Source organism: Corynebacterium sp. (genome assembly GCF_043426755.1).
In the GTDB taxonomy this organism is placed as follows: domain Bacteria; phylum Actinomycetota; class Actinomycetes; order Mycobacteriales; family Mycobacteriaceae; genus Corynebacterium.
Genome location: NZ_JBHWRP010000075.1, coordinates 1 through 54,843 on the forward strand (window position 1 = coordinate 1; position 54,843 = coordinate 54,843).

General features: G+C 60.3%; 50 protein-coding genes and 2 pseudogenes. 19 read left to right on the top strand and 33 right to left on the bottom strand.

What is annotated here, in order from left to right:
- Nucleotides 1-294 (top strand): annotated as a pseudogene (locus ACHFGA_RS07280) (hypothetical protein); the annotation flags it as partial.
- A 378-nt stretch (nucleotides 295-672) separates the two neighbouring features.
- Entirely contained in the window at nucleotides 673-1,110 is a 438-nt protein-coding gene (locus ACHFGA_RS07285) for a DUF6918 family protein (RefSeq protein WP_394281744.1), read from the top strand.
- Nucleotides 1,111-1,120: 10 nt separating this feature from the next.
- On the opposite strand, the gene ACHFGA_RS07290 is transcribed toward ACHFGA_RS07285, so the two are convergent.
- The 13 genes from ACHFGA_RS07290 to dnaA form a co-directional block, all read right to left on the bottom strand.
- A complete protein-coding gene (locus ACHFGA_RS07290) occupies nucleotides 1,121-1,744 on the bottom strand; it encodes an exonuclease SbcCD subunit D (RefSeq protein WP_394281745.1) in 624 nt (207 codons plus the stop codon).
- Nucleotides 1,745-1,765: 21 nt separating this feature from the next.
- Nucleotides 1,766-2,620, bottom strand: a complete 855-nt coding sequence (locus ACHFGA_RS07295; protein ID WP_394281746.1) for a prenyltransferase — start codon at nucleotides 2,618-2,620, stop codon at nucleotides 1,766-1,768.
- Nucleotides 2,621-2,623: 3 nt separating this feature from the next.
- Complete coding sequence (locus ACHFGA_RS07300; protein WP_394281747.1) at nucleotides 2,624-2,917, bottom strand: lycopene cyclase domain-containing protein; 294 nt, start codon at nucleotides 2,915-2,917, stop codon at nucleotides 2,624-2,626.
- Nucleotides 2,914-3,228, bottom strand: a complete 315-nt coding sequence (locus ACHFGA_RS07305) for a lycopene cyclase domain-containing protein (protein ID WP_394281748.1) — start codon at nucleotides 3,226-3,228, stop codon at nucleotides 2,914-2,916. Before ACHFGA_RS07305 ends, ACHFGA_RS07300 begins: the two co-directional genes overlap by 4 nt.
- On the bottom strand, nucleotides 3,221-4,831 hold the full coding sequence (crtI, locus tag ACHFGA_RS07310) for a phytoene desaturase family protein (protein ID WP_394281749.1): 1,611 nt from the start codon (nucleotides 4,829-4,831) through the stop codon (nucleotides 3,221-3,223). Before crtI ends, ACHFGA_RS07305 begins: the two co-directional genes overlap by 8 nt.
- Nucleotides 4,832-4,833: 2 nt before the next feature.
- The gene (locus ACHFGA_RS07315) at nucleotides 4,834-5,721 is read right to left on the bottom strand and encodes a phytoene/squalene synthase family protein (RefSeq protein ID WP_394281750.1); all 888 of its coding nucleotides are present in this window, start codon (nucleotides 5,719-5,721) and stop codon (nucleotides 4,834-4,836) included.
- Nucleotides 5,711-6,670, bottom strand: a complete 960-nt coding sequence (locus ACHFGA_RS07320; protein ID WP_394281751.1) for a polyprenyl synthetase family protein — start codon at nucleotides 6,668-6,670, stop codon at nucleotides 5,711-5,713. The genes ACHFGA_RS07315 and ACHFGA_RS07320 overlap by 11 nt, the downstream gene beginning before the upstream one ends.
- Nucleotides 6,667-7,434 (bottom strand): glycosyltransferase family 2 protein, encoded by a 768-nt coding sequence (locus ACHFGA_RS07325; RefSeq protein WP_394281752.1) that lies wholly within the window; start codon nucleotides 7,432-7,434, stop codon nucleotides 6,667-6,669. The genes ACHFGA_RS07320 and ACHFGA_RS07325 overlap by 4 nt, the downstream gene beginning before the upstream one ends.
- A gap of 82 nt (nucleotides 7,435-7,516) precedes the next feature.
- Complete coding sequence (gyrB, locus tag ACHFGA_RS07330; protein ID WP_394281753.1) at nucleotides 7,517-9,607, bottom strand: DNA topoisomerase (ATP-hydrolyzing) subunit B; 2,091 nt, start codon at nucleotides 9,605-9,607, stop codon at nucleotides 7,517-7,519.
- Between the two features lie 138 nt (nucleotides 9,608-9,745).
- Nucleotides 9,746-10,381, bottom strand: a complete 636-nt coding sequence (locus ACHFGA_RS07335; RefSeq protein ID WP_394281754.1) for a DciA family protein — start codon at nucleotides 10,379-10,381, stop codon at nucleotides 9,746-9,748.
- Nucleotides 10,378-11,559, bottom strand: coding sequence for a DNA replication/repair protein RecF (gene recF / locus ACHFGA_RS07340; protein WP_394281755.1), 1,182 nt, complete (start codon nucleotides 11,557-11,559; stop codon nucleotides 10,378-10,380). The genes ACHFGA_RS07335 and recF overlap by 4 nt, the downstream gene beginning before the upstream one ends.
- An 82-nt stretch (nucleotides 11,560-11,641) precedes the next feature.
- Nucleotides 11,642-12,838 carry a DNA polymerase III subunit beta gene (dnaN, locus tag ACHFGA_RS07345; RefSeq protein WP_394281756.1) on the bottom strand — a complete coding sequence of 399 codons (1,197 nt, stop codon included), beginning with the start codon at nucleotides 12,836-12,838 and terminating at the stop codon, nucleotides 11,642-11,644.
- 599 nt (nucleotides 12,839-13,437) lie between these two features.
- Nucleotides 13,438-15,024 carry a chromosomal replication initiator protein DnaA gene (gene dnaA / locus ACHFGA_RS07350; protein ID WP_394281786.1) on the bottom strand — a complete coding sequence of 529 codons (1,587 nt, stop codon included), beginning with the start codon at nucleotides 15,022-15,024 and terminating at the stop codon, nucleotides 13,438-13,440.
- A 979-nt stretch (nucleotides 15,025-16,003) separates the two neighbouring features.
- Between dnaA and rpmH the strand changes: the two genes are divergently transcribed.
- From rpmH to ACHFGA_RS07395, 9 genes are all read left to right on the top strand, one after another.
- Entirely contained in the window at nucleotides 16,004-16,141 is a 138-nt protein-coding gene (gene rpmH / locus ACHFGA_RS07355; protein WP_018582678.1) for a 50S ribosomal protein L34, read from the top strand.
- Between the two features lie 10 nt (nucleotides 16,142-16,151).
- Nucleotides 16,152-16,538, top strand: coding sequence for a ribonuclease P protein component (gene rnpA / locus ACHFGA_RS07360; RefSeq protein WP_394281757.1), 387 nt, complete (start codon nucleotides 16,152-16,154; stop codon nucleotides 16,536-16,538).
- 15 nt (nucleotides 16,539-16,553) lie between these two features.
- Entirely contained in the window at nucleotides 16,554-16,826 is a 273-nt protein-coding gene (gene yidD, locus ACHFGA_RS07365) for a membrane protein insertion efficiency factor YidD (protein WP_394281787.1), read from the top strand.
- A gap of 35 nt (nucleotides 16,827-16,861) precedes the next feature.
- A complete protein-coding gene (yidC, locus tag ACHFGA_RS07370; protein WP_394281758.1) occupies nucleotides 16,862-17,839 on the top strand; it encodes a membrane protein insertase YidC in 978 nt (325 codons plus the stop codon).
- A gap of 145 nt (nucleotides 17,840-17,984) precedes the next feature.
- Nucleotides 17,985-18,617 carry a 16S rRNA (guanine(527)-N(7))-methyltransferase RsmG gene (rsmG, locus tag ACHFGA_RS07375; protein ID WP_394281759.1) on the top strand — a complete coding sequence of 211 codons (633 nt, stop codon included), beginning with the start codon at nucleotides 17,985-17,987 and terminating at the stop codon, nucleotides 18,615-18,617.
- 108 nt (nucleotides 18,618-18,725) lie between these two features.
- Nucleotides 18,726-19,709, top strand: coding sequence for a ParA family protein (locus tag ACHFGA_RS07380; protein ID WP_394281788.1), 984 nt, complete (start codon nucleotides 18,726-18,728; stop codon nucleotides 19,707-19,709).
- Nucleotides 19,710-20,819 carry a ParB/RepB/Spo0J family partition protein gene (locus ACHFGA_RS07385; RefSeq protein WP_394281760.1) on the top strand — a complete coding sequence of 370 codons (1,110 nt, stop codon included), beginning with the start codon at nucleotides 19,710-19,712 and terminating at the stop codon, nucleotides 20,817-20,819. It abuts the gene before it with no gap.
- Nucleotides 20,820-20,831: 12 nt separating this feature from the next.
- Nucleotides 20,832-21,488 (top strand): hypothetical protein, encoded by a 657-nt coding sequence (locus tag ACHFGA_RS07390; RefSeq protein WP_394281761.1) that lies wholly within the window; start codon nucleotides 20,832-20,834, stop codon nucleotides 21,486-21,488.
- 80 nt (nucleotides 21,489-21,568) lie between these two features.
- Nucleotides 21,569-23,095, top strand: a complete 1,527-nt coding sequence (locus ACHFGA_RS07395; protein WP_394281762.1) for an RNA-binding domain-containing protein — start codon at nucleotides 21,569-21,571, stop codon at nucleotides 23,093-23,095.
- Nucleotides 23,096-23,106: 11 nt separating this feature from the next.
- Here the strand turns inward: ACHFGA_RS07395 and ACHFGA_RS07400 are convergent, their stop codons facing one another.
- The 7 genes from ACHFGA_RS07400 to ACHFGA_RS07430 all read right to left on the bottom strand — a co-directional run bounded on the left by ACHFGA_RS07400 (nucleotide 23,107) and on the right by ACHFGA_RS07430 (nucleotide 33,780).
- The gene (locus ACHFGA_RS07400) at nucleotides 23,107-24,288 is read right to left on the bottom strand and encodes an N-acetylmuramoyl-L-alanine amidase (RefSeq protein WP_394281763.1); all 1,182 of its coding nucleotides are present in this window, start codon (nucleotides 24,286-24,288) and stop codon (nucleotides 23,107-23,109) included.
- Between the two features lie 112 nt (nucleotides 24,289-24,400).
- Nucleotides 24,401-24,724: a thioredoxin gene (gene trxA, locus ACHFGA_RS07405; protein WP_394281764.1), complete on the bottom strand. Its 324-nt coding sequence runs from the start codon at nucleotides 24,722-24,724 to the stop codon at nucleotides 24,401-24,403.
- Between the two features lie 28 nt (nucleotides 24,725-24,752).
- Nucleotides 24,753-25,715: a thioredoxin-disulfide reductase gene (gene trxB, locus ACHFGA_RS07410; protein ID WP_394281765.1), complete on the bottom strand. Its 963-nt coding sequence runs from the start codon at nucleotides 25,713-25,715 to the stop codon at nucleotides 24,753-24,755.
- 83 nt (nucleotides 25,716-25,798) lie between these two features.
- Nucleotides 25,799-26,395 (bottom strand): sigma-70 family RNA polymerase sigma factor, encoded by a 597-nt coding sequence (locus ACHFGA_RS07415; RefSeq protein WP_394281766.1) that lies wholly within the window; start codon nucleotides 26,393-26,395, stop codon nucleotides 25,799-25,801.
- 149 nt (nucleotides 26,396-26,544) lie between these two features.
- The gene (locus tag ACHFGA_RS07420; RefSeq protein ID WP_394281789.1) at nucleotides 26,545-30,075 is read right to left on the bottom strand and encodes a murein biosynthesis integral membrane protein MurJ; all 3,531 of its coding nucleotides are present in this window, start codon (nucleotides 30,073-30,075) and stop codon (nucleotides 26,545-26,547) included.
- An 85-nt stretch (nucleotides 30,076-30,160) separates the two neighbouring features.
- Nucleotides 30,161-32,821 (bottom strand): hypothetical protein, encoded by a 2,661-nt coding sequence (locus tag ACHFGA_RS07425; RefSeq protein WP_394281767.1) that lies wholly within the window; start codon nucleotides 32,819-32,821, stop codon nucleotides 30,161-30,163.
- Nucleotides 32,818-33,780: an NUDIX hydrolase gene (locus ACHFGA_RS07430; RefSeq protein ID WP_394281768.1), complete on the bottom strand. Its 963-nt coding sequence runs from the start codon at nucleotides 33,778-33,780 to the stop codon at nucleotides 32,818-32,820. The genes ACHFGA_RS07425 and ACHFGA_RS07430 overlap by 4 nt, the downstream gene beginning before the upstream one ends.
- Before the next feature lie 78 nt (nucleotides 33,781-33,858).
- On the opposite strand from ACHFGA_RS07430, the gene ACHFGA_RS07435 reads away from it, so the two are divergent.
- From ACHFGA_RS07435 to ACHFGA_RS07450, 4 genes are read left to right on the top strand one after another with little or no spacing between them, the layout of a single operon-like run.
- Nucleotides 33,859-35,307 (top strand): CCA tRNA nucleotidyltransferase, encoded by a 1,449-nt coding sequence (locus tag ACHFGA_RS07435; RefSeq protein WP_394281769.1) that lies wholly within the window; start codon nucleotides 33,859-33,861, stop codon nucleotides 35,305-35,307.
- Nucleotides 35,300-35,908 carry a YqgE/AlgH family protein gene (locus tag ACHFGA_RS07440; protein WP_394281770.1) on the top strand — a complete coding sequence of 203 codons (609 nt, stop codon included), beginning with the start codon at nucleotides 35,300-35,302 and terminating at the stop codon, nucleotides 35,906-35,908. The genes ACHFGA_RS07435 and ACHFGA_RS07440 overlap by 8 nt, the downstream gene beginning before the upstream one ends.
- 13 nt (nucleotides 35,909-35,921) lie before the next feature.
- Complete coding sequence (locus ACHFGA_RS07445; RefSeq protein ID WP_394281771.1) at nucleotides 35,922-36,689, top strand: AzlC family ABC transporter permease; 768 nt, start codon at nucleotides 35,922-35,924, stop codon at nucleotides 36,687-36,689.
- Nucleotides 36,689-37,030 (top strand): branched-chain amino acid transporter permease, encoded by a 342-nt coding sequence (locus ACHFGA_RS07450; RefSeq protein WP_394281772.1) that lies wholly within the window; start codon nucleotides 36,689-36,691, stop codon nucleotides 37,028-37,030. The genes ACHFGA_RS07445 and ACHFGA_RS07450 overlap by 1 nt, the downstream gene beginning before the upstream one ends.
- Here ACHFGA_RS07450 and ACHFGA_RS07455 read toward each other — a convergent pair.
- Both ACHFGA_RS07455 and ACHFGA_RS07460 read right to left on the bottom strand, forming a co-directional pair.
- Nucleotides 37,027-37,332, bottom strand: a complete 306-nt coding sequence (locus tag ACHFGA_RS07455; protein ID WP_394281773.1) for a hypothetical protein — start codon at nucleotides 37,330-37,332, stop codon at nucleotides 37,027-37,029. The genes ACHFGA_RS07450 and ACHFGA_RS07455 overlap by 4 nt on opposite strands.
- A gap of 10 nt (nucleotides 37,333-37,342) precedes the next feature.
- Complete coding sequence (locus ACHFGA_RS07460) at nucleotides 37,343-38,335, bottom strand: bile acid:sodium symporter family protein (RefSeq protein WP_394281774.1); 993 nt, start codon at nucleotides 38,333-38,335, stop codon at nucleotides 37,343-37,345.
- A gap of 60 nt (nucleotides 38,336-38,395) precedes the next feature.
- Here ACHFGA_RS07460 and ACHFGA_RS07465 point away from each other — a divergent pair, with 60 nt between their 5' ends.
- Nucleotides 38,396-39,442: an NADH:flavin oxidoreductase/NADH oxidase gene (locus ACHFGA_RS07465; RefSeq protein WP_394281775.1), complete on the top strand. Its 1,047-nt coding sequence runs from the start codon at nucleotides 38,396-38,398 to the stop codon at nucleotides 39,440-39,442.
- A 9-nt stretch (nucleotides 39,443-39,451) separates the two neighbouring features.
- On the opposite strand, the gene ACHFGA_RS07470 is transcribed toward ACHFGA_RS07465, so the two are convergent.
- From ACHFGA_RS07470 to ACHFGA_RS07480, 3 genes are read right to left on the bottom strand one after another with little or no spacing between them, the layout of a single operon-like run.
- Nucleotides 39,452-39,796 (bottom strand): Rieske (2Fe-2S) protein, encoded by a 345-nt coding sequence (locus ACHFGA_RS07470; RefSeq protein WP_394281790.1) that lies wholly within the window; start codon nucleotides 39,794-39,796, stop codon nucleotides 39,452-39,454.
- Between the two features lie 40 nt (nucleotides 39,797-39,836).
- The gene (locus tag ACHFGA_RS07475; protein ID WP_394281776.1) at nucleotides 39,837-41,426 is read right to left on the bottom strand and encodes a hypothetical protein; all 1,590 of its coding nucleotides are present in this window, start codon (nucleotides 41,424-41,426) and stop codon (nucleotides 39,837-39,839) included.
- 2 nt (nucleotides 41,427-41,428) lie between these two features.
- The gene (locus tag ACHFGA_RS07480) at nucleotides 41,429-42,322 is read right to left on the bottom strand and encodes an ABC transporter ATP-binding protein (protein WP_394281791.1); all 894 of its coding nucleotides are present in this window, start codon (nucleotides 42,320-42,322) and stop codon (nucleotides 41,429-41,431) included.
- A 141-nt stretch (nucleotides 42,323-42,463) separates the two neighbouring features.
- Here ACHFGA_RS07480 and ACHFGA_RS07485 point away from each other — a divergent pair, with 141 nt between their 5' ends.
- A complete protein-coding gene (locus tag ACHFGA_RS07485) occupies nucleotides 42,464-43,162 on the top strand; it encodes a hypothetical protein (RefSeq protein WP_394281777.1) in 699 nt (232 codons plus the stop codon).
- A 74-nt stretch (nucleotides 43,163-43,236) separates the two neighbouring features.
- Here ACHFGA_RS07485 and trpA read toward each other — a convergent pair whose 3' ends face one another.
- The 7 genes from trpA to ACHFGA_RS07520 form a co-directional block, all read right to left on the bottom strand.
- Nucleotides 43,237-44,079 (bottom strand): tryptophan synthase subunit alpha, encoded by an 843-nt coding sequence (trpA, locus tag ACHFGA_RS07490; protein WP_394281778.1) that lies wholly within the window; start codon nucleotides 44,077-44,079, stop codon nucleotides 43,237-43,239.
- Nucleotides 44,080-44,081: 2 nt separating this feature from the next.
- On the bottom strand, nucleotides 44,082-45,344 hold the full coding sequence (trpB, locus tag ACHFGA_RS07495) for a tryptophan synthase subunit beta (protein WP_394281779.1): 1,263 nt from the start codon (nucleotides 45,342-45,344) through the stop codon (nucleotides 44,082-44,084).
- Between the two features lie 23 nt (nucleotides 45,345-45,367).
- Entirely contained in the window at nucleotides 45,368-46,795 is a 1,428-nt protein-coding gene (gene trpCF, locus ACHFGA_RS07500) for a bifunctional indole-3-glycerol-phosphate synthase TrpC/phosphoribosylanthranilate isomerase TrpF (protein ID WP_394281792.1), read from the bottom strand.
- Nucleotides 46,782-47,810 (bottom strand): anthranilate phosphoribosyltransferase, encoded by a 1,029-nt coding sequence (gene trpD, locus ACHFGA_RS07505; protein ID WP_394281780.1) that lies wholly within the window; start codon nucleotides 47,808-47,810, stop codon nucleotides 46,782-46,784. The genes trpCF and trpD overlap by 14 nt, the downstream gene beginning before the upstream one ends.
- Before the next feature lie 3 nt (nucleotides 47,811-47,813).
- Complete coding sequence (locus tag ACHFGA_RS07510; protein WP_394281781.1) at nucleotides 47,814-48,467, bottom strand: gamma-glutamyl-gamma-aminobutyrate hydrolase family protein; 654 nt, start codon at nucleotides 48,465-48,467, stop codon at nucleotides 47,814-47,816.
- A complete protein-coding gene (locus ACHFGA_RS07515; protein WP_394281782.1) occupies nucleotides 48,464-50,026 on the bottom strand; it encodes an anthranilate synthase component 1 in 1,563 nt (520 codons plus the stop codon). The genes ACHFGA_RS07510 and ACHFGA_RS07515 overlap by 4 nt, the downstream gene beginning before the upstream one ends.
- Nucleotides 50,027-50,278: 252 nt before the next feature.
- Complete coding sequence (locus ACHFGA_RS07520; protein WP_394281783.1) at nucleotides 50,279-50,719, bottom strand: SdpI family protein; 441 nt, start codon at nucleotides 50,717-50,719, stop codon at nucleotides 50,279-50,281.
- A gap of 196 nt (nucleotides 50,720-50,915) precedes the next feature.
- Here ACHFGA_RS07520 and ACHFGA_RS07525 point away from each other — a divergent pair, with 196 nt between their 5' ends.
- Nucleotides 50,916-52,190, top strand: coding sequence for a dicarboxylate/amino acid:cation symporter (locus ACHFGA_RS07525; RefSeq protein WP_394281784.1), 1,275 nt, complete (start codon nucleotides 50,916-50,918; stop codon nucleotides 52,188-52,190).
- Between the two features lie 380 nt (nucleotides 52,191-52,570).
- Nucleotides 52,571-54,436 carry a metallophosphoesterase gene (locus ACHFGA_RS07530; protein WP_394281785.1) on the top strand — a complete coding sequence of 622 codons (1,866 nt, stop codon included), beginning with the start codon at nucleotides 52,571-52,573 and terminating at the stop codon, nucleotides 54,434-54,436.
- A 172-nt stretch (nucleotides 54,437-54,608) separates the two neighbouring features.
- Here ACHFGA_RS07530 and ACHFGA_RS07535 read toward each other — a convergent pair.
- Nucleotides 54,609-54,843: pseudogene (locus tag ACHFGA_RS07535) on the bottom strand (metallophosphoesterase); the annotation flags it as partial.

A 54,843-nucleotide genomic window follows, 5' to 3' on the forward strand; every position in this document is an offset into this window, starting at 1 on the left:
CCGAATGCGAACGCACAAGAAACCCCTGAGATGAACTACCAGCCGCCAGCACAGACCGCGACCGGCAGCGCCTACACCGGCTCCGCCCCGATAAGCCTGTTGCTCGCCGCATTGGGTGTCGCAGCGGTGGCCAAGCTGATCACCGATAACGTGCCTGAGCTACGCCAGGCCGTCGATGATCTGGCGGCACAGGTTGGTATGTCTGGCGTGTGGGGCTCCTCTGAGGCAACGCGCACGCAGCCATTGTCGGATTTTGATCTCAGCCAGATCATCCCTCAACTCAATCTCGGCTAAGTAGCATGAGGCGGGCGAAGAAGCCGTGAGCAGCACGTTTCTTCACCCATCGTCCGAAGGATTGACCCCCAGAACGCGCCCATTGTGGCAGTTTAGGGGTCATTTTTCTGTTTGAAGTGGCGCACCCATCGCCCAATCTGTTAAATTTGGGAACGTTGTGGTTGTAGTGACTGATGTGAACCGTTAGAACGGTAACACGTTCAGCACTATGGCGGAAGAACTGCAACAAGCGATTACCGTCGGCGGATGTGCGACGAACTCAGCTTCTTGAGTTGTACGTCCCCCCATGGGAATCGCTTTTTTCTTTCCCTGCCTCCCCATTCGGTGCGCGATGGCCGCTACAGTATGAAAAGAACTTCAACACTGAAAGGTACCGCCATGTCAGAATTGTCCGCTTTGCTGAATGAGCAGAAACGCCCACAGGTTGTCGCCGACCTCAACACCGTGGTCGATGAGACCGTCTCCAACGCATCCGGCCTGGTCGGCATGGCCCTCAAGGGAGGCGTGGGCGCAGCGAACAAAGTCGACAGCGACTTCATCAACAAGGGCATCAACCGCATCCTCCCCGACCTGCTGGGCGAGCTGCAGCCACACTGGAACGCCTACCGCGACTCCGACTCGGCCGATTTCGGCTCCTACCTTGCCGCGCACGAGGACGAAGTGACCGATGGCCTGCTCAAGCTTGCCGACGATAACGTAAACAACGCCCCTGCTGCCCTGCAGAAGATCTACAACGGACTGCGCAATAAGGCCGCCAACATCGTTGGTCCGGCGCTGCCGAAGGTGGGCAACGTCATTGAGAAGCACACTGACTAAAAGCGCCACGCTATAGCGTGATGTCCACCATCACACCCACCCCGGGCCACCCAATATATGGGTCCGCGCTGAGGGTGGTCGGAGCGTGCACGTGACCTAGCACCCATGCCCCATAATTTTTTGCCTGCAGCTGCTCAAAAGTGGCTGGCAGGCAATTATTTTTGGTGTACTCGCCGGTCAGACCAGTGTGGAAAACACCCACATGCTTGGCACTCACACTGGGATCGACCACAGGGAAATCGTCGATAAGCTCGCGCTTGTCACGCTTTTTTCCCACATTCACGGCGTGAAAAGTGACGTCCACGCCCGGAATGTTGAGCGCGCACACGTCAAAATCCTGGGGGAAATGGACACCGTCGATCGTCGGAAAGCGAGTGTGAAACTCGAAGCCTTTCGCTACGTCGTGGTTACCCCAGATCGCCACGACCGGCACCTGCAGATCCTGCGTGATCCAGCGAAACAGGGCAGCGCCCTCGGCCTCCTCGTCGGGGCCGGAGGTGTGGCGGTCAAAAAGATCGCCGCCGAAAACCACCACGTCGGGCTGGCGGGTCGCAAGCTCCGATCGCACCCAGCTGCTGCCGGGGCTGTAATGGGCGCCGAGGTGGAGGTCGGAAAAGGCAGCAATCTGAGTCATGCGCTCATTCTAGATCCTGGCCTACAGCACCGATACCAACGCGATCGTCACGATGGCGCCCACCACATAATTGAGCACCAAGAATACGCGCCAAGCACGGCGAGTGTCCTCCGCGTGGGCATCATCCACATTCCAGAAACGGGCAGCGTTAGCAGCGTAGCCCAGCCCCGCGAGAGCGACGATCCACGCCGGTGCAGGCAACGTCAACAACAGCGCAGCCGCCACCAAATAGACGATCGCGGAAGCGCGCGTTGTGGTGCGCGCACCCAACTCCGTCGCCACCGACGTCAGACCACCCTCCCGATCCGCATGGATGTCCTGCACCGCACCAAGCGCGTGCGAAGCCATCCCCCACAGGAAAAACGACCCAATGGCCACCCAAAACGGGCCCGGAATGTGCGGCTCCACCATCGCGGCACCCACCATCGCCGGGGTAGCGAAGTGCGCCGATGACGTCATCGAATCCAGCACCGGCTTTTCCTTAAAGCGCAGATCCTTCGCCGAATAGGCCACCACGGTAAACATGGCGAGTGCCAGCCAGCTTGTCGACGACCACGTGCCCCCAATCACTAGCGCCACGATGAACGGCAAAGTCGTGATCACCGAAGCCCACAAGACCGGGGCGTGCCACCGCGGATGCAGAACCGAGCCCTCTAGGCCGCCCTTGCGGGGATTGCGCATATCGGATTCATAATCGAAGACATCGTTAATGCCGTAAATCGCAATATTGTATGGGATGAGGAAGAAAATGGTGCCCACGATGAGCTGCCACGTCACCCCACCGCCGGCGAACAGGTAGGCGGCGGCGAACGGGAAGGCAGTGTTGACCCAGCTGATCGGCCGGGATGACGCCAGTACGACGCGACAAAGTTCCATGTTTTACTCCTCTGGCGTGGCCGGTGGCCAGACCGCGGTGATGATCAAGCCGGCGAAAATGGGATAGAACAAGTCCTCGATGGGGACCAGGCCAAGGTAGATGCCTAAGTTCTGGTCCTCGCCGTAGGCCACGTTGCCGAACGCGATCATCAGGTTGTCGAAGATGACGGTGAGGATGAGCACGGTGGCCAGCACGATTGCCGTCACCGCGCCCTGGCGCGGGTAACGACGCCACCGCCGCGCGCACACGATGATCGCGACGAGAAGAAAAGGCAGGGAGATGAGCAGGTAGGTCATCGCGCACCCACAATCTTGCGGGCACCGGTGGTGAGGTTGAGCAACAAATACACCAGGAAGAACAGGAAGATGGGTTCCTCGATGGGCATCTCAGGTCCCAGCATGATCCCCGTCATGTAATCCGCGGTGCCCCGGAAGAACGTGCCGGTGACGATGCCCAAGACATCCCACGCCAAAAAAGCGATGACCAGAACCGCGGAAAGAATGGCTGCGCGACGAGCGTCCAAGAAGAATGCTAGCTTCCAGCGCCAGTCGCACAACACCATGCACCCGATAGTGACCAGCAGAAAGATGAGGTACAGGCTACCCATGGACGCTCTCCAGGGGGAAGGAATCTTTCTTGTCGAGGATCCGCTTGAGCACGTTTTCTGCGGAGATTAGGCACATGGGCACGCCCACCCCAGGCACGGTGGTTTGGCCTGCATAGAACAGGTTCTCTACTTTCGACGAGACATTCTTGCCCCGCAGGAACGCCGATTGGCGCAGGATATGGGCAGGCCCCAGAGCACCGGCGGAAAATGAGTAGTAGCGCTCAGCAAAATCGGCAGGACCGATGCTGCGCTTCACGACGATCCGGTCCTCGAGATCGGGGATATCTGCCCACTCGGAGATCTGGTCGATGGTGCGCTGCACAATGGCAGCGACCTGCTCGCTCCCTGCTTCTCCATAGGCGTTGCCGTGACCGATGGACGCGTCTGGTGCCACGGGGATGAGCACAAAGAGGTTCTCGTGGCCTTCCGGTGCCACCGAAGGATCCGTGGCCGAAGGCTTACAAATATAGATGGAGTGGGAGGAGCCTTCTGGGCGCGAAGCCTGCGGGCCTTCATACACCACACCGAAATCATCGTCCCAGTCCTGGGAGAACATCAGGGTGTGGTGGAGCAACTGTGGCAGCTCACCCTCCACGCCAAGCAAAGCTAGGACGACTCCCATCCCCGGATCGGTCCGGTCAAAGTGGCCCTTGGAGTAGGTGCGCAGGGACTTTGGTAGCAGGCGCGATTCGGTATGTTCTAGATCGCCAGCGGCGACGACCAGGTCGGCCTCGATGGTGAGAACTTCGTTGTTCCGAAGGGCACGCACGCCGGCAGCGCGGGTGGCACCGCCTCTCCTACCAGCGAGCCCGGAGGGATCGCTGCCCCCGGATTCGCTGATTATTCCGGTGACTTCCGTGTCGGTGAGGATCTCGACGCCATGCTGCAGGGCCAGGCGCTCCAAGGCCTTCACGATGGAGGAAAACCCGCCCTGTGGGTACTGCACACCCAAGCTCAGATCCGTGTGACTCATCAAGTGGTACATGCTGGGGGCTTTCTTCGGCTGCGAAGACAGGAAGACGGCCGGGTACTGCAAGATCTGGCGCAGGCGAACGTCCGTGAATCGGCGTTCGACATAGGATTTCAACGACTGAGTAAGCAACACCGCCAACGTCAGCAACCGGGACGTCACGTCCTTGTGCAGCAACGGTTGGAAGGCGGAGAACGTGGTGTACAAGAAACGGTCCAAAGCCACCTGGTAGGTATCCGCAGCACTAGCCAAGTACTCGCGCAGGCTGTCCCCGGCGCCAGGCTCGATGGACTCAAAAAGGTCCGCGACCTGCTCTTTACCTTGGGGAATATCGATGGGCAAGTTTCCTTCGCTGTACACGCGGTACCCAGGATCCAGCAGCTGCAGATCCAACTCTTTGGCGGTGGACGTACCCATGAGCTCAAAGAAGTGGTCGAAGGCCTCTGGCATGAGGTACCAGGACGGCCCGGTTTCAAAACGGAAACCGTCGACGGTGATTTCGTCGGCACGCCCGCCGACGTGAGAATTCTTTTCGACGACCGTGACATCCATACCCGCCCGGGCTAATAGGCCTGCGGTGGCTAGACCAGCAACACCAGCGCCGATAACTACAGCAGTTTGAGGGTTCTCCACTGTTACTCTCCTGTCATTCGAGGTGCCTGCACCACTGCCGCTGCACAAATGCGGGCCTTGGTGCGCCGCGGAACGCTAATGCGGGCCTGGGTCAGTTCTTCGACCGTGGCCCGATCCACAAGCGTGGTCAGTTCTGTAAAGAAATTGGTGGCTGCCACCACCCCTATGCGCGCGCTCAAAGGCAGCATGGGAATGACAGAGCGTGCTCGGTCCAGATCTTGGCGGATATCGGCGACGATCTCGTCCTTGATATCTGTGGTGAGCTGCTGCTCTGTTCCGGGAAAATAGGACCTGCCTAGCTCGGCCGAGTCCTCCCAGTAGTCGCGCAGAAAATTGATCTTCTGGAAGGCGGCCCCCAGCGCGCGGGCACCATCCTCAAGCTCCGCGTACTGGGCGTCAGAGACCTGAGCGCGATCTTCGGCGAAGAATACGGCCAAGCACATCAGCCCAATGACCTCGGCGGATCCGTAAATATACTCATCCAGGCTCGCGGGATCATAGGTGGATGTGTGCAGGTCAGTGCGCATGGAGCGGAAGAAACCGGCGAGGTGTTCGTCGTTAAGCGCGCAGCGTCGTGCGGTCTGCGCAAAGGCGTGGATCACAGGATCTGTATGGAACCGCGTGGCGGGGGCCTGGCGAACCTGCTGCTCATAGGTGTCGAGAGCGGCCGCGATATCGGTGATGTCGGCCTGGTCGGCGGTGCCATCGACGATCTCGTCGGCAATGCGCACCATCGCATAGAGGTTGCGGATATCGCGACGCACCCGCGGTGCCAGAAGCTTCGTGGCAAGGCCGAAACTCGTGGAATACGCAGCGATGACCTCGTTGGCGGCGCGGTCCGCCATCTCGTCGTATCGGGCTAAATAATCGGGTGAATTTTTAGAGCTCATGCGACGACCTCTCAATCCTGTCAATAATATCCTCCACGCCGGTGCGCGTAACGGGGTTCAGTTCGGGCGATGCCGCCGCGGCGCGGGCCTGCGAAAGATACTGCGTGGCTTCCTGCTTGACCTCTTCCACGGCCTCATCCAAGCTCATGTGGTCCAGGCGGATGGTCAGCAAGGTGGTGCGACCGGCCTCAAGATCGCCGCCCTGCACCTTGCCGGTGACCTCCATCGGGGCGATCGCGCCCGCGATATCGTCGACAGCCTGATATGCGCGCCCGAGGGGATCCGCCACCTTCTGCAGCGCACGCACGCGCTCCGGGGTGTTCTCCCCCGCTGCCAAGGAGCCCAGGTGCAAAGGCGCCAAAAAGGAGTAAATGCTGGTCTTCAAAAAGTTACTTTCGCGCACGGTATCCATCGTAGTGTCCTGATTGATCAGGTGGGAGACATCGAGGAGCTCCCCGTATACCGTCTGCACAGCGTAGCTGGACATGATGGCGCAGGCTTGGCGCACCAGCTGCGGCGCCACTTTCGATGAGGACAGGGCCTGGAATGTCGCCATCAGACCCATATCACCAGCAAGAATGCCGGTGGATGTGCCGATGTGGGCATCTCCGCTGGCTTCCGCCACCTGCGAGTGAATGGTGCGTACCCCGCGCCGGAAGGGGTCTTCGTCGATGATGTCGTCGTGGATCAATAGCGCACTATGCAAAAGATCCACAGCGCCGCCGAAAACGACAGCGGTCTCTTTCTGCTCCCCCTGCACATCGCCGGCGCCGATGTGCACGAGGCGCGAACGCAGGTGCTTGCCACCCAAGGCATTGACCTTCAACGCCTCCAATGCCGAGAGGTACAAAGGCTCATGCGAATAGTTCTTCACCGCCTCAAAGTGCGAGCGAAGAAAATTCAAGGAATCCTCCACCCGTTGGTCAAGAAAGTCAATGTCCACGGTCATGGTGTGCTCCCTGCGTGCTTGAGTAACCCGCGCTGCGCCAAACGCACCGGCGGTGACTGTCTGCGGAAATTGATTCTCATCGTACGGAAACCGCGCCAGAACCGTCGCGTTAACTGAGCAATGCCGACGAGAGCGCGGCTATCCATCTGCACGTGCAGATCTTGCTGGTACCACACGGTTTCGTCGGGACGCACGGCGAAGGAAAGATGCAGGTCATCGTGGATATCGTGGACTGTCATGTCGATTGTGCCCCGGACGTCGTGCCACCAGCTGGTGAGCATGGAAAAGTTCGTTCCGAACAGCGGATAGTGGCCGAGTGCGCTGCGCGTGGTGGCGTAGTAGGCCCCGAGATAGGCGCGGCTGATTACGCTGCCCCACCGGCCGGGCCAATCGAAGGTGGCATTTCCCGTTGCCGCCACAACCCGCTTCGGCGCAAAATGACTGGACGCGCCAATCTGCTGCCACATGCGGGTGAGATCCGCGATGAAGTTGGTGGGAGGAAGGGTATCGGCGTCGATTCGGGCGATCACATCCCCCGTCGCTGCGTTATAGCCGGTGGTGGCAGCCGGCAGGATGCCCTGTTCGGGTTCATGCAGCACCTCCACATCGGGAAAAGTGCTGGCCACAGCCACAGAATCATCTATTGAGTTATTATCAACAACGATGATTTGGTGAGGCCGAAGCGACTGGCGGTGCAGTGCGTGAAGCACGCGCTTCAGGAATACAGCATCGTTGAAGCACGGTATGACAACGGATACCTTCACTTCGCCACCTTGCAGAAAATAGCACCCGCCCGGTCCAGTGATCTGGCCGGGGCGGGTGCTCGAGTGCTCGTCGATAAGCGAACTACACGTCCAGGAAGCGGACGTCGCGCGCCTTGCGGGTGATGAAGGAGCGGCGGGCCGCGACGTCGTCGCCCATGAGGACGGAGAACAATTCGTCGGCGCGCTGCGCATCCTCGATGTCCACGCGGCGCAGGATACGGTGCTCCGGATCGAGCGTGGTCTCCCACAGCTCATTCGGGTTCATCTCACCGAGACCCTTGTAACGCTGGATGCCATCGTCGGTGTTGATGGAACGGCCGGCGTTGAGGCCTTCCTCCAGCTCACGGTCACGCTCAGCGTCCGAGTACGCGTAGCCAGGCTCACCCTTCTTCCACTTCAGCTTGTACAGCGGCGGGTTCGCCAGGTACACGTGGCCTTCCTCGATCAGCTCCGGCATGAAGCGGAACAGCAAGGTCAGCAGGAGTGTAGCGATGTGCTGGCCGTCCACGTCGGCGTCGGCCATCAGCACGATCTTGTGGTAGCGCAGCTTCTCAATGTCGAACTCTTCATTGATGCCGGTACCCAGCGCGGTGATGATGGCCTGCACCTCGGCGTTCTTCAGAACGCGGTCCAGGCGGGCCTTCTCCACGTTCAAAATCTTGCCACGCAGCGGCAGAATCGCCTGATACATAGAATCGCGCCCCTGCTTCGCGGAGCCACCTGCGGAGTCACCCTCCACGATGAACAACTCAGCGGTTGTGGGGTCCTTGGTGCGGCAGTCAGCCAACTTGCCGGGAAGCCCGCCCATGTCCGTGGCGGACTTACGACGAACCAGGTCACGCGCCTTGCGGGCAGCAACGCGGGCGTGCGAGGAGGCCACGGCCTTGTTCACGATCGCCTTCGCCTCTGCCGGGTTCGCGTCGAACCAGAACGCCAGATGCTCGTTGACGGCGCGCTGGACGAAGCCCTTGAGCTCGGTGTTTCCCAGCTTGGTCTTGGTCTGGCCTTCGAACTGTGGATCGCCCACACGCGCGGACACGACGGCGGCCAAGCCTTCGCGGCAGTCATCGCCGGTAAGGTTCGGGTCCTTGTCCTTCAGCAGTTTGTGATCGCGGGCGTAACGATTCATCAAAGTGGTCAGTGCGGCGCGGAAACCTTCCTCGTGCGTACCACCTTCATGCGTGTTAATGGTGTTAGCGAAGGTGTGCACCGACTCCTTGTAGCCGGAGTTCCACTGCATGGCGATCTCCACCTCATGGTCCTCACCCTTCGCCTCGAAGCCGACGACGGTCGGGTGGATCTCACTCTTACCCTTGTTCAGGTAGTCGACGTAGTCGATCAGACCGTTCGGGTAGTGGTAGGTGACCTTCTTTTCGCGCTTCTTCGGCTTCGTTGGCGCAACCTCTGCGCCGGCTTCGCCAGCGACATCGTCTGCGTCGGTCTCCTCAGCGTCCACTACGGCATCGTCGTCGAAAGAATCGCCGTCGATGGATTGAGCGGTGTCGCCCTCTTCGGCTAGTGCCTCAAGTTCAAGTTCTTCGTCGCTGACCCGCTCGTCCTTCAGGGTGATGGTCAGGCCCTTGTTCAAAAAGGCCATCTCCTGCAGGCGCCGGGCGATGGTGTCCCAATCGAAGTCGGTGGTCTCGAAGATCTCCGGGTCCGGCCAGAAGCGAATAGCACTGCCGGAACCGCGGGCATTGCCGCCTTCCACCAGCTCATCTGGAACAGAGTTCTGGAAATTCTGGTACCAGTGCTTGCCGTCACGCTTGATGTCAGCCTCTACACGGGTGGACAAAGCGTTCACCACGGAAATACCCACACCGTGCAGGCCACCGGAGACTGCGTAGGATTCGGAGTCGAACTTGCCGCCGGCGTGCAGCTGCGTCATCACAACCTGGATGGTTGGTGCGCCGGAGGGGTGCATTTCGACGGGGATGCCGCGGCCATTGTCCACGACTTCCACACCGCCGTCGGCAAGCAGGGTAACGTCGACGCGGTCGGCGTAGCCCGCCATTGCCTCGTCGACTGAGTTGTCCACAACCTCCCAAATCAGGTGGTGTAGACCGCGCGGCCCAGTAGAACCGATGTACATGCCGGGGCGCTTGCGCACGGCTTCCAGGCCCTCGAGGATCTGGATTGAATCCGCGCCATAATCTTTATTTGTGGTAGCCACGTAAAACAAGTACTCCTGTCGCGCTACGGATATCTAACCTGTTTCATACTACACCCTAAGGGTGCCCCACGCGCGCTAGGGTTACGTGCGTCGCAGGGCCTTTTTTGCGCCGGAAACGGCATTTCCCCTGGATAATTTTTATCCATACGTATCGCGCGGGCCACGCCCCTTCACGTGGAGGGGCCCATAGCGCCAACTCTTCGTCTTCGGCGGGAAGACATGGACGTCTGTGATGATTCCTTCCCCGATTTTCTCATCTAGGCGCTGCAAAATCTGCCTTTTCATGTAACGCAGCTGCGTTGCCCAGTTCGTCGCATCAGTCGAGAGGAAAAGCGTGCCGTCCTTCACCATTTCCACCTTCGTGTGTTGGGCCACCTTCTCCCCGACGATCTCCTCCCAACTTCCCATCACCCACCCCATAGCCAGGGGTTTCGCCCAGTCGCGGTTGCGCACCTCCCGCTTCAGCAGGTCAGAAAATCCAGCTACGGCATAGCTGCGCCGCGGGGCACGCCCATCAGGCCCGCTCATTCTTCCTGGTCCCCGATATTTTCGCTTTTCGACGCCCGCCTGGTCCTTGTCTTCGCCCAAGTCCAGTCCGGGGACCGTGACCGTGGGTTCATCGGCGCTGTGGTCTGCGAGTTTTCCTACTGCGCGCCGCGGAATCATGTTCCGGCCCTGTTGGTGCAGGTTGGGTACAAAACCATTGCTTTTCTTGGCGATCGCGCGCACAGTATCGAAGGCGTGCTGCACAATATCGTCGCTGGACGCACTCATTCGATCGCCTCAATAGAGGAGGTGCCATCGTCCATGGTCACCATGTACCGTGCGGCCACGGCATCGTCGAGGTTGCCTGGGAGATCGTCACCCACGGCGGCGGTAATCAGCACCTGTTCTGCTTCCTCGGCCACGTGGACCAAACGTTGGCGGCGTTTCGCGTCCAGCTCGGCGAAGACATCGTCGAGGATCAGCACTGGGTCCGAGCCGTCTTGGGACAGAAGCTGGAACTCAGCGAGGTGTAATGCCAGCGCGAAGGACCAGGATTCGCCGTGGCTGGCAAAGCCTTTGGCTGGTTGGTCGCCCAAGATCAGCTCCACGTCATCACGGTGGGGGCCCACCAAAGTCACGCCGCGGTCAATCTCGTGGCTGCGCCGCCTGCCTAGTTCGTTCAACATTGCCGCCTCGATCACGGCTGGCTCGCGGGTGGATTCACCTGTTAGTTCGCGCACCGCATCATCGAGTGTGGAGGAATAATGCACCTGGGCAGGACGTGATTCCGGGGCGATCGCCGCGTATGCGTCGTGGATCAGTGGGGCGAGCTCGTCGATAAGCGACATGCGCGAGGCAACTACCAGTGCCCCGAACTGAGCAAGCTGAGCGTCCCAGACATCGAGGGTGGTCAGGGCGCTGGCGCCGTCGGGATCGTCGTACCCGCGCCGCAGGTCTGCCCACGAATTCTTCAGCAGCGCGTTGCGCTGGCGCAGGACCTTATCGAAGTCCGCTTTCGCCCCTGCTAAGCGCGGAGTGCGAATCGCCACGATATTGTCGATGAATTTCCGGCGCTCCGCGGGTTCACCTTTAATCAGCGCTAGATCCTCCGGCGCAAACAACACTGTGCGCAGCACACCGAGCATCTCTCGGGCGGACTTCAGCCGGGTGCGGTTGATCTGCGCCTGGTTCGCGCCCTGGGCTTTGATCAACAGGTGCGTGGTCAGCTCGCGTCCCTCATTGACCGTGGTAGCTGATACCCGCGCGTTGGCCGCACCGGTCCGGATCAGCGGCTGGTCGGTGGAGACGCGGTGGCTGACCAGGTGGGCGGAGTAGCCGATGGCTTCCACAATATTTGTTTTGCCGAAGCCGTTGCGGCCTGCAAAGACCGTCACGCCCGGGGTGAGTTCTAGCTCTAGTTCTGGCCAGGAACGGAAATCGCGCAGGTCAAGCTGCCGAACATACACAGCAACTCACACCCTTTCCCGATCTGCCACGATTTGCCCGGCTAAGTACGTCACGGTCCGGCCCAGCACGGCCTGGCACAGTTTAGCCCGGCAGGCGCACTGGCATCAGCAGGTAGGTGAATTCGGTCTCCGGTGTGGGGAATGTGCCGTCGGCGTCTGCTTCCGGCATCTCCTCCGGCTCCGGGATCATGATGGCAGGGCGCGAAGGCTCAGTGAAACCAAAAACGGCCCGATCAGTGCGGATCACGTTCAGGCCATCGCGCAGGTAGCCGGAGTTGAAAGCGATGATTAGCTCGTCCTGGCCATTAAAAGCGCACGGCAAAGACTCGTGCGCCTCACCCGAGTCCGCGCCGGAAGCGTACAAAGTCAGTTCACCGGAACGGAATTCCATGCGGAGCTGTGCGTTGCGATCAGCCACCAAGCTCACGCGGCGAATCGCGTCAAGCAGTGGTGCAATCTCCACCGATGCCATCGACGTGTGCGTCTTCGGCAGCAGCGGCTGGATATTCGGGAAGTCCGCATCCAGCATGCGGGTGGTGGTCTCGCGGTTTGCGGAGTGCAGGCCGAACAGTCCATCGCTGCCGACGCTGTCGCCGGTGCCCACTGCGATCTCAACGGGGTCATCCAACTGTGTATCCAGTGTGCGCGCATTGTCCAGCAGAGTTTTCGCAGGCACAAGGAGATCAGCCTTGACATCATCGGATACTGGGTCCCACTGCATGGTGCGCATAGCCAAACGGAAGCGGTCGGTCGCCGCTAGCTGCACATTTGAGCCAGTGACCTCGATGTGGACACCGGTGAGCATAGGCAAAGTGTCATCCTTGCCGGCGGCCGAGGCTACCTGAGTCACAGCATTCACAAACTCGGAGGGGCTGACGGTACCGGTGGTCTCCGGGAGGGTGGGCAGCTGTGGGTAATCGTCGAGAGGCATCAGCGGCAACTCAAAGTGCGACTGGCCGCCCTGCAGCAAAAGACGCGAATTGTCCACGTGCGCCTCGACTGGTTTCGCAGGCATCAAACCGACGATATCGGCCATCAATTTACCGGCGACAGCGATGCGCCCTGGCTGATCCACCTCTGCTGCGATGCGGACACGGGAGGAAACTTCGTAGTCGAAACCGGCGAATTCCAAACCATTGTCGTCAGCGGTAATGACTACTGCGCGCAGGATGGGCTGAGTGTTTTTCGTCGGCAAGCTCCTGGCAACCCATGCGACAGCATCGGACAGGTCGTCCTTGTGAACGCGAAATGACACGTTGTTGTCCATGATGTCGTCCATGGTGTGGCAAGACTCCTTGTAATTCTAAAAACTCGAGCTTTCGTTGTTCACCACTCTATGTTGGTGCGCCATGTTTTGTCATTTGCGGTGGGCAGATCTTCTTGCGTCTTTGCTCCTGGCGTGACCGCCAGTTCGCTTTTCGACGAAAGTTGTCCCCACCCCCTTCCTTTACTAACTAATTACAAGTAATAGATATGGGAAGAACAGTAAGTCCTGTGCAGTCTGTGGAGAAGTTGTAATCCCGGCTGTTGGCCTCGGCGATTCGCCATGTGATTTGCCCTGTGGATAAAGGTTGTGAATCTGTGGATAGTTGTGGATAACTTTTTGGGTTTCTTTGCTATCCACAGCTTCGTTGAGTTTATCCACCCATTATCAACAGGCAAAACAGAGTTATCCACAGGTACAAGATTCTAGTGATATAGAACACTTTGTGAGTAAAATCATTTAATTACAACGGTGTAATTACACAGCTGTGGATAACTCTGTGGAAAGTGTGGATAACAGTTCTTTAGCGGTTGTGAGGTGCAAAAACAGCATTGGGGACAGCGGTTACTCTCGTTCCGCTGTCCCCAATGCTGTGGGTGGTGGCGTTGTTGTTCTTAGCGCCGGTTGTTCTTCAGAATTTGGGTCAGTTCCTGGATCTCGTCGTACGTGTCGCGCTTTTCCGTCATTTCCTTGCGGATCTTCCGGTCGGCGTACATCACCGTCGTGTGATCCTTGCCGCCGAACTCATCGCCGATCTTCGGCAACGACAAGTCCGTCAGCTCACGGCAGAGATACATCGCAATCTGACGCGCGTGGGCGACAGCACGAGTCTTCCCAGCACCGGTCAACGTATCCACGCTGACGTCGAAGTACTCGGCCGCGGCCTCCTTAATGGCCGTCGCGGTAATTTCTACCTGGCCTGCCTCCGGCAGAATATCGCGCAGCGCAATCTGCGCAATATCCATCGTGATCGGCTCGTTGATCAGGGAAGAGTAGGCGCTCACGCGGATCAAAGCGCCCTCGAGTTCGCGTATCGACGATTCAAACTGCGAAGCGATCAGCTCGAGGACGGCGTGATCAACCTGGGTGCCATCGGCCGAGGCCTTCTTCATCAAGATGGCAATGCGGGTCTCAAGATCCGGCGGCTGAATATCAGTAATCAGACCGCCTTCAAAGCGTGTACGCAGGCGATCCTCCAGCGTGGTCAGCTCCTTCGGCGGCCGGTCCGAGGACAAAATGATCTGCTTGTCCGACTGGTGCAAAGAATTGAACGTGTGGAAGAACTCTTCCTGCGTACCCTCTTTACCCTCGAGGAACTGAATGTCATCGACCATCAAGATATCCAGGTTGCGGTAGCGCCGCTTGAAGGATTCCTGGCGGTCATCGCGCACTGAGTTGATGTAGTCGTTGGTGAACTCTTCCGAGGACACATACTTGATCCTCAAACCTGGCTGCAATACTTGGGCGTAATTGCCGGCAGCATGAAGCAAGTGGGTCTTGCCCAAGCCAGAACCACCCCAGATGAACAGCGGGTTGTAGGCGCGGGCCGGGTTTTCCGCCACGGCTACGGCAGCAGAGTTGGCGAAACGGTTGGAAGAACCAATCACGAAATTCTCGAAGGTGTACTTCGGGTTCAGGCTGGCATCCCGGTCTGGGTTGTGCGCCGGGGTTTCGCGTGGCAGACGTTGTGGCTGCTCAACGACCGGATGCGGAGTGTATCCAGGGTGCGTTGGTTCGTTGACCGGCTGTGCCTCAGGGCTGGTTGCGGGCGCGTATGGCTGTTGAATCGGTGCCTGCGGCTGCACATGCTGGCGAGCAACCTCATCCCAGCCCAGCTGAAATGTCTGACCGACCTCTGGCATCTGCGGAGAGGGCGGAGCACCATATGTTGATGTCCACGGCTGTGAACTCTGCGCCCCTTGGGCACCCTGTGGGTCTTGAACACCCTGGCCAGGTTGAGCGGAGAGTTGCTCACCAGTCTCACGTGGGGCCGGCGGCTCGAAGCTCTGCGGGGCTGGCTCCTCCTGGGATTCAGGCTCCTGCTGTGCGACGTCATGCTGCGCTACAGAAACTGCGAGTACGCAGGGGCGATTGAGGTGCCGGGACAACACAGCGGTGATATGCGGCCCCAGGTTTTCCTCGATCACGGCCTTGGCCGCGGTGTGTGGTGCATTGAGGATGGCATAGCCCTCCACAATCATGACAGGGTCGACAAGCTGGAGGTATGCACGCTCCTGGTGCGTAAACGTGGGGACGTCAGAGTTAGGCCGCTCAGAAAGAGTCAGCAATTCATCGACGACGGAACGCCAAAGCTCGTCGATCGGCTGATGTTGTCCTGCCACGTAATCCCTCGTTGTTTCCTTCTTGTAATTTTGGCTGTGGATACAGCCCTAAAAACGGTGCGCCGTTCGACCCTCGGTTGTGGGAAAGAAAACTTGTTGTTCACTTCCCATTCACAACCACTGAGAGGTACCGGCGCGGTCCCTACCATGAGTTTTCACAACTTTATCCACACCTGTGGATAACTTGTCCGTAAAAGTTGTCCACAGTCTAGTTCAGGTTCTGTGGATAACTTCATCGAGGGTTTATATGCCCTCTGACCTTGCCGTTTGTAAATCTTTCAGGCAAAGTCTCAACATGATGTTGAGAGTTATCCACAGTTTCAGTTATTCACAGCGTGTGAGTTGTGCGTGATTCTTCAATTATTACGCGCACCGAACCGGCATTGTCTAGACGGCAAATCAGACTTCCAAGATTTAACTATTTCTGGAAAGTGAACGGGTGTGTAATTTAATCTCACTCCCCCTGCGTGCTCGGGCGATTCGCGCCCTCACCAGCAGAAAAACACAACATTGTAATTTCGGGGGTACCCGTTTTGCTTATTGAAAAAACCAACCGTGTCGATTTGGCCGAACTTCGATTCTTCGCGTAACCTAAGGAGGTCTGTCACATCGGACTTCTTTCCGAGTTCCGGTGTGCGTGAGAGCATTACTCGCACAGTCAACCGGGCCACCGAAAGGTGCGTCAGTGTAAGTAGCGCGGGCGGTCCCCAATCGCAACAGCGATTATGGAGCGCACTCACTTCACATTTTTCCATCCCGGACGGCCTAATACCCGGGAGGTACTGCACGCGCGCCGTGGAGTACCGCAGGCCGTCGCAGCTCTTACAAGGAGACAACCGTGTCTAAGCGGACGTTCCAGCCGAACAACCGCCGTCGCTCTCGTAAGCACGGCTTCCGTACCCGTATGCGCACCCGTGCAGGTCGCGCAATCGTATCCGCGCGCCGCAAGAAGGGCCGCGCAAAGCTGACCGCTTAAGAGCGCGTCAGTGCTGCCCAAAGCGCATAAACTCGCTCAATCGGCCGATTTTCGTCGGACCATGAAGACGGGAACCCGCGCCGGCAGTCGCACCCTCGTGGTGCACCAATCAGCCCGCACCGAGGACATCATCACAGGTGGCCCACGGTTCGGGCTGATCGTGTCTAAAGCCGTCGGTAATGCAGTGGTTCGCCACCGCACATCCCGCCGGCTCCGGCACATCTGCCTAGGCGTCGTCGATACGCTCGATGCGCGTATCGACGTGGTCATCCGGGCTTTACCCGCCGCCGGGACCGCAACGAGCGCCGAGCTGGAACGCGATTTCCGCGCTGCGCTGCGCAAAGCCACAGGCAAAGCTGCGTCTCAGGCTGCGGCGGAGCAGGAAGGCAAGGCGTAAGCGATGTCCAAGTCCATGTCTCACCGCAATATCTACGGTGAGGAGATCCCTGAACCTAGAGGTCTCGGATCGCGTGGCCTAGTGAAGCTGGTCAGGGTCTATCAAAAATACATCTCTTCGATGAAAATGTATTCCACCTGCCGCTTCGAGCCAACATGCAGCGCTTACGCGCTGGAAGCTATTTCGCGGCGCGGCGCCATAACCGGTACTGTTCTAGCCATAACGCGGCTGGTGAAATGCGGGCCGTGGCACCCGGGCGGAATTGATCCCGTCCCACGAAGCGAGTAGTCCCCACACAAACCAACTAGGAGTTACGACACACAGTGCTCAACTTCATTTATTGGCCGATCTCGGCCGTGCTGTGGTTCTGGCACAAGGTTTTCGGCTTCATTTTCGACGAAGCCTCAGGTCTTTCCTGGATCTTGGCCATCATGTTCCTGACGTTTACCATCCGCGTGCTGCTGGTTAAGCCAACGGTTAACCAGCTGCGCTCCGGTAGGAAGATGCAGGAACTGCAACCTCAGATGCAGGCCATCCGCGAAAAGTACAAAAACGACCAGGAAAAGATGGCGTTAGAGACGCAGAAGCTTTACAAAGACGCCAAGATGAACCCGCTGGCCAGCTGTATCGCCCCCGTGGTGCAGATGCCAGTGTTCTTCGGTCTGTTTCACGTCTTGCGTTCCTTCAACCGCACCGGTACCGGCACCGGCCAGCTGGGCATGAGTGTTGAGGAAAACCGCAACACCGCGAACTACATCTTCAACCCAGAAGAGGTTCGCTCCTTCCTGGATGCCACGGTCTTCGGCGTGCCGCTGTCTGCATATATCTCTATGCCAGAAGACATGATGAACGCTTTCACCACGGACTTCACCAAGACTCAGGTGGTCCTGGTGGCAGCACCGCTGATCGTGATCATCGCTCTGTTCACGCACTTCAACGCGCGCCTGAGCCTGAATCGTCAGAAGCAGCGCCGCGCATCCGGTAAGACGTCCGCCCCGACGGGCGACAATGCCGAGATGATGGAAATGCAGATGAACATGATGAACAAGATGATGCTCTGGTTCCTGCCAGCCACCATCTTCTTCACCGGCTTCCTGTGGCACATCGGTCTGCTGTTCTACATGTTCGCGAATAACATTTGGACCTTCTTCCAGAACCTCATCGTCTTCCGCAAGATGGACGAGGAAGAGGCTGCAGAGGAAGAGGCAAAGAAGGCAGCCAAGCGCAGCACCGCACCCGTTGTTGGCGCCCGCAAGGTAGACAAGCGCACCAAGCGCGAGCGCAAGGAAGGCAAGAAGTAGCCCAGCGCCCCGCACGCTTTGACCGCTTATCGACGAAGACCTGATCGTCGATAAGCGGTTTTTATTTGCCTACTTTTCCCTTGGGGCCGCGTTGGCTATTCTGATCAGTAATCTTTTTCTTTTTCACTCCAAGGAGCATACAGCCGTGTCAGTCGAATTTGAACCCACTCCCGACGTTGCCAAGCAGATCTTCGGGGATCGCCTTGCACTGGTAGAGCAGTATCACGATTCGCTGGCAACCACCGCCGCTGAACGTGGGTTCATCGGACCTAAGGAAGTATCCCGGCTGTGGAGCCGCCATATCCTCAACTGCGCCATTATTTCTGAGGCTTTCGACGAGGGTCTGCGCGTGGCCGACATCGGATCGGGTGCGGGCCTGCCCGGCATTCCGCTAGCTATTGCGCGGCCGGATCTGTCGATCACGCTGATCGAGCCGCTGTTGAAGCGCTCCACCTACTTGGGCGAGGTCAAGGAGCAGCTTGGCCTAGACAATGTCACCGTCATTCGTGGGCGTGCAGAGGACCAGAAGCTGGAGCCTTTCGACGTCGTGACGTCTCGTGCCGTGGCTCCCTTGGGCAAGCTGGCGGGCTGGTCGCTGCCACTGGCTAAAAAGGGTGGCGCGATGGTGGCGATGAAGGGTGCTTCCGTTGCCGAGGAGCTGGAGCGCGACGCAGCGCAGATTAAGAAGGCCGGTGGTGGCGAGGCCACGATCTTCACTGTCGGCGATGATGTGCTGGAAGAACCGTCCACGTTGATCCGTATTGAGCGGGCGCGCTAACACGTGTCGCGCTTAGCCATTAAGGTTGGAGACAATTGACCCTTTGGGACGCCAAGGGGAACGGCATCCGTGGAAAGAGGGCAAGCAGCATCCATGACTGATAAAAACCTGGATGATCAGCAGCGGGAAGAGACCCCTATTGCTGCGGCGGCCCGGCGGGCCGCGGAAGTAACGACCGGAACATTGCGTTTGGATCGTCCGGAACAGCCGCGCACCATTACTGTGGCGAACCAGAAAGGTGGCGTCGGGAAAACCACAACATCGGTGAACCTGGCGGCCGCGTTGGCACATCACGGTCTGAAGGTCCTAGTGATTGACTTGGATCCGCAGGGTAATGCGTCGACGGCACTTGGTGTGGAACACCGCACGGGCACAACCTCCAGTTATGAGATGTTGATTGGGGAGGCCACCGCAGAAGAAGCGATGCAAACCTCGCCCTCGAACCCGAACTTGATGTGCATCCCCGCCACCATTGACCTGGCTGGTGCAGAAATTGAGCTGGTCAGCATGGTGCGCCGTGAGTATCGCCTGGCGGACGCGGTGAAGCAGGGATTCATCGAAGACAACGGTATTGACTACGTGTTCGTCGATTGCCCTCCGTCGCTGGGTTTGCTCACGATTAACGCGATGACCTTCGTCGATGAGGTTCTGATTCCTATTCAGTGTGAGTACTACGCACTTGAGGGCGTGGGTCAACTCTTGGGCAATATCTCGATGATTCGTGAGTACCTCAATGAGAACTTGCACATCTCGTCGATCTTGCTGACGATGTATGATGCCCGCACTAAGCTGGCTGAACAAGTGGCGCACGAGGTCCGCGAGCAGTTCGGCGACGTGGTGTTGCGCAACGTGATTCCGCGTTCGATCAAAGTGTCGGAGGCGCCGGGTTATGGCCAGACTGTGATTGATTATGATCCGGGGTCTCGGGGGGCACTGGCATACCTGGATGCCGCGAAGGAATTAGCGCAGCGTGGTGACTATCAGCCGCACCCATCGACCGGACCGATTGGTGTCAGCCCGGAGATCGCGAAGCAGCTTGAAGCACACGCCGGCGAAGGCGATGAGAATCTTAACGATGAGGTGGAGGAGTAAATGGCGAAAGAACCAACGCGCAAAGGCGGTCTCGGCCGTGGTTTGGCGGCCCTGATCCCATCGGGCAATGAATACAGCGCGAAAACTAACGGCCTGGGCGCCGGTGCCGCGGATGTTGTGCTCGGCGGCGCGAAGGGCGCGCGTGACGACGATGACTCTTCGGCGTCTGAAAAGAAGAAGGTGAAGGGCGCGCCGTCCATTCCGGGCGCGCCAACCATCCCCGGTGCTCCGACCGTGAGTTCTCCGCAACCCACCCGCACACCAGATGCCCTCCGCGGTGCCTCCGGTGAGCAGTCGCGTGACGACGAGTTCGGCGCTACCTACGAGGAAATCCCATTGGGCACGATCGTGCCGAACCCGAAGCAGCCCCGCCAAGTCTTCGACGAGGACGAGCTGGCGGAGCTGGTGCACTCCATTCGCGAGTTCGGGTTGCTCCAGCCGATCGTCGTACGCCCCCAAGGCGATTCCTACGAACTGATCATGGGCGAGCGGCGCTGGCGTGCCGCATCGAAGGCTGGCCTGAAGCGCATTCCGGCGATTGTGCGTTCGACCTCGGACAGCGACATGCTGCGCGACGCGCTGCTGGAAAATATTCACCGCGTGCAGCTCAACCCCTTGGAAGAGGCGGCGGCGTACCAGCAGCTCCTAGAGGAGTTCGACGTGACCCAGGAGGAGCTGGCCCAGCGCCTTGGTCGCTCCCGCCCGGTGATCACGAACATGATTCGCCTGCTGAAGCTACCCGTCAGCGTGCAGCGTCGCGTGGCGGCCGGCGTGCTGTCTGCGGGACATGCTCGCGCGCTGCTGGGCGTCAAGGTCGGCGAGGAAGCCACAGAGCAGCTTGCTGACCGCGTGGTGGCCGAAGGCCTGAGCGTCCGCGCGACCGAAGAGGCCGTGACCTTGCTGAACAAGAGCGGCGAGATGCCCGAGAAGAAGAAGCGGGAACCCGTCGAGCAGCCGGAATTTCTCTCCCAGGCCGCTGAGCGCCTTGCCGATGAGTGGGATACGCGCGTCAGCGTCTCGATGGGCAAGCGCAAGGGCAAGATCGTCGTGGAGTTCAGTGACAAGGATGACTTCGAGCGCATCATGGGATTGATCCAGAAGGACGACTAAAAGGCGGCGATCATGGTGGAGCGCCAAGCAGGGGTTCTCCCCTTAACCTATGACGCGATGAGTCGCGTCCACCCCGCTTGCGCGCGCGTCACGTTCTGGGAGCTTGATCCGCTTTCCGACGATGCCCCCAATATTTCCCCGGAGATCGACAAAGAGGCGTGGCTGACTGCCCAAATTTTTGCGCATGGGTCCTGCGGCTTCAATATTGTCGACCGCAGCTTGAGCACATCCAGTGCCTATGCCACCGTGCTGTTCTGTCCGCGTGACGAAGCGCCAGGCAGCCTGAGAATGCCCACCGCGCCTGCCTCCTCAGACGCGTGGTTGATTAATAGCCTGCACATTGATCCCGAATTTGCCGGCCGCGGGTGGGAGGCTGTGCTGCTTGATTCCTGCATCATGACGATTACCGACCGCGCCGTCCCCGCCGTCGAGGCCTTTGGGCGTCACGACGAGCCCACGGGCCCAGCCGATGACCTAGCGGCCTCTTTGCTGGAGCGTGCCGAGGAGATCGGCTTGATGAATCGCAGCACACTAGAGGGCGCAGGGTTTTCCATCGTGCAAGACCATCCGGTGCTTCCGCGTTTCCGTCTCGAACTGCCGCCGCAACGTGGACTTCTTTCCGCGCACGAGATCGAGCAACTGTTGCAGTCCGTTTCCGTACCGCAATGATTAGATCAATATTCCATCAATCAATTACGCCGATGTAATCCCGATTGAAACTGCAAGGAATCACGGATACTCTAAACTGCATGAGCAATGCCGAGATCCGTGAACTAATCGCCGGTGGTCAAACCCTTACCACCGCTTTTGCTCGCCGCTCCTCTCCCGCCTACATCAATGAACGCGGAGTGATTGAACAGCTCACCTGCCTTGCCAACGGCGAAGGTGGAACCTTATTGATTGGAGTGAATCAAGATGGAACGGTAACAGGATGTTATCCCTTCCATTCAGACGAGACCAGTCCCGCACTCTTGGCATCGACGATTAGCCGATACACCTCTCCCCCGCTGCCGACGTCCATCACGGTAGAAGATATTGATGGCCGCGACGTCGTCGCCATTTCGGTGGCTGCCTCGCGCACCCCGGTCGCAACGACATGGGGTGTCTACCGCACCCGCCGTCTCAACGCGCAGGGTAAACCGGAGTGCTTCGGCATGGACCCGAGCTATTTATTTACCCGCTATCGCGACGCCAACGGCATCGACTGGGCTCGCCTGCCCACACCCGGTGCGACGATGGAGGACCTCGATCCAGAGGTCATCGAACGCGCCCGCGCGATGGCCGCCAGTGACGACGGGGACGCACTGCTTCCCACGCTTTCCGACGATGACTTCATCCGCACCCTCGGAATGCGCGACGATTCGATTGAGCCGATCACCATCGGCGCGATTCTCCTCTTCGGGACCCACGACGCTATTGCCCGTCACCTACCCCACCACCGCATGGTGGTCGTCGACCTCGTCGGCACGCGAAGAACCACTCGGACCACTGCCCCGCTGGTGACAATTTTCGCTGACCTGCAGAAACAAGAGGAAAAACTAGGACCGGCTGTGAAACAGCTGATAACCAACGCGCTGCTGCACCGCGACTACTCGCTCCCCGGTTCCATCTATGTGCGTGCCGATGACACGCGCACCACCGTGACATCGCCCGGCGGTCTGCCCCGGGGTCTGGATCCGCGCTCCGTTAGTTCCGGGACTGCCACCTTTGCACCGCGCAGCTCGCTGCTTTCTTCAGCCTGCGCGCGATTGGGAGTGGCCGCTGGTGCGGGACTGGGGTTGGCGGATGCTACGAGGTATCAGATCGTTTCGGGTCTGTCGGTTCTGTCGTGGTCGGGAACGCACGAGCAGGCAGTAACGGTGACTGCTGCCCACGAGGTACTCAATGCAGAGCTTCCCGGTTTGCTCGCTGCGCTGCCGGAGAAGCTTTCGGAGGATGAGCTGGTGGTCGCTGACTGGTGGGTGCTTCACCCAGACGCCGGCGAAGACGACATCGCGGCTGCCACGGGTTTTGACCGCGCGTGGCTCAGCGCCACCCAGAAGAAGCTGCGCGCCCTCGGGTTCCACCCCGGCGGAAATGTGGACGTGGACGAGTTGTCGCCGGAAGCTCACGCAGTCCGGGTGATTGCTACCCGCGGCCCGCTGGCCAGCGGAGATATTGCGGAAGAGCTTGGTCTGAGCCAGCAGCAGGCATATCGGCTGCTGCGCAAACTTGTTGATGCGGGGCGCCTCCAGAAGAAGGGGAAAACGCGCACCACCAGGTACGCGTTGCCCTAAGGTTTTCGTCGTTAAGCGCGCTCTTCTGCCAGAAGGTCGGAAAAATCGTAGGTGCCGGTTGGCTGTTTGTCGTCGTCAAGCAGGTAGAGGCGTTTCACGGCGACGACGATAGCCTCCGCGATCGCATCGCGTTGGTCACGGTTGGTGAGAATCTTGACATCATCAGGGTTGGTCACATAGCCCAGGACAACTTCGACCGAAGGCATGCGGGTCAGACGCAATACCTCCCACGTGCGGCCGTGATTGTGGAGATTTTGCAGGTCAGTGCGCGCGGCGATCTCTCGTTGGATATAGCCCGACAAGGTCTCACCCGTCATCGAGGAAGCGCCTTTTTCCGAACCGAAGTAGAACGAGGCGACACCGTTGGCCTTCTCGTTGGCATAGTTATCAAGGTGCAGGGAAATCATCACGTCCGCCTTGAAAGCATTAGCGATGTCGGCACGTGCCTTCGGCGATGGGTTGTCTCCACGCGGGCGGGAAATGATGGTCTCTATTCCGGCTGCGATCATGCGGCCCTCCACGCGGGAGGCGAGGTCCCACACAATATCCTCTTCGGTGATCTGGCCATAAGGCCCGTTAACAGTCAGGCCCTTATCGGAGCCACCGAGGGCGGGGTCCAACACCACGCGCTTGCCGGACAGCATGGGTCCTGCCTTGCGCACGGTTTCACGCTCACGAATCGCCTGCGTGGATCCGCCGGTGATCCGGCGACCCAGCAACTGCAGGGCCCGCAATGTGTCTGGGCCGAAGACGCCATCGTCCTGGAGCCCATAGTTCAGCTGGTAGTTCTGCACCGCTTCATGGGTGGCCTTCCCGAAGTGGCCATCCACCTTGTGCGAATAAAAGCCCAGCTCTTGGAGTTGGCGCTGCAACTGGCCTACGTCATCGCCCACCAGAATCTGGTTGGGTTGGTAGGACAGCACCCGGTTGCCCAGGGTGTAGGAGGCTTCGCGTAGCTCACGCAGCGTCACCTCATCAATCGAACCGGAAGGGACGATTCCGCGGGATTGCTGGAATGCTTTCAGTGCTTCGGAGAGCTCTTCGTCGAAAAGCTTCTCATCCTGAGAAAAGCTCCGCTGATTCCATTCCCTGAGATCACCCGAAAACCCTGGCAGCTGGCCGAGGCTCGCCAGCGTGGAGCGCACCTCAGCGACGCGTGCGCTGGAATCTCCCACATGGAGGACGCGAGTCACGGTACCCCTTTCCCGCACATTCGCTGTTCCGTGGCAGCGAGGTGCGCTTGGTAGAAATCTGATCCCTTAAGGAAAGGATCAGCAAGCTGACGATTGCGTATCAGGATACCATTTATAAATGGGATTCAATCTTTTGCATGATTTCTGATTTTGGCTTCAGCCCGACGAACTCATCGACCTTCTCGCCGCCCTTGAAAATCAGCACGGTAGGGATACTCATCACCTGGAACATGGCCCCGAGCGTGCGCTCCGAATCCACATCCACCTTCGCCACGGTGACCTTGTCACCCATCTCGCCGGCAATCTCATCGAGGATCGGCGACAGCTTCTTGCACGGCCCACACCACTCGGCCCAGAAATCCACCACTACGGGTTTGTCCGAGTCCACGACGACGGACTTGAAGGTGTCTTGCGTTACATCGACGGTATTGCTCATGATTGATCCTTTTCAGCTGAAGGGTTAGTTAGAGGGTTTCCAGGTAGTGCTCGGCATCGATCGCGGCACGACATCCAGAACCAGCGGCCGTAATCGCCTGTTGGTAGTGGTCATCCACCAAGTCACCTGCTGCGAAGACACCAGGCAGGCTCGTCTTCGTGGAAGGTTCCTCCACCTTCACGTAGTCCTCGTCGTTAAGCGCGACCTGCCCGCCCAGGAAGCCGGAGCGCGGGTCATGCCCGATCGCAACGAAAAGTGCGGTGGCATCTAGGTCGCTAGTCTCGCCGGTCTTCACGTTCTTCAGGCGCAGGCCGGCCACCTTGCCGTCGCCTTCGATGACCTCTTCGACCACCGTATCGGTAATGAACTCAATCTTGTCGTTCTCGCGTGCGCGGTCCAGCATGATCTGGGAGGCGCGGAACTCGTCACGGCGGTGGATCAGCGACACCTTCGAGCCGAAACGCGTGAGGAAGGTCGCTTCCTCCATAGCGGAATCGCCACCACCGACCACTGCGATGTGCTGGTCCTTAAAGAAGAAGCCGTCGCAGGTAGCGCAGGTGGACACGCCGCGGCCGGTCAGGGCTTCCTCGCCTGGGATCCCGAGGTGGCGGGGCTGAGCGCCGGTAGCCAGGATGACGGTACGAGCCTGGAATTCCTCATCGTCGACGAAGACCTTCTTGATCTCCCCTTCGAGCTCCACGCGGTCAACCATCTCGCTGCGCAGGTCTGCACCAAACTTTTCTGCTTGGGCGCGCATCTCCATCATCAGGTCGGGGCCCATGATGCCCTCTTGGAATCCCGGGAAGTTCTCCACGGTGGTGGTGTTCATCAGCTCACCACCGAATTCATAGCCCTCGAAGACGACTGGGCTGAGGTTAGCGCGGGCGCTGTACAGCGCAGCGGTATATCCGGCGGGGCCGGAACCAACAACGATCACATCGTGAATCTGTGGCGATGCTGATGATGCTGGTTCAGTCACGGGCTCAGACATGGACGGGAACTCCTTGATTAGTTTTCAGAACTAGCTGCTCTGGCTAGTGTACTTCCCCAGTTTCAACGCACTGGCTGCGCCACCTATTCCGATCCTGTGAGTTGCTGGTGTAACGCCTGACGCGCCCGTGCGCGGCGCGATTTCACCGTGCCTGGCTGGACGCCCATTTCCCGTGCGGCGCGTTCGATGGTAAGTCCGGCGACATCAATCAGGAGCAGGGCGCGGCGTTGCGCGACGGGGAGGCAAGACATGACCTCGCGCAAGACGATGGCGCGCTCGACGTTCGGCGTGGGGTCATGCGCGAGCAGCGGGTTGGCGTCCTGGTTGATTTTCTCGTCATCGTCCAGGCTGATGTGTGTGCTGCGTTGGCGGCGGACCATGTGGTCGTGCCCGGCGTTGATGACCAGGCGATGCAGCCAGGTGGACAGGCTGGATTCCTGCCGGAAGGAGTGCATGTTGCGCGCGGCCCGAAACAGGGCTTCCTGCACGATGTCTTGGACATCTTGGTCGTTCCTGGCGTAGCGCCTGGCGGTATAAGTTAGCCGCTGGTGGTGACGTTGGACGATTTCCGTGAAGGCGCGCGCGTGGCCTGCGTTGTACTTATCGACGAGTTCAGCATCCGTTGCATTGTCCGCTGAGTTGCTAGTGGTATTCCCCGAAATCGATGGTGCGTGTGCCATGAGTTCCCCCGAACGTTAAATTATGGGTGCTTAGCAGTCATTGTGCCCGGGGTAGACGAAACCCGCCGTGCGAGCGTGCACACTGTAGTGGACACGCGTACCGTGCGGCGGGCGGGGTGATGCGCTATAGGCGCTGCAGCGCGAGGGCCTTACATGGGCAGGCCGATCATAGAGATTTCGCTGATTTCCACATGCGAGTTCTGGTTTGTCGGGATGTCTGTGATCCAAAGGACCACCCCGGTCACTTCGGGGTTCCCTTCAATTTCCAGGCTGTTGCGCGTGGTGCGCAGCGTGCCCTCTCGGAGCAGTGGCAGCTCTTCCAGTGGCGTCGTCTCCGCGTTGACCTCGCGATCGGCGGGCAGCCCGTAGACGTTATAACGGGCACCAGGGGTCTCCGTTTCGATCAGGAGATGTTGCAGCTGCAGTGGCTGCTCCGCAGTGAGTATCACGCCCACGCCAGGCTTAGTACCAAGCCCGTTGGGATATTCGTCGGTAGTCCAGGTGGTGTCGTCGTTTCCGTCGATGACGTTGGTCACCTGTTCTGGGTTGTCGGCGTTTGGGTCTTGGCCTGGTGCCTGCCAGACGCGCACTCGCGCTGGGTCGACGATGACCGGGAGCGGCTGCGAATCAGAGCCACCTTCGGAGTTGTTGGTGGTTGTGTCGTCGACAGATTCGCTGGTCACTGGCGATGTCGGGTCGTCTCCGCCGATCACACCGACTAGGTAGGTGGTCAGTGCGGCGATGAGTAGAACGACAGCGATGACGGCTGCCGCGACGGCGGCGAAGCCCTGGACCGTGTAGCCGCGAGAACCGAAACCGCTGAGTTTGTCTGGCTCCGGGGTGTCTTCGTCGACAACCTGGAGGGCCTCGCGTTGCGGCCGCCCGGATGTCGCCGGAGGGACCACGGGGATCTCACCAGTAGGGTCCGCCTCCTTCGCCTCAGCGGCTTCCGCGGCGGCGGCCTCCACGACGGCGTCTTCGTCGGCAAGTTCTGCGACACCGCTGAGCTCGCGGAGCTCATCAGCAATTGCGTGGAAGATGTCCGAGGTGGGGTTTTCGGTCTCGGGGTCGGCGGCATCGTCGGCAAGCGCGCGTGTCTTCTCTGCGATGGCGGTCAGGCGCGTATCGCTGTCTTCGCCGGTGCCGGCATCGAGCAGCTCGAGGGCGGACGCCAGCGCCGACATATCTTTTTCGTCGCTGGCCTGAGGCAGCACCGCTGGGAAGGCGAGCACCACATAGCCGTCGGTGGACACCCGCAGCCGGTTGCGGTTATCCAGACCCATGGGGGCGCCTTGCTCGTGGCAGTCCGCCAGCGCGTCGGCCAGCGGCGCCATGGCTCGGGCGACGGCCTTGGGGTGAAGGTTTCCTTCGGCCTCCACGACGGATTTCACGGATGCGCCCGGCACCCAGTTAGAGACGACGAGGCAGCCGGAGCGGTACGAGAGCACCTGAATATTCGGCGCGATCGCGGGGTGGTTCAGGGCACGCAATTGGCGGGTTCGGCGCGCGACTTCACGTGAGCGTCGTGCGGCTTCGTCGCCGCCCACAGCGGCCAGTGGGGCTTGGTTGTGCGTATCGACGAAGACCAGTGCCACTTCCCTGCCGGTGCGGACTTCGCGGGCCTGCCACAGGCGTGCTCCGTCGACCGCACCGTGATCGCGCAAGAGACGGAACCGGCCGTCTGACACGGGCGCGCCGGCCACGAGCCGGGGCCCGCGCACAACGCCGGCGGACATCGGCGGTGGGACCGGGGAGGCGTTGAAGGAGTCGGTTGCCAGGAACTGCTGGGACATCACCCGCGGGTCCGTCTGGCCGGTCTCAATGGCCTTGTCTTCGTCCGGTCTAATGAACTTGCCGACGACTGGAATGCGCGCGAACAGGCGCCCAAGGTTCTGGACCTCTGGCAGCCCGGAGCGCGAGAGCACGAGGCCGGCGACGATGAGGAAGACGATGCCGGCAATGCCGATCTCCACGACCAAGCCCAGGGAGGGGCGGTACCCCCAGCCGATCATTAGATCGACGGGGTTGAATGGCACCTTGCGGATCAAGAACTGTGTTAGCAGGGCGGCCGCCGCGCCGATGATGCCTGCTGCAGCGGCCCAGGTGCTGGTGTGCATGACGGTGGCCGACTGCAGGTCGCCCAGTTTGCGTTTGAGCAGGAACGCGCCGATCACCGCGCCGGCGACGAAACCGAACCCGTTGGCGGCACCGAGCAGCACGACGACGAACTCCGAGGATGATGCAGCCATAGGCGCCAGATAGCTCAGCAGCACCTTGGTGGCTGTGATGCCGGCGATGATGAAGGTGGGCGTCCACGCTTCCTCACGGGCGTAGAAGACGCGCAAGTGCAGCATCACCAGGGCGTAAGGGATGAGCGTGAACGCGGAGAAACTAATCGTCAGGCCGAGGGTGCGGGCTTCTTCGGTCTCGAAGGCACCATACCCAAAGAGGGCGTTGCCGATGTCGGGTCCGAAGGCCGTCATGAAGATGACCACGGGGATCAGGGCGATAAAGGTCAGCTTTGTGGCCAGCGTGAGGTCACGCACCACGGCCTGGTCATCGCCGTCGGCAGCATTGCGCGACAGCCGCGGCATGATCGCGGTAAGAAGTGCCACGCCGATGATGCCGTAGGGCACCTGCAGGAGTTGCCAGTGCTGCTGGTAGATGGCGTAGGCGGACGCATCAGCTTCGGTGGCGATACGTGCCGTGATTACGTACCCCAGCTGGGAGACGGCCACATACGCGACAATTGCGATAGCCATCCCGCCGAAGGCTTTGAGGCGATCGTCGATCCCCCACTTCAGGCGCAGGTCAATCTTCAGCTTCTTCAGGTACGGCAGCATGATCGCACACTGAACGACGACACCCAGCGTGGTGCCCAGACCCAGCAGCAAGATGTGCGGGTCAGTCACCGGTGATGGAGCGGCTGGGTTCAGTGATCCGGGCACCAGCCGATAGGCGGCCAGCACCGTGATGGAGATGACGTTGTTGACCACCGGTGCCCACGCGCCCGGCTTGAACACCCCCTTGGTATTCAGAATCGCCTGGAACAGTGAGAACAGCCCGTAGAAGAAAATCTGCGGCAAGAGCAGGTAGGCGAAGGAGGTCGACTGGACGATATTCGTCTTTGCGCCTTCGTCCATCATCATGCTGACGAGGAAGGGTGCAGCCACCGTAGCCAGCACCGTGACCGAGAGCATGAGCGTCAACGTCAGCGTGAATAGCTGCCGGATAAACCCGGCACCGCCATCGGCGTCTTCCTTCTCGGCGCGCACCAACACGGGCACGACGAGTGCTGTCATCACCGAACCCAACACGATCTCCGTGATCATGTTCGGCAGCGTGTTTGCCAGGTTGAAAGCCGAAGCAATCGCACCACCGAGCATGGAGGTGATCATCACCGTGCGGATGAAGCCCGTGATGCGCGACAGCAACGTGGCAATCGCCATCGAGCCCGTCGAACGCACAACGTCTTCGTTGCTTGCCTTCTCTCCAGCCGAGGCGGTAGCAACAGTGGAGCCACCGTCGCCGGCGTCCGCCGGGCTTGCCGTGAGTCCGGATAAGTCTTGGACAGGCTCGGGTTCAGGTTCTTTGACAGGGCGAGGCACAGGGACCGGGGCTGGCGGACTTGGCGTCACGATGCGCCGGCGCTGCCCTGGGGTGTTCTCGGAGGGGGCCACGAATCTTCCTATCTGTAATCGCGGGATGGTGTAGGACAGGATAGAGGAAAAGATCGCCACGATGCGGCGAGACTTCCATCGTGGATCAGTCCGGCGGTCGATCGTCGTCACGCGTGGGGTCACGTTTGACGCTGGTGCTTGCCGACGACGTCTTCTTCCGCGAAGCGCGCCGCGAACGCATCAGCAATACCACCAGTGCAAGGAAGAGTGCGAAAAGCCCACCAACGGTGACAAGGCCCGTCTCTGTGGCTGCGGTGCGCACCGAGATGTCTACTGGCGCGGAGATCGCCTGGCCCTGTGGGCTGGCGAGGTAGAGGCGCATGTCGGTGCGTTCGGAATTGTCGGGAATGGTCGCGGTGATCTCAATGGTGATGGAGCCGCGCGCCGGGATGCGTATTCGGTCCGGCACGTTGAGGACGGTGCCTTCGGGTGCCTGGTAGAGCAAGGTGGCATCCACGGGTAGGGGCAACCCATTTTCCGCCACGATGAACACGGGGGCGGATTCGGACGTGCGAGTGAACACGTTGCCGGGTGGGATCAGGTTCACGGCGCCACGAAGTTCGTGCAAGCTATCGCGGGTGTCGTTAAGGCGCGACTGGGTGGCCTCGACGGCATCAGAATAGTGTTCGGGTGATCGTCGATAAGCGATCGACAGTGCCGTGAGCAGGTCGCGGCGCAAAGGCAGCGTGTAGTCGTAGCGGGTCAGCGCGATCGCAGGATCGGGTACGAGGAAGGACGTGAGGTCGTCGACGTAGCGGGCCTGCTGGCTAGCGCTTAAGATCTCTGCATCGGAAAAGACGGTGGGGTCCGCGTAGGGACTCCGGGTGCTCTCGGCCTGTGGGATGGAGGCGTTGGCGGGGGCGGTGAGGTAATCCTCAAGAGTCATGGCGGTGGCGCGATCGTCGGCAAGCAAGGAGCTGACGACGTCGAGAGCTTCCCGTGCGGTGTGCGCCTCCCAGGCGCCTGGCGGGTTGATCATCACGGGCGTGCCGGCAGGCTCTTCGCCGGTAGTGGTGGACTCGGTGACGGCCAGACGGATCGCGTTAGCGGCGGTGATGTCGCGGGCGGCCACGGAGTCTTTTGTGGCATCAAAACGCAGATCGGTGCTGGAATAACCGGTGGTCAAAGGGATTGATCCCGTCGCGGCGAGCGTCGATGCGAGTGAGTCATGGAAGGTGACTGCGGTGACGCCAGGGCTGAGGTTCGCGAAACGCTGCGCGGAGGAATCGGCCAATGTTTCACGTGAAACACTGTTGTTTGCGACGAGGACTCGCACTGGGGTCGTCGGTTCGGGGGCGGCTGCCATCGCGGGGCTTGGGGGCAGGTCACGCTCGAGGTTAGATTGGGGGACCTCGTCCGCCTGCACGGTCGAGTCCTGCGTACCGGTCGCCGCCTGCGCTGCCTCCCAGGAGCCCTCCATCCCCACCGTTGGAATCTTGGAGCGCGAATGGTCGGCCCAACCAAATGCTGCCGATGTCCCCTCCGCTAGGTAGCCCGCCGGTGGGATAACAACGTTGCGCACCGTGGGGACCCCGAGGATGCGTTCCACGGCAAACGGGCCGCGCTCGATCGCCTCGCGCATCAACCACGGAACTCCGCCCTGGGCCACGGCGTTGACATCACTATTAGCCCAAGGCAACGACACAACGCACCCATCGGCGGCGGTGGCGCGCAACTTCTCCAGCCACGCTGCGGCATCACTAGCGCCCGCGCCCTGGGTGAAAGGTACTTCGTCAGGCTCCACGTCCCACGAGTCACGCAGACGCCGCGGCTTTTGTGCAAGCGAAGGCCGCGAATCGGCCACTACATAGCCTTCAGTCATGCGCTCCACTGTGTTTAAGAGCGCCGGGTCTATCGCCAGACATGTCGCCTCGCGCACCTCTGCACCTGCAGGCGACTCCACGGCCTCGCTATAGGTATCCACAAGCGCCGACAGCCGCCCATCCGCCTTCAGATTGTCTGCGAGTTGCTCCGACTCTAGAACTAGCTGAGGATTTTCCGGCGCCTCCCCCGTCTCGCCCGGCAGGATGTCGACCGGCGCGGTGATCGGATACAACATTGTCATGCCCGGGGCGTTCTGGCGCTCCTCCGGCATGGCTGTTGCGTCCGCGGGCGCGGTGGTGGCGCCGTCAGTCGTGGCCTCCTCCGTCGCCACGTGAAACCGCTCCGAATCGAAGTACTCTCCCCCATTGCCGCTAAGAACCAGCATGATCGGATACACCGAATCGCCCGGAAGTGGCAGCGCGCCGGGAATATCGGCGGCGGTGGGCACGGCCAGGTCGAGTTCTTCGGACTCCCCCGGTGCCAGCGAATTGGCCAGTTCCACGCTGTCGCCAACCACGGAATACTCTTCGGGCTCGGCGACCATCGCGACCCGCGCGTCCGCCACGGACGCAGAGATCGGACCGCGCCGCGGGGTCACCGACAGATCATCCACGGTTTCCGAAGAATTGTTGCGCACCGCAATGCGCAGCGACAGGTCGGCCCCTTCGGCCACCGTGGTGGGACCACGCACCAACTCGAGGGTGAGGCCCTGTTCCCCATCGTTCGGCCGGATCGCCGGGTTAACCCACTGCTCCGCCACAGCCTCATTCGTCGGCGGCACGGGCACCGGGATCGCTGTGGCAGTACCCGTCGAAGCGATGGCAGCAACAGCAAGCACCGCAGCCACACTCGTGAGAGCAGTACCGCCTCGGGGCGGGCCTGCGGAGGGGCTGCGGCGCACGGGCCGGCTGTGCGGCGTCACCGGGGTGTCGCCCTTCCGGCCTCGCGTTCCTTTCTGGCCAGATCGGGCAAGTTGTCATATGCGTGGCGTGCGAGCTTACGTTCATCGGCGTATGCCAGATGCTCAATCAGTTCGTCCACAGGCACCCATGTCACCTCGGTAACCTCGGGATCCTCGTCGTTAAGCTCGCCGTCCACGAAACGCAGCAGATTGTGGTGCACCGTCTTATGGATGCGCACGCCGTCGGAGACGAACCAGTAATCGATCGTGCCAAGCGTGGCGAAAGCTTCGCCTTCGATGCCGGTTTCCTCCCACACCTCGCGCTCGGCGGTCTGCCATTGGTGCTCGCCTTCCTCCACGTGGCCCTTCGGCATCGACCACAGCAGGCGCCCACGCCGGTCCAGCCGACCGATCAGGGCGACGTAAATCCGCGAAAGGTCCACCGAGTTGTCCTCGCGCACGGCCTCCGCCATCCCAGAGACCACAAGACCACCGGCCGAGGTCTCATCGCGCGTCTTCATCCGCGGCGCGCCCGAGTATTGCTTCCTCTGGTGGTTGTTGTGACCACGCCGGTTTCGGTTGGTGTTGCCGCCACGGCTGCCACGCTTCTTGCCCTGTTGCTTATTCTGCTGCTTTTCGCCCTGCTTGTTGGCTTGGGCGCTTGACGACGATCGCCTGCGCCCGCGACGTCGGCGTGACCGTTTGGGCTGGTTCGATTGGGAGTCCGGCGACTTCTTGTCGGAGTTGCCCGAGTTACCAGAGTTGTTAGAGCCCGAAGAAGCAGGCGTTGAGCTCTTCTGCTCATTCTGCTTGTTCTGGTTACTGCTATCTCCGGCAGGCCGACGACTGCGACGTCGTCTCCTGCGACGCCGCTGCCCCTGGTTAGTGCCCTGATTATTGCCCTGATTGCCGCTGTGGGAAGAGCGGGGGCTCGACGAACCACCAGAATTGGGGCTCGAGGGCCGAGTAGTGTCAGTCATTCTTCGCTTATCGTAACCGTCTTCGGTCCATTCTGGTATTTTGACGTGCCGATTTGGTCCACAGGTAAGGTGTTAGCGGTGAGCACCTCAAATAATCTTGATGCCCTTGGCCGAGCCACAGACTCGATTCAGCAGCTTGAAACTCTCTTGCGGCCGCTCGTCGAAAAGTTTCGTGACGCCGGACACGAGCTATACCTCGTCGGCGGCCCCGTGCGCGACGCATTCTTGGGCAGGCTGGGCAATGACTTGGACTTCACCACGTCTGCCCGCCCCGAGGAGACGTATCTCATCCTAGAGGAGTTTGGCGAGACGGTATGGGATACCGGCATCGAATTTGGCACCGTGGCGACGGTGAAGGCGGGCCAGCAGATCGAGATTACGACTTTCCGCGCTGACCTCTATGACGGCGTGACCCGCAACCCCGAGGTCACTTTCGGCGAGACGATCGAGGACGACTTGGTGCGTCGTGATTTTAAGTGCAACGCGATGGCCGTGCGCTTAGGCGTTGAGGATGGGGCTATGACCACCGAGTTTGTTGATCCGGTGGGCGGCTTCAATGATTTAGTTAATCAATGGTTGGATACGCCCCAGGAACCGGAGATTAGTTTCCGTGATGATCCTTTGCGAATGCTGCGGGCTGCCCGCTTCGTTTCCCAGTTAGGGTTTCACGTGGAACAACGCGTCTTCGATGCGATGCGCGACATGGCCGATCAGATTCAGCGCATCACCGTGGAACGCATCCAGGTGGAGCTGGACAAGCTGATGCTGGGTGCGGCACCGTGGGATGGCATCGACCTGCTCGTTGAGACGGGCTTGGCGGATTATGTGCTGCCGGAGGTTTCCGCCTTGCGTATGACTCCCGACGAGCACCTGCAACACAAGGATGTCTATCGCCACTCGCTGACCGTGCTGCGCCAGGCCACCGAGCGCGAAGACGACGGCCCCGACTTGGTGCTGCGCTGGGCCGCGTTGCTTCACGATATCGGCAAGCCAGACACCCGCGCCCGCAAGGAAGGCGGAGGCGTGAGCTTCCATCACCATGAGGTGGTGGGTGCGAAGCTCGCCCGCAAGCGGCTTCGGGCGCTGAAGTATCCGAAGGCGACCACGCAGGATATCTCCCAGCTGGTGTATCTGCACATGCGGTTCCACGGGTTTGGTGAGGGACAGTGGACGGACTCGGCCGTTCGTCGATACGTGACCGATGCTGGGGACCTACTCCCCCGCCTCCACAAACTTGTTCGCGCAGATTCCACCACGCGCAATCCGAAGAAGGCCGCGCGGCTGCAGCGCACCTATGACCACTTGGAGGAGCGCATCGCGGAGATTGAGGAGAAAGAGGACCTCGCACGTGTGCGCCCCGATCTCGATGGCAACGAGATCATGCAGATCCTGGACCTGAAGCCTGGCCCTGATGTCGGTAAGGCGTGGAACTTTATGAAGGAGCTGCGCCTGGAGCGTGGGCCGCTGGATCGTGACGAAGCCATTGCGGAACTAAAGCAGTGGTGGGAAGGTAGGAAAGATGAGTGACTACTTCTACGCGGATCGCCTATTTAACGCCTTAGAGCGCGAAGAGCCTGAGGCGGGCATGCTACTCGTCGCGGCGCCCGGAATGTTGAGCCCCGAGTTTTCCCGCAGCGTGGTGCTGGTCATCGAGCGTGACGCGGAATCGACCTTCGGCGTCATTCTTAACCAGCGCAGTGAGCTGGCGGTGTACAACGTGCTGCCGGACTGGCTGCCCGCGGTGGCCAAGCCTCAGGCGATGTATATCGGTGGGCCGCTGAGCCAGCAGGCCGCCGTGGCGTTGGGTGTGACGAAGCCCGACGTCGATATTGATGCCCACCCGCACTTCACGCGCTTAGCCAACCGCTTGGTGCACGTGAGTCTGGGTGCTCAGCCACACGAGGTGATTGAGGACCTCGACGGCATGCGAATCTTCATGGGTTACTCGGAGTGGGCGCCAGGTCAGCTCGAAGATGAGATCGAGCGCGGCGATTGGTACGTTGCCCCGGCCCTTCCCGGCGATGTGATTGCGCCAGCGGCGGCCGACCTCTGGGGCGACGTGTTGCGCCGGCAGCCGTTGCCTTTGCCGCTGTTTTCCACCTTCCCCCATAACCTCGAGGACAATTAGAAGTGGGTCAACCGTGAATGTTTCACGTGAAACAACGCCAGACGAAGGCGAAGGAAACACGCTCCACGAAATCAAAGAAGGCATCCGCGAAACCTGGGCGGTCGGACTCGGCCTAATCCCGTTGGGCTTAGCCTTCGGTCTCCTCATGGCGCAGTCCGGCTTCGCGTGGTGGTGGACCCCGATCTTCTCCATCGTCATCTTCGCCGGCTCGATGGAATTCCTCGCGATCAGTATGGTCACCTCCGGCGTCGGCCCCCTCTCCGCCGCGTTCACCGGCTTCATGGTGAACTTCCGACACATCTTCTACGGCCTCACATTCCCCTTGCACAAGGTGAAGTCCGTGCCCGGCAAGGCCTATTCCGCGTATGCGCTTATCGACGAGGCCTACGCCATCGTCTCAGCACGAGATCCCCGGAAGCCACTGAGCGGCACGCGCATTCTCACCATCCAGATTCTGCTCCACCTCTTGTGGTTAGTGCCTGGCATTGTGGGCGCTCTCGTTGGCGAGATCATCCCACCCGGTCTCAAGGGAATGGACTTCGCGCTGACAGCACTATTCGTCGTGCTGGCGTGGGAGGCGTTTAAGAACAACCGCGATTATTCCCTGCCCGTGATCGCCGCGGTGCTCGCCATCATCGTCGGGCTAATCGCCCCGGGGTCGATCATGATGATTGCGCTGAGCGCCTATTTCCTCATTTTGATCGCACGCTATATGTCGCCACGTCTCGACGGGCTAATGACCTGGCGCCGTCCCGACGACACCATGGCGAAGGAGGTCTGATGTACGGGCTTCCAGAGGGCGTCACGCTTGGCATGGTGCTGGCGGTGCTGATCCCGGTTGGGATTGTCACTGTCGCCCTGCGCGCACTCCCCTTCTTCTTTCTGAAGCTGCTGAAGGGCAATAACTTCATCGCCTCGCTGGGCTTGATGATGCCCGTCGGCGTGATGATCGTTCTCGTGGTGTACACGATCTTCGGGCAGCTTTCCGCCCCAGGTGGCCTCCTGGCCTCCCTGCTGGGCGTCGCCGCGACTCTGTTGCTGCACTGGTGGAAAGGCGACAGTGGCCTGTCGATCCTTGGTGGCACTGTCGTCTACATGCTGCTGGTTAATCTAGTGTTTTAGAACTCGGGGAACTTGGCACGCACTTCCGCCCACAGTCCCTCGAACTCTTCCGGGCTGAGGTGCTCAGCCTCAATGCCCTCAAACTGGTCGTAGGTGTTGGGGTGTGGCACCTGCTCTAGGGGCTCGTTCGCCTGGCCGACGATCCGTCCGTCAGCGAACGCCCCCATAATCGTCTCGTCCGGTGCCAGTTCGATCATGCGCACCATGGTGCAGCTTTCCGACGAGATCTCCTGCAGCTCGGCGATCGTGATCAGGGTGCCGGCACCGGGGACGGTGAGGGTGGTGCGAACAAAATGTTTCACGTGAAACTCCTTAAGCGAGAGCGGTGGACTGGTTGCGGGCATCGTCGGCACGCCCATAACGGGCCGCAAGCCACGAGCAAATCATCAACTGTACCTGGTGGTAGATCATCAACGGCAAGATCAACAAGCCCAGGGAAGCACCGCCGAAGATCACGCTGGCCATCGGCAAGCCGGTTGCGAGCGACTTCTTGGAGCCACAGAATTCAATAGCGATGACATCCCCTCGTGGGAAGCCAAGGCGAGCCGAGATCACGCGCGTCAGCCACAGCATGAATACAACCAAGAGCGCCGAGAACACCACGAGGAAAATGACCTCCCACACAGCAACACTTGACCACACGCCTGCCACCATGCCCGAGGAAAAAGCCGAATAGACCACCATCGTGATCGACCCGCGGTCCACCACTTTCGTCGCCTTGCTTGCCGCGGCGCCAGCCACTCCGGGGATGAAGTAGCGCGCCAACTGACCCAGCACGAACGGCAGCAGTAACAAGAGGGCGATATCGATGAACACTTGCGCGTCCACGTGGATCCCGTCCCCGGCGCCCATGATGAACATCACCAGCAGCGGCGTGAAGAAGACGCCGGCTAGGTTGGAGAGGCTCGCCGCCACGATCGCACCCGAAACGTTCCCGCGCGCGATCGAAGTAAACGCCACCGAAGATTGCACGGTGGACGGCACCAAGGTGAGATACAAGATCCCCTGATACAAGCCGTCGGAAATAAACAGTGTGAGCGGCCGCAGCAGCACACCAACAATCGGATAGAGGACGAAGGTAAACGCCAAAATAGTCAGATGGAGTTTCCAGTTCGTCAGTCCCTTGAGCGCTTCGCTCGTCGATAAGCGTGCCCCATAGAGGAAGAACAGCAGGGCGATCGCGAGGTTCGTCGCAAGCGAGAACCACTCTGCGAATTCGCCGCGTGCGGGCGCGATGATGGCGACGATGACGGCCAGGATGATCAAGACGATCAGTGGGTCGACGTTTTTGATTCTGGAGAGCATGACCGTCAGTCTACGGCAGGCTACGCTGGCCGTATGACGAATGTGAGACTTGCAAGACCGATGACTCTGCGCGGACTGACCATCCGCAACCGCATGTGGGTGCCACCCATGTGCCAGTACCACGTGCGCGCCCAAGATGGTGTGCCGGAACCCTGGCACCTTGTGCACTACGGGTCCCTCGCTGCGGGCGGATTCGGGTTGATCATTGCGGAATCGACCGGCATCGTGCCTGAAGGCCGCATTAGCCCCGAATGCACTGGCATCTGGAACGACGAGCAGGTCGAGGCCTGGCGCGGAATCGTGGACTTCGTGCACAGCCAAGGGGCGGCGATGGGCGTGCAATTTAATCATGCGGGGCGCAAGGCGTCCACGATCCCGATGCGCCCCGGCCTCGGCAGTGGCACGGTGCCTATCGACGAGGGCGGCTGGGAAACGGTGGCCCCCTCCCCCATCGCCGCCGACGGCCAGGACACTCCGCGGGAGCTCACAACAGAGGAAGTCCGCGCATTGCCCGAACAGTTCGCCGCGGCTGCGGAGCGCGCCATGGCCGCCGGTTTCGACACCGTGGAGCTCCACGCTGCCCACGGTTATCTGCTGCACCAGTTCCTCTCCCCGCTCACTAATCAGCGTGAGGATGAATATGGCGGCGATTTTGAGGGCCGCACCCGGTTGCTCCTCGAGACCGTCGATACCGTCCGCGGGGTGCTTAACGACGATACGCCACTGCTGGTGCGTTTGTCGGCCACCGACTGGACGAAGGGCGGCTGGCTGCTCGAGGACTCGGTGCGCCTGGCGCCGATCTTAAAGGAGCGGGGCGTGGACTTGATGGATATTTCTACAGGCGGTAACGTGCGCGCGAAGATTCCCGTGGAACCTGGCTACCAGGTCCCCATGGCCTCCGCTGTTCGTGAGACCGGCATGCCGACGGCGGCGGTCGGGCTGATCACCAACCCCGAGCACGCCGAGTACATCTTGGAAGACGGGCACGCCGATGCGATCCTGTTGGGGCGTGAGGCGCTGCGCAATCCACAGTGGCCGAACCACGCCCTCAAGCAGTTGGGTGCGGAGGATCTTCCGTTCGCGGAATCCTACTTCCGCGCCTGGTGATGAGCCCGGCTACTTCGCGGTGACAGTGCCGCCCTCGTGGGTGGCTTCTGCCGGGTAGAGCGGGTCGCGCGCCACCCCGGAAATCACAGCACCGTCGACGATGCTGAATACGGAATCGTGGGCGGTGCAGCGCACCGTGTCGCCTTCGACCTCGGTAATCTTATTCCTCTGGTGGGGGCAGGCGGAAGAGTAAGCCACGAATTGGCCCTCGGTCGGCTGCGCGATGATGAACTGATCCAAAATCACAGCAGAGCCCACCGGTACCTCTGTGGCGGCCACTTCCTCAGAGGGGGATTCGCCACAGGCTGCGAGGAATGCACCGGCAAAAGTGGTAGCGGTGCCCAACAGAAACATTCGACGTGAACAAGTCATGCTTCTAGTATGCCTTCTCGTTTTAGCGAATGTCTCTCTTTGCAGACCCGGCTAACCCAAATATGGCGAAGGCCACGCCGGCAGCACCCATGGCCGCCGGGATCCACCACTGATCAGATCCTGGCTCCAGCGCGTGCGTTAATGGTGATAGATCGATGACCCACCCAGGAAGCTGGAGGATTTCACCCATGAGTGTGACAACCGCCGATAAGGCCAGTGGCGCCCAAGCCCACCCGCTCGCCCCCGGCATCCACCCAATGATTGCTACCGCGATACCCACCAGCACGACTACCGCGCCCAGCAGCGACCACGACGCCCACGCAAGAGCCGAGTAATCGTCGTCAAGCGTCTGTTTCTGCGTGGCCAACCCAAGTGCGCCTGAAGCGTGCATGACGGCGATCAGCCCCAGTACTGAGGTCATCGCAATCGTTGTCGCAGCGGCCAGGGGTGCGTATCGACGAACACCCGTGGAGCGCTGTACGTCCACGATGCGAGCTTTCTCCTCCGCGCGATAGCTGGTGATCTGCCCGATGCCGGCCGCCGCGATCATGATGGCGACCATTTGGCAAATATAGGAGATGAAGGCCTGGTAGGCGTCGGTGCCACCGAGGAGGTCTCGGAATACTTGGCCCGTGGTGTCATCGCCGCCTATGAGGGTGGCGATATCTCCGGATAGTGACATGAGGAACGCTGTGGTGATGGCGACGATGATCGCCCACGCGATGATGCCGCCTTTGTTGAGCATCCAGCGCAGGTGCACGATTCCGTGTACGGATCGGGAGCGGTGAACCTTGCTCCGGCGCGGGAGGTAGCCTTCGCCGAATGTACGGCGTGACTCAGCGAACCCAATGAGACCGATGGCAGCGAGGCACACGACTGCGAGAATAGCAGCGTGGCCCATATCGTTCTCGGTGAAGGGGCCGATGAGTTCCCGCCATCCGAGGGGGCTGAGCCAATTGAGCCACGCGATTTCTTGCGTGTCTGCGACCATGCGAATGACGTAGGACACCGCCACGCTGATTAACGCGGCTTGCGTCAGCCTCGACGCATCGTTGACCAGGAGCAAGGCCATCTGCGCGAACAGGGTTGCCCCGATCAGCATCAGCGTGAGCGTGATCCCGAAAGCGATTGCTCCGTCGGAAGGTATTTCATCCCGGGGCAACGGTAGAGCCAGCAGGATAAGTGCTGACGCTGCACCAAGAGTAATCGCCGAGGTGACTCCGGTGATGGTAGCCGCGGCCCACGGCGTGCTAGCCTTGATTCCCGTGGAACGCGTCAATTCGCTCAGGCCCGTGTGCTCCGGTCGGCGGTAGAGATCGACCATCAGCAGGGCGACCATGATGGCGCCGAGGAGACCGGCCCACATCGCCGCTTCCCACGTGGTCATTTGACCGACGGTTCCGGGCTTGTCGATTAAGCCGTAGATGGCGCGCGTGCCAACGTTATTTTCCATGCCTTGGACAATTCCTTGTCGGCTGGAAAGTTCTGGATAGTATTCGTAATAGGCCACGGGGAAGATGGCGATGATCGCGAGGATCGGCACCATCCACCCGAGGAGGTAGCCGCGCTTCAGGCGGAGGTTCAGTCGTGTCTGTGTAAGTACTTCCCGCATGGCTACTCCCCTGTCTCATAATGGCGCATGAAAATTTCCTCAAGGCTCGCCGGTTGGGTTTCGATGTCTGTCGCGTTGGCATCCAAGAGAGTTCTTAACGTGTCGGGGACCTTGTCGCGTTCGACGGTGAGTGTCGTTCGCCCGAGCTTGTCGACGACCACAGCGCTGTCCCCTAGCTCTCGTCGAAAAGCATCCGCCGTTTCACGTGAAACATTGGCAGAGACCGAATGTGTTGATAAGTGACGTAATTGACGAATTGTTCCGCGCTCTACCACATGGCCAGATTTAATCACTGTGACGTAATCACATAGTTTCTCTACTTCGCTCAAAATATGGCTCGAGAGTAAAACTGTCGCCCCGTTCGAGTGTTCTTTACGAACTTCGTCGACGAACACTGATTCCATCAGTGGGTCAAGCCCCGCTGTGGGCTCATCCAACAATAGGAAATCAGCTCCGAATGAAAGGGCGGCGATGAGACTCACCTTTCTTCGATTACCGGTTGAATAGTCCCGAGTCTTCTTCGTGGGGTCCAGGTTGAAGGCGTCGATAAGTTCGTCCTCGCGCTTCCTGTCCGTGGGTACGCTCCGCAGCGATTCGAGAGCCCGAAGAGTCTCAGCGCCGGTCAACGTGGGCCACAAAGAAACATCGCCGGGGACGTAGCCGACGCGCTTTAATACTGAGGGCTCTCGATCCGGGGCCACACCGAGTATGCGAACCGTGCCCGAAGAAGGCGCAAGCACGCCGAGCAGGGTCCTTATCGTTGTCGATTTTCCAGAACCGTTGGGTCCGAGGAATCCATGAATGCTGCCGCGATCGACGGTGAGTGAAAAATCGTCGAGCGCACGAAAGTCGCCGAATGTCTTTGTTACGTTGAGAACTTCTATCGCCGGTTCCATGTATTTTCCTAAGATTGGATGGCGATGTTTCACGTGAAACAAAGCCAAGGCAGTGGGATATACCACCAGCTTAAACATTGTTTGATGTGGAACAAGTGAAAGTATTGTTCAAGAAGCCTGCTTCCTCTACCATCAGATACTGTGCAATATCCGGATCAGGTTGCGCATCTGCGAAAGCGAAACGAATTATCGCTGGGCGAGGCCGCCCTGATCGGCATCCCGGCGGGAATCGGTCTGGCCTTATTAGGTGAAACGACGATCGGCGTCATCATCGCTTTCACCCTAGCCATCGTCGCGGGGATCGGATTGGATAAAAGTGGCCGATTTGCCGGGGCGACGGCTTACCAGGATGAATTCCGCAGTACCGACTATTCCCCCATTCAGCGATTTTCGCCCCTAGTGGGCCTGATGGCGACTGTGTTCCTTGCCGCGAATGCGCCGTTCGACTCTTTGGTAGAAATTGGCGTTTCAGCGGAGCTTCAGCACGTGGTCTCAGCCATAGCCGCAATTGGCACAATCTCTGTGGGTCTTAAGTTCGAATCGGCGCGGTCGCACAAAATGGGTCGACGCCGGCTCGCGGCGCTTCAGTCTAAGCAGAAGGGGCTTAGCGACGAAGCCCTCGTCCCCTCCCCTAGGCATATGAAGGTGATCTCCGCGATAGTGGCAATCGGTGCAGTAGACGGGATGCGCACAAGCTTGACTGAAATAAGCCGTTTGTTGGGCTACGATGCAATTACCGAAATCAAAGAGTTGGAGAAGGCGGGCTACCTCAACTTGCAGCGACAGTATGGCTGGAGGGGTGAAACGACTTACGAGGTCACTTTGATCCGCATCCCCTGAGATGTTTCACGTGAAACAAGAACAAGCAAACGGCCCCAGCGACTAAAGCGCCGGGGTCGTCGAAAAGCGATACGCTACTTCTTCGTCGCTTCCTTCATCGCGGAGACGAACTCGGCGAGCTCCGCCTTCAGGGCCGCCATGTCAGTAACCCGACCAGGCTCTGGATGTGTGCCCTCAACGTACTTGTTGATGATCTTGGTGATCGCGGAGCCGGAGATCGCGCCAGAAGCACCAGCATCGATCGCCTCGCGTACGTGGGCTGGGGTGGAAATGCCGAAGCCCAGCAGAACGGGCGCGCCGCCATAAGACTTCACGTTGTGGACGACGTCGCGCAGGCCGGTGGTCTGAGATTCGTTCTCCGTGCCGGTCACACCGTCGCGGGATACCGCGTAGATATAACCCTTGGAGTGCGCAGCGACGCCCTCAAGAGTCTGAGGCGTTGCCTGGGCCGGGGCAATAAAGATCGGATCGATCCCATGACGCTGTGCCGCCTCGACGAAGGGCTTCCCTTCGCGGACGGGGACATCAGGCACGAGAATCGAATCCGCACCGGCCTCCTTGAACTCCTTGTAGAAGGTGTCAAAGCCACGCACGAACGGGACGTTCGAGTAGATCAGCATGCCGATCGGCAGGTCCGGGTATTCGGAACGAATCGTCCGAATCTGGTCCAGGGCCTTATCCACGGTGGCTCCTCCGTCGAGGGCGCGGACGTGGGCGCCCTGGATGGTTGGGCCATCGGCGATGGGGTCACTGAAGGGAACGCCAAGCTCCAGGGCATCCGCGCCCGCATCGATAACGGTCCGCAGGATCTCCAGTGCATCCTCCGGGGTGGGGTCCGACAGCATCAGGAATGGGACGAATGCGCCCTCGTTCTTCTCAGCAAGGTCGGCAAAAGCCTTCTCATAACGGGTGGTCATGCCTAGTCCTCCTTCAGGACGTAGTCGGGGTTCGCCTCGAGGGTGCGGCGGACATGGTCAACATCCTTGTCACCCCGGCCGGACAAGGACACCAAAATGGTGATGTCTTCGCCCGCAGCATCTGCGTCTTCGGCGCGCCTCAGAGCGTAAGCGAATGCGTGAGATGACTCCAACGCCGGAATGATCCCCTCGTAGCTAGACAACATCTGGAAGGCCAGCAGGGCCTCCTTGTCGGTGATCGGCACGTACTTCGCGCGACCGGTCTGGGCAAGGTGCGCGTGCTGCGGGCCCACCGCTGGGTAGTCCAGCCCAGCAGAGATGGAGTAGGACTCTTCGACCTGGCCGTCGTCGTTACGCATCAGGTAGGAGCGGGTGCCGTGCAGAATGCCGATATTGCCTTCGGCAATCGCGGCGCCGTGCTTCCCGGAATCGACGCCTTCGCCGCCGGGCTCCGTGCCGACGAGCTCCACTCCCTCATCATCGATGAAGTCAGAGAAGATGCCGATCGCGTTGGAACCGCCACCCACCGACGCAACGACAACATCAGGAAGCGCGCCGGTACGTTCTAGCATTTGCTCCTTCGCCTCTTCGGCGATCACGCGGTGGAAGTCACGCACGATCGTCGGGAACGGGTGCGGGCCGGCAGCAGTGCCCAGCAGGTAGTGCGTGTCGTGGAAGTTAGCGGTCCAGTCACGCAGCGCCTCATTCACCGCGTCCTTCAGCGTGCCGGAACCGGAGTCAACACCGACGACCTTCGCGCCCATCAGTTCCATGCGGAACACGTTCGGCTGCTGGCGCTGAATGTCCTTCGCGCCCATGTAAATCACACACTCAAGATCTAGTAGCGCACATACCAGTGCGGTCGCGGTGCCGTGCTGGCCGGCGCCGGTCTCGGCGATGATCCGCGTCTTGCCCATCTTCTTTGCAAGCAGCGCCTGGCCGATCACCTGGTTGGTCTTGTGGGCACCGCCGTGAACGAGGTCCTCGCGCTTTAAAAAGATTCGCGCGTGGCTGGACTTCGAGCCCTTGTCCTTCGTCGAGCGCGGAAGGTTGAAGCACTCGGTTAGCGGGGTGGGACGCCCCAAGTAATCGCGCAGAATGCAGCGGTAGTCCGCCATGAACTTCTCATCATTCCACGCCTCCACAAAAGCCTTTTCCAGTTGGTCAAGGGCGGGCATGAGCGACTCGGGCACAAATTGGCCACCGAATTCGCCAAAATAGGCCGGCAGGATCGTCGCTCCGCCGTCACGGAAATTATCAGTCATTACAGTTTCCTTTTTTGATCTGTCTAGTAAGAGAAGGTGCGGATGGTCTGGAAAGCTCGTCGGATAGCACCGGCATCCTTGCGCCCAGCCCAGACTCCGGCATCGCTGCCGTACTCCAGCCCAGAGTTCAGGTCCAGGCCGGCGGTGCCCACGCGCAACGCCTCTTCGATATTGTCCAGGTTCAGCCCACCGGCTAGGAGCGCCTTCTGTTTCACGGCATCGGGCACGGTAGACCAGTCGAAGGTCGTGCCGGACCCGCCATCCTTGGCATCGAGCACGAGCTTATCGACGATCGGCTCAAGCGCCTCCGCGACTGCGGGGCCATCGGCCTCTGTCATGGAGACGGCGCGCCAGATCTCCACCCGCTCCCCTACCTCAGAGCGAGCTGCCTCAACGAATTGCTTCTCGGCGTCGATGCTGCCTTGATACGGGGCGTGAAGCTGGATCGCTTTCACGCCATCGAGGGCGAGCTCGGCAAAGCCAGAGGAGCGGCGGCTCACGGCCACGTAGTCCAGGCCGGGCTCGTGGGCGATGATCTCTTCGGCCGTTTCACGTGAAACATTGCGCGGACTCGCCTCTTCAAAGATCAGTCCGCCATAAACAGCGCCTGAAGCCTTCGCCGCCTGGGCTGCGGACCAGTCAGTCAGACCGCACACCTTATTCGGGCCGTAAACGAGCTCGCGTGCAGCGCGATCGATATCTGGCTGGCTGGTCAGCTGCGAGCCCACAAGGTACGCGTTGGAGTGCCCACTGAGCTGGCGAACGGTTTCCGTATCGCGGATGCCGGACTCGGAAACGACCACGGCATCGTCGGGAAGCAAGGCCGCCAGCCGCGCAGAACGGTCCAGATCGATCGAAAGATCATGGAGGTTGCGGTGGTTGATCCCGAAGATTTTCGCACCCAAACGGATGGCGCGTTCCACCTCCTCCTCGTCGATGACCTCGGTGAGAACGTCCAGCCCGAAACGGTGCGCCTCGTCGGCAAGCTCGGTGTATTCCTCGTCGTTAAGCACGCTGAGCATGAGCAGGATCGCGTCGGCGCCGTAGTAGCGCGCGGCGTGCACCTGTACCTTGTCGATGACGAAGTCCTTGCACAACACGGGCAGGTGGGACTCCGAAGCGACCGTCGCCAGGTGGTTATAGTCGCCGCCGAAGCGGTCCGGCTCGCACAGCACGGAAATGCCGGACGCGTAGCGGGAGTAAATGCGCGCGATCTGGCCGGGCTCATAATGCTCGCGGATCAGACCCAGTGAGGGCGAGGAGCTCTTGCACTCCATGATGAAGTTATTGGCGCCGCGTCCCCCGCGCGCCAGGGAATCGTAGAGCGAACGCTCGGACTTCGGGAGCGTATCGACGTCCACGTGAGCAATGCGTGCCCGGATCTCTTCGAGGTGGCCACGACGGCCCTCCACGATGCCTTCAAGAACGGTAGGAAGTTTAGCCACCGTAATTCGCCTCCTCGTGCTTTGCCAACCAATTCTTCACAGTGTCATCTTCCAACATGGCGATGGCCTTCGCCGCGCCATCCTTGATGCTGTCCGCGTCCCCGTTGAGGTAGAACATGGCACCCGCGGTGGCGGCGGTCGCGTCGCGGTGCGCCTTCTTGCCTTCGCCGGCGAAGGTGGCGCGCATCAGGCGGGCGTTCTCTTCGCCGTCGCCGCCACGCAGATCTTCCAGCGTGTGGCGCTCCAAGCTTAGGTCCTCCGGAGTGACGGTGTAGTTCTTGATCTCACCGTCTCGGGTCAGCTCCCAGACCTGGGTCTCACCGTGAACGGCGATCTCATCGGTGCCCGCGCCGTGGACGACGAGGGCGCGACCGCGGCCGAGCTCGCGCATGGTCTCGGCGATGACCTGGCCCTGGGCCGGGTTCGCGATGCCCATGATCTGGTACTCCGGGCGCGCAGGCGACAGCAGTGGGCCCATCGTGTTGAACAGGGTGGACACACCCAGCGCCTTACGTACCGGCTGCACGTGCGCGATCGCCGGGTTATAAGCAGGGGCGAAGAGGAACGTGAAGTTCGATGCCTCAAACTGGCGCACGGCACGCTCGGGGTCCAGGTCCAGCGGAATGTTCAGCGCTTCCAGCACGTCAGCGGAGCCGGACTTCGAGGAGACGGAACGGTTACCGCACTTGACCATCTTCACGCCACCAGCAGCAGCGGTGAGCGAGGCGGCGGTGGTGATGTTGATGGTGTTTGCGCCGTCGCCGCCGGTTCCGGCGGTATCCATCAGGCCCTCGCCGGTGATGGGGAATGGGCGGCCAGCGGCCAGGAAGGCCTTGGAGGCACCGGCGATATCTTCAAAGGTTTCGCCACGGGTGCGGATGGTGGCCAGGAGCGCGGCGATGTGCACATCGTCGTAATCGCCAACCGTCAACGGGGTGAATGCCTCGATCGCTTCGTCGAGGGTGGGGTTCTTGTTGTCCAAGAACCGCTTCAAAATTTCTTGGGACTTGTCACTTGCCATGAGTTAGTTACCTTCCTTGGATGAACTGGAATTGCTAAGCAGCGTTTGCACGCAACGATTAAGGATTGTCGGCCCCGCTGGTGTCAGGATCGACTCTGGGTGAAACTGCAGGCCAATCGCCATTTTATCGGCGGTTTCAGCGGCCATGATCACAGGCCCAATGTCAGTGTTGGTGGTGGCCAAGGAGACCACACCCTGCGGGCACTCCACCGCCTTCGAACCCAGCGAGTGGTAGCGGGCCACCGGCACCTTCCGGCCCACATGTTCGGGCAGCTCCGCAACAGCGTCCGCAGCTAGACCCTCAAACACTGGATGCGCCACTCCACTATTGGTCAGCTCCATGACCTCGGACTTACCGTGGACGGGCCCGCAGGGTTCCACCTTGCCGCCATAGTGTTCCAGCAGCGCCTGGAATCCCAGGCAGATCCCCAGAACCGGGATGCGGCGGCGCAGGGCCTCGTCGAGAAGCGACATCATGCAGCCCGCGTCGGCCGGGTAGCCGGGCCCGGGCGACAAGATGATCAAGGCGGGGTCCGCGTCTAGGACTGTCTGCATGGGTACCGTGTTGCGGAAGACCTTGAAGTCGTAGCCGTGCAGGGCGTCGACAAGGTTGTAGACGAAGGAATCGTGGTTATCTAGAAGGACAATCTTGCTCATCGCACAACCTCCAACTGTGCATCGGCGGCCAACGCGATCGCGTTGAGTACCGCATAAGCCTTGTGCAAGGTCTCATCGGCCTCGCTCTGCGGGTTGGAATCGCGCACCACGCCGGCGCCCGCCTGCACGGCCGCCACTCCCCCACTGACGAATGCGGACCGAATGATGATGCAGTTATCCATATCGCCATTACCACGCAGGTACCCGATGGCACCGCCATAAGAACCACGGCGACGGCCCTCCACCTGGCGCAGCAGCTCCGTGGCCCGCAGCTTCGGGGCGCCGGTCAGCGTGCCCATGTTCATGCAGGCACGGTACGCGTCGAGGGCGTCCAGATCGTGGTCCAGGGTGGCCGTCACGCGGCTGACCAGGTGCATCACGCGCGAATAGCGGTCCACCTGCAGCAGATCCTCCACCGTGCGTGTACCAGGCACGGCCACACGCGCCATATCGTTGCGCGCTAGGTCCACCAGCATGGTGTGTTCGGAGATCTCCTTGGCATCGGTGCGCAGTTCGAGCTCCATGCGGATATCCAGCTCATTGTTGATGGAGCCATCGTCGTTAAGCCCGCGCGGACGCGTGCCGGCGATCGGGTACAGCTGCACCTGACGGTTGGAATGATCGAACTTCAAATTCGATTCCGGGCTGGCCCCGAACAGCTCATACTGCTTGCCGGCGCGATCGATCCCGCGCGAATAAAACATGTACGGGCTGGGGTTGGTCTCGCGCAGCTGGCGGTAGGCGGCGAACGCATCGACGCACTCCGCGGTAAACGTGCGCGCCGGGACCACCTGATAAATATCGCCGTTATAAATGTTCTGCTTCAGCGCCTCGATCTGCTCGCGGAACTGCGCGTCCGGGATGTCGGTGGTCACGGTCAGCGTCGAATTTGGGTTCTCGGCGGCAGCATAAGAGTGAGTTGAGTCTGGCTCAGCAGCATCGATTTGCGCAGCGTACCGGTCGATTCGCTTATCGACGAGGTCCCCCGCCAACTGCACCCCTGCAAGGTGAGCGGTTTGCGACTGGTGATCAATGGTCAGCACTACCTCTGCCAGGATGAACTGATAATCCGGGTACGTGTTCACGGACTCCTCGACGGAGGGAAGCTGCTCGAAGCTCTCCAGGAAATCGAAAGCCATGCCGCCTGCCAGCATCGGCAACTCTTGGTCCTGGTAACCGGCATCGCTCGTGAGCTTGCGCAGCACCTCCACGGAACTTATGGCGGTGAGTCGCTCGCGCTCATCGCTTGCCGTGGAGACCGGGAAGTCGTAGGTGTTCGGCCCGGTGGCGTAGTCCGCCAGCTGGCTGCGGAGGCGCTGGGCAATCAGGTGGCCGGAGTCTGTCAGTGGCTCCACGGTGACCTTGGTGCCGTTGCAGGTGACCCGCACACTGGAGTCCAACACGGCCACGGACTGCAGGCCGGACTTCGTCGTAATGTCCGCGGACTCAAGCAGCAGCGAGTCAGTCGACTCCGTACCACCTATATGAGCAAACAAACTGGAAGCGTCAGCGTGGTAGCGCACGTCGCGTCTGACCACGCGTGGCTGAAAATTTTCCATCAGTACTCTTTCACAATCGTCGGGCGGCTTGCTGTGGCCGGTCCCCCGCTGCGCTGTGGGTACTTTGGTGGAAACAAAAAGACCCGCTGCGCTAGGAAACCTAGCCGGCGGGCCGTTAATTCTTGATGCTCGAAATCAGGGGCTCGCCGATTAAGCGCGCCACCACCACTGTGCGGAAGTCAGTTTCGTTTCGATCACGTAAGCAACCATATAACCAAGAAGTGAGCTGTGCAACTTTTATATGCGCGTCTACTATTCGCGCTCGTCGGACTGCCCGGCCGCTCGTCGTAAAGCGTCCAAGTCCACAGCCGGGGACTCAGGCTGCGGCGCGGGTTCAGGCTCTGCCTTCTGCGCCTGGTCCAGCAGTGCCGCGGTGCGCGCACCCATGTTTCCGCCAACGGAGAGGAAGATGATGGCAAGCACCGCCGCCACCACGGGCGCCAACCACAGCCAGCCGCTAGCGATCCACACGAAAGCCGCGCCGAACAGCAAGGCCACGCCGGCGAGGATCGAAAACGGGCCCGTCACTTTGTGCGCCTGGGTCCACACCGCTTCCTCCTGGCGGACCTCCCGCACACGCAAACCGATATAAGAATTGCCCTTCAACCTGCCGGTCGCCGCCAACATGCCCAACACGATGAGCACGACTGCGACGATGATGAAGAGAATGGTGACGATGAGGTTAGCGGTCATGGCCCAAAGTCTAGCGGGCGGGCGTACCTTTTCTTAAAAGAGTGGGACCTGGGTGCCTGCCGCGGTTTTGTGCTGGCTCTCACGCCGATGGATTTAGTGAATAAACCCACGATGGGGAACAATTGGGGCATGAAGAACACCGTCTGTGTGCTCTGATTGCTTCCATCCGTCGCAATTTTCCCGTGAAAGTATGCCCATGAACTTCAAAACCATTGCGAACTCTCTGTTGTTCAAGATCGTCATAGCGATCATCCTTGGTATCGTGTGCAGCCTCTTCTTCCCGGAGTGGCTGGCGCGCGTCTTTATTACCTTCAACACGTTGTTCGGTAACTTCCTCAACTTCTTCGTCCCCGTGCTGATCTTCGCCCTGATCACACCCGCCATCGCAGGCCTGGGTCGCGGCGCCGGCAAGTGGCTGGGCATCACCACCGGCGTGGCCTACGGCTCCACGATCATCTCCGGGCTGATCGCCTACGGCCTCTCCCTAGCCCTCTACCCCACCTTGCTGGCGGGCCAGGAGCTGAACACCAACGTGGAGGATGTCGACGAGGGTTCACTGCAGCCATATTTTGACGTTGAAATCCCAGCGCCTTTCGAAGTGATGACGGCCCTGGTCCTCGCGTTCTGCGTGGGCCTGGCGATGACCGCAGTGAAGTCCGACACCCTCTACAGCGCCTCCCGCGACCTAGAGCGCGTGATCATGAAGGTCATCGAGGCCTTCGTGATCCCGCTGCTGCCACTATTCATCTTCGGCATGTTCCTCAACCTAGGCATGAACGACAACCTGGGCTCCACCATGGCCGCCTTCGGCAAGGTCCTGGTGCTCGCCGTGATCATGACCTGGGTCTACCTGGTGATCCAGTACCTCGTGGCCGGCGCCGTCGCAGGCAAGAACCCGTTCACCGCGCTGAAGAACATGATGCCCGCGTACTTCACCGCGCTGGGCACCTCCTCCTCTGCCGCCAGTATCCCGGTCACCCTGCGCTCTACACTGAAAAACGATGTGGACCGCAACGTTGCCGGCTTCACCGTCCCTCTCTGCGCGACGATCCACCTCTCTGGTTCCATGATGAAGCTGGTGCTCTACGCCTTCGCCATCATCTACATGACCGGCATGGACGTCTCCGTGGGCAAGGCGATCGGCTTCCTGCTGATGCTGGGCGTGACCATGATCGCCGCGCCGGGCGTCCCAGGTGGTGCCGTGATGACCGCTGTCGGTCTGCTCAGCACCATGATGGGCTTCGACGAGAACATGGTCGCGCTGATGATCGCCGCCTATATCGTCATCGACTCCTTCGGCACCGCCGCTAACGTGACCGGCGATGGCGCGATCGCCATGATCATGGACCGTTTCGCCTCCGGCAAGATCGACGCCGTGCGCGACGAATACGGCTCCGACGGCGCCTACCCGTACAAGACGGACACGATCGACCAGTCACGGGAGTCACTCGGCGGATCCAGCTCTGTTTAGCTAGCTTTCGCTTATCGACGATCGCCCGTCTGGCCGCGAACCCGGTCTCCTCCTTGTGTGGGGAGGCCGGGTTTTTCGTTTCTGGTGGCGCCGCTGCCCCACCTTTCGCCTCTTTTTCGGTCCCCTTTTCTCCCCTTTTCGGCAAACTGTCGAAGCTGAACTGTTGGATTAGGGCGTTTTTGGCGGTGAGGGGCCCGGAAACTCCCCTGTTCCAACAGTTTAGTTCCAGCAGTTTACGACGGGAGGGCGCTGCTGAGCTCCTGCTCAGCGCCCCAGGCGGCCAGAGTTCATCGCTGGTTCACCAGAACGCCACCGCCGGGCCACTTCCTTGGGAAACACTAATAAATAAGGATCCCCTAGAAGGAGAGAATGAATAGCCCATGGCGAAATGGACTAAGACATTGAAGGTGCTGGCCGCAGTGACCGCCTCTGCGATGCTGGTGACTGGCTGCACAGATGACGGCGGAAACAATGAGGCAACCCCTGCAGAAGGGACCACCGCAACGTCGGCGGAGTCGTCGACAAGCGAAACCAGCGAGGCCACGGAAGTTGACCCTGTCTACGGCGAGAAGAACGGCCTAGACCTGATCGAGCTGCAGGATGACAAGCCTGAGGCCGCCCCGGTGAAGGAAAGCAACGAGCCGAACCGTGTTGCGATGAACCTGCCGGAGGATCCCTCTACCTCCATGTCCTTCAACTGGTACACCACCGACAAGCTGGATGATTCCGTGGTGCGTGTCTCGACCAGTGAGGACATGTCCGACCCGATGGAGTTTGAGGCTGACGTCGCTGAGGTCACCTCGGACTACGCGGAGCGCGATGAGAACGGCTACTACATTTACGCGTCCGTCACTACCGATGAGGACGGCAACTTCCTGGTCGATGAGAACAATGAGCCCGAAGAGGTCCTGGGCTACTTCACGGATGAGCAGATCACCCGTGACAACACCCAGTGGACCGCCGAGGGTAATAACTTGGGCTACCTGTTCCTGCAGCAGGTGACCGAGCACACCAACAAGGCCACCGCAACGGGCCTGGAGCCGGACACCCAGTACTACTTCCAGCTGGGTTCTGAGTCCGAGGGCTTCACGGACACCGGTTCCTTCCGCACTGCGGGTGCTGATGATGGCTCCTTCCAGTTCATCCAGTACACCGACACCCAGAACGCTTACTGGAACGCGAACGTGAACAACGAGGCCGCCTATGGCGCCAACACCCTTGAGAAGGCCCTGGAGACTGCCCCGGAGGCAGACTTCGCACTGCACACGGGTGACTTCGTGGAGATTGCCCAGGTGGAAGACGAGTGGGTGGACAACCTGGACATGTCCCAGGAGTCCAACATGAACCTGCCACACGCTTACACCCCTGGCAACCACGATGAGTACGTGCTGAACTACATGCGCGAAGAGCTGGGCACGGACCTGACCGCGTTCAACGAGCACACCAACGTTCCGGTGACCAACGACCAGGTCAACGGTGGTTCCTACTACTCCTTCGACTACTCCGGAGCCCACTTCGTCGTTCTGAACACGAATGACAACAAGGAGTCTGAGGACAACCCGGAGGAGGGCGCGATCGGTAAGGAGCAGATGGAGTGGGCGAAGGCCGACATCGAGGCTGCGCGTGAGGCTGGCGCCAACTGGATCGTGCTGGCGTACCACAAGCCCGTGTACTCGGCGTCCTACCACGCTCTTCAGGATGAGGACGTGCAGGTGACCCGTGAGGAGTTCGTGCAGCTTGCCGACGAGCTGGGCGTAGACGTTGTGTTGCAGGGCCATGACCACAACCTCACCCGCACCAAGTCTTTGGTGTACACCCCAGATAACTTCGCGTACGGCGAGGTTGAGGACACCGAGAAGACAGACATCGACGGCGTGGAGCACCACGTGAACCCAGAGGGCGTCACCTATGTCATCCCGAATACGTCCGGTACCAAGACCTACGATGCGATCTACCAGAAGGGTGCCGACCACGTTGCGAAGGTCCGCCCGAAGCTGGATTGGATGACCGACGAGGACACTGACCTGTGGAACGGCCTCTTCGACGTTGCCGAGCAGCCCGAGGACTCCCCCAAGTTCGAGCACAAGCACGACAATTACCGTCAGTCTGAGAAGCAGACCTTCGCGGTGTACACCGTCACCCCGGAGACGTTCACCATCGATTTCTACATCGTGGAGGGTGATCTGCACGGTGGCGAGGAGCGCACGGTGACCCTGCGCGATTCCTACGGCATCACGAAGCAGTAGCTCGCTTAACGACGAACACCCCAACCATTCGCCCGGCCTTCCCGCAATGGGAAGGTCGGGCCTTTGCGTTGGGCGCGTACCAGGTGGCTCAGTACTCCATCACTACATCGATCACTGTCATCACTTAGGTAAGTGATGCCATCACTGACAAAAGTGACGCGATAAACGGCCATCACCCCCGCAGCACCGGGAATGGCCACGGCCGCCGTGCTGCCCCGGGCGGGTGTTTCTCAAACGGGTAGCCCAGTGACACCTCAATATGCGGAACGCCGTCCACCACGGTCTCGACCGGGATGTGGAGGTGCCCGTGGACCGCTGCGCGCGCGTGATATTTCGGGGCCCAGTCACGTGTTGCTTCGGTCCCGCACCACAGCGCAATATCGGGATACCGCAGCCGCCGCGTCGGT

Coding starts and splice junctions, on each gene's coding strand:
- ACHFGA_RS07305 (WP_394281748.1), bottom strand. CDS start 3,228: ATGGGTAGCCTGTACCTCATCTTTCTGCTGGTCACTATCGGGTGCATG.
- trxA (WP_394281764.1), bottom strand. CDS start 24,724: ATGAGCAATACCGTCGATGTAACGCAAGACACCTTCAAGTCCGTCGTC.
- ACHFGA_RS07390 (WP_394281761.1), top strand. CDS start 20,832: ATGGTGGAGCGCCAAGCAGGGGTTCTCCCCTTAACCTATGACGCGATG.
- ACHFGA_RS07450 (WP_394281772.1), top strand. CDS start 36,689: ATGTACGGGCTTCCAGAGGGCGTCACGCTTGGCATGGTGCTGGCGGTG.
- ACHFGA_RS07520 (WP_394281783.1), bottom strand. CDS start 50,719: ATGACCGCTAACCTCATCGTCACCATTCTCTTCATCATCGTCGCAGTC.
- ACHFGA_RS07430 (WP_394281768.1), bottom strand. CDS start 33,780: ATGACTGACACTACTCGGCCCTCGAGCCCCAATTCTGGTGGTTCGTCG.
- ACHFGA_RS07335 (WP_394281754.1), bottom strand. CDS start 10,381: ATGAGTGCGTCCAGCGACGATATTGTGCAGCACGCCTTCGATACTGTG.
- ACHFGA_RS07515 (WP_394281782.1), bottom strand. CDS start 50,026: ATGGAAAATTTTCAGCCACGCGTGGTCAGACGCGACGTGCGCTACCAC.
- dnaN (WP_394281756.1), bottom strand. CDS start 12,838: ATGGACGACATCATGGACAACAACGTGTCATTTCGCGTTCACAAGGAC.
- ACHFGA_RS07385 (WP_394281760.1), top strand. CDS start 19,710: ATGGCGAAAGAACCAACGCGCAAAGGCGGTCTCGGCCGTGGTTTGGCG.
- ACHFGA_RS07525 (WP_394281784.1), top strand. CDS start 50,916: ATGAACTTCAAAACCATTGCGAACTCTCTGTTGTTCAAGATCGTCATA.
- ACHFGA_RS07480 (WP_394281791.1), bottom strand. CDS start 42,322: ATGGAACCGGCGATAGAAGTTCTCAACGTAACAAAGACATTCGGCGAC.
- dnaA (WP_394281786.1), bottom strand. CDS start 15,024: ATGATTGTGGAGGGCTATGCCATCCTCAATGCACCACACACCGCGGCC.
- ACHFGA_RS07465 (WP_394281775.1), top strand. CDS start 38,396: ATGACTCTGCGCGGACTGACCATCCGCAACCGCATGTGGGTGCCACCC.
- ACHFGA_RS07290 (WP_394281745.1), bottom strand. CDS start 1,744: ATGACTCAGATTGCTGCCTTTTCCGACCTCCACCTCGGCGCCCATTAC.
- ACHFGA_RS07475 (WP_394281776.1), bottom strand. CDS start 41,426: ATGCGGGAAGTACTTACACAGACACGACTGAACCTCCGCCTGAAGCGC.
- ACHFGA_RS07470 (WP_394281790.1), bottom strand. CDS start 39,796: ATGTTTCTGTTGGGCACCGCTACCACTTTTGCCGGTGCATTCCTCGCA.
- yidD (WP_394281787.1), top strand. CDS start 16,554: ATGTCTCACCGCAATATCTACGGTGAGGAGATCCCTGAACCTAGAGGT.
- ACHFGA_RS07415 (WP_394281766.1), bottom strand. CDS start 26,395: ATGGCACACGCACCATCGATTTCGGGGAATACCACTAGCAACTCAGCG.
- ACHFGA_RS07510 (WP_394281781.1), bottom strand. CDS start 48,467: ATGAGCAAGATTGTCCTTCTAGATAACCACGATTCCTTCGTCTACAAC.
- ACHFGA_RS07460 (WP_394281774.1), bottom strand. CDS start 38,335: ATGCTCTCCAGAATCAAAAACGTCGACCCACTGATCGTCTTGATCATC.
- trpA (WP_394281778.1), bottom strand. CDS start 44,079: ATGACCACCCGTTATGAGAAGGCTTTTGCCGACCTTGCTGAGAAGAAC.
- ACHFGA_RS07395 (WP_394281762.1), top strand. CDS start 21,569: ATGAGCAATGCCGAGATCCGTGAACTAATCGCCGGTGGTCAAACCCTT.
- ACHFGA_RS07300 (WP_394281747.1), bottom strand. CDS start 2,917: ATGACCTACCTGCTCATCTCCCTGCCTTTTCTTCTCGTCGCGATCATC.
- ACHFGA_RS07285 (WP_394281744.1), top strand. CDS start 673: ATGTCAGAATTGTCCGCTTTGCTGAATGAGCAGAAACGCCCACAGGTT.
- trxB (WP_394281765.1), bottom strand. CDS start 25,715: ATGTCTGAGCCCGTGACTGAACCAGCATCATCAGCATCGCCACAGATT.
- ACHFGA_RS07530 (WP_394281785.1), top strand. CDS start 52,571: ATGGCGAAATGGACTAAGACATTGAAGGTGCTGGCCGCAGTGACCGCC.
- ACHFGA_RS07295 (WP_394281746.1), bottom strand. CDS start 2,620: ATGGAACTTTGTCGCGTCGTACTGGCGTCATCCCGGCCGATCAGCTGG.
- ACHFGA_RS07320 (WP_394281751.1), bottom strand. CDS start 6,670: ATGACCGTGGACATTGACTTTCTTGACCAACGGGTGGAGGATTCCTTG.
- ACHFGA_RS07440 (WP_394281770.1), top strand. CDS start 35,300: ATGAGTGACTACTTCTACGCGGATCGCCTATTTAACGCCTTAGAGCGC.
- trpD (WP_394281780.1), bottom strand. CDS start 47,810: ATGGCAAGTGACAAGTCCCAAGAAATTTTGAAGCGGTTCTTGGACAAC.
- ACHFGA_RS07315 (WP_394281750.1), bottom strand. CDS start 5,721: ATGAGCTCTAAAAATTCACCCGATTATTTAGCCCGATACGACGAGATG.
- trpB (WP_394281779.1), bottom strand. CDS start 45,344: ATGACTGATAATTTCCGTGACGGCGGAGCGACGATCCTGCCGGCCTAT.